This window comes from Pseudomonas moorei, assembly GCF_008801475.1.
GTDB classification, from domain to species: domain Bacteria; phylum Pseudomonadota; class Gammaproteobacteria; order Pseudomonadales; family Pseudomonadaceae; genus Aquipseudomonas; species Aquipseudomonas moorei.
Window position 1 is genome coordinate 111,021 of the sequence record NZ_VZPP01000014.1, and the last position, 57,671, is coordinate 168,691.

Below are 57,671 nucleotides of genomic sequence, written 5' to 3' on the forward strand. Positions count from 1 at the left end.
GCGGTCAAGCCCGCTCCCACCAGGTTCTCAAAAATCTGAAATCCCTGTGGGAGCGGGCTTGCCCGCGATTGGCGGCGCCATTCACTTACAGTTTTTCAAGGGCCAGATTCAACTCCAGCACATTCACCACCGGCGGTCCTACCAACGGTTGCTCGACGTGCGCGTCCAGCAGGTTCTGCAGGGTCGCCACCGGCAGATTGCGCGCCGCCGCGACACGTGCCAGTTGATAGGCAATCGCCGCCGGTGGCAAGTGTGGATCAAGGCCGCTGCCGGAGGTGGTAATCAGCGCCAACGGCACCGGGCCCTGACCGGGCACCAGCAGTTTATTGGCATCGTCGATCACCCGGGTCGCCAACGCCGGATTGCTCGGCGACAGGTTACTGGCACTGCTCGACACGGTGGCAAATGCACCGGCCGATGGTCGTGGATGGAACCAGGCGTCACCCACGAAATCCTGGGCGATCAGAGAGGAGCCGCGAACCTTGCCCTCGGCATCGCGCACCAGGCTGCCATTGGCTTGATCCGGGAACGCGACCTGGGCCACGCCAGTCACCACCAGGGGATAAGCGACGCCGGTGATCAAGGTCATCAAGACCAACAGGCTCAAGGCCGGACGTATCAATGTGGACATTTCAAAATCCTCGAATTCACTGAAAACAAACTCATTACCTGTGGCGAGGGAGCTTGCTCCCGCTCGACTGCGCAGCAGTCGTAAACCTGGTAAATGTGATGTGCCTGAACAAATGCGGTGTCTGGGTTGGGGCTGCTTCGCAGCCCAGCGGGAGCAAGCTCCCTCGCCACAAAAAGCCCCTCTCCAGCCACCAGCTACCAACTAAACCAGATGCAACGCCGTCAACAGCATGTCGATCGCCTTGATGCCCACGAACGGCACCAGGATCCCGCCCAGCCCGTAGACCAGCAGATTGCGTCGCAGCAAGGCCGCGGCACTGGCCGCCTGGACTCGTACACCGCGCAACGCCAGCGGAATCAGCACCACGATGATCAAGGCGTTGAACACGATCGCCGAGAGAATCGCGCTCTGCGGACTGCTCAAGTGCATCACGTTCAACACGCCCAGTTGCGGGTAGATCGCGGCAAACAGCGCCGGCAGAATCGCGAAGTACTTGGCCACGTCGTTGGCGATGGAGAACGTCGTCAGCGCGCCACGGGTCACCAGCAGCTCTTTACCGATCTGCACCACGTCCAGAAGCTTGGTCGGGTCGCTGTCGAGGTCGACCATGTTCGCCGCCTCACGCGCGGCTTGCGTACCGTCGTTCATCGCCATGCCGACGTCTGCCTGGGCCAGGGCCGGGGCGTCGTTGGCGCCGTCGCCGCACATGGCAACCAGGCGACCGTCGTTCTGCTCGTGACGGATGCGCGCCAGTTTTTTCTCCGGCGTGGCTTCGGCAAGGACGTCATCCACGCCCGCTTCGGCAGCGATCGCCGCAGCGGTCAGCGGGTTGTCGCCGGTCACCATGACCGTGCGAATCCCCAGTTTGCGCAGCTCGGCGAAACGCTCGCGGATGCCGGGCTTGACCACGTCCTTGAGGTGGATCGCACCGAGCAGTTTGCCGTCGGCACAGACCAGCAACGGAGTGCCGCCACTCTGGGCGATCTTGTCGATTTCCCGCGACAGGGCCGGGGCCAGATCAGCGCGCTTGAGACCGACGAAGGTCAGCAGCGAATCCACCGCACCCTTGCGGTACACGCGACCTTGATAATCGACACCCGACAGCCGCGTTTCGGCGCTGAACGGCACGCCGGTCAGCAACTCAGGCTCCGGTTCCGGTTGCGGATGCAGGGCACGCAGGTACTCGACGATGGACTTGCCTTCAGCGGTGTCATCGGCCAGCGAGGCGAACAATGCGCCTTCGGCCAGCTCTTTGGAGGTGACGCCCGGGGCCGCGTAAACCGCACTGCAACGACGGTTACCGAAAGTGATGGTGCCGGTCTTGTCCAGCAACAGGACGTGCACGTCCCCCGCCGCTTCCACGGCGCGACCGGACTTGGCAATCACGTTCAGGCGCACCAGGCGATCCATCCCGGCAATACCGATGGCCGACAACAAGCCGCCGATGGTGGTCGGAATCAGCGTGACCAACAACGCCACCAGGAACACCAGCGGCAAGCTGCCATTGGCGAAGTGGGCGAACGGCTGCAGGGTGACGACCACCAACAGGAAGATCAGGGTCAGGCCGATCAGCAAGATGTCGAGGGCCACTTCGTTCGGGGTTTTCTGGCGTTTGGCGCCTTCGACCAGAGCGATCATGCGGTCCAGGGTCGACTCACCGGGGTTGGCGGTGATCTTCACCAGCAGCCAGTCGGACACCAGCCGTGTGTTGCCGGTGACGGCCGAGCGGTCGCCGCCGGACTCGCGGATCACTGGTGCGGACTCACCGGTAATCGCCGCTTCGTTAACCGCAGCGATACCCTCAATCACCTCGCCGTCACCGGGGATCATCTCCCCCGCTTCGACGCGCACCACATCGCCCTTGCGCAGGCTGGCGGCCGGCACCACTTGAAAGGTGCCATTGCTGGTTTTGCGGCGGGCGCTGAGGCCTTCACTGCCGGCCTTGAGGCTGTCGGCGCGCGCCTTGCCACGACCTTCGGCCAGGGCTTCGGCAAAGTTGGCGAACAGTACGGTGAACCACAGCCACACGGCGATTTGCGCGGCGACGAAGGTTGGCACCGCCGTGTCAGGAATGAAGCACAGCACGGTGGTCAGGATCGCGGTCAGTTCGACCACCAGCATCACTGGCGCACGCTGTAACTGGCGTGGGTCGAGCTTGACGAAGGCTTGCACCAGCGCCGGCCGCCAAAGGGCCGAGATCGCGGTTTTCGGTTGCTCCGGCGCTTTCGCGGCGACGGTCTTGGTTACGGGCATATTCATCAAATAGTCCTCAGAAACCCATGCTCAAGTGTTCAGCGATTGGACCCAGCGCCAGGGTCGGCAGGAAGGTCAAGCCACCCACCAGCAAAATGGTCACGGTCAGCAGGGTCACGAACAGCGGGCCGTGGGTCGGGAAGCTGTTCTGGCCGATCGGTGCGGTTTTCTTCATCGCCAGGCTGCCGGCCAGGGCCAGTACCGGGAGGATGTAGCCGAAGCGACCGATCAACATGCCCAGGCCCAGCATCAGGTTGTGAAATGGCGTGTTGGCGCTAAAGCCACCGAACGCCGAACCGTTGTTGGCGCTGGCCGAGGTGTAGGCATAAAGCAACTGACTGAAACCGTGGGCACCCGGGTTGCTCACCGCCGCCACCGGACCTGGCAGGCTGGCGGCAATTGCGCCGAGCACCAGCACGCCGATCGGCATGACCATCAAAGTCACCACCAACAGCTGGACTTCCCTGGCCTGCAGTTTCTTGCCGAGGTATTCCGGGGTGCGGCCGATCATCAGGCCCGCCAGGAATACGGCGATCAACACGTTGAGCAACATGCCATAGAGCCCGGCGCCGACGCCGCCGAAGATCACTTCGCCGACCATCATGTTGACCAGCGCGACCATGCCACTCAGCGGATTAAGACTGTCGTGCATACCGTTGACCGAGCCGTTGGAGGCGGCAGTGGTGGTCACCGACCACAGCACAGTGGCGGTGGTGCCGAAGCGCGCTTCCTTGCCTTCCAGCGGTGCGGTCTGTTCGACAGCAACGTTGTTCAGGGTCGGGTTCGGTTGGTATTCAGCCCACAGCGAGGTGGCACCGCCGATCAGGAACAGCGCCAACATGCAGGCGATGATCGCGCGGCTCTGGCGCAGGTCTTTCACGTAGTGGCCGAAGGTGAACACCAGGGCTACCGGGATCAGAATGATCGAGCTGACTTCGAACAGGTTGCTCCACGCCGTCGGGTTCTCGAACGGATGCGCCGAGTTGACGCCGAAGAAGCCACCACCGTTGGTACCCAATTGCTTGATCGCAATCTGGCTGGCAGCAGGACCGAGCGGGATCACCTGATCGACGCCTTGCATCGTCACGGCGTTCACATACTGCGCGAAGGTTTGCGGCACACCCTGCCAGACCAGGTACAGCGCCAGCAGCAGGCACATCGGCAACAAACCGTAGAGGGTGGCGCGGGTCATGTCGACCCAGAAGTTACCGAGGCTTTTGGTCGATTTGCGGCCAATGCCACGGCACAGCGCCACCAGCACGGCCAGGCCGGTAGCAGCGCTGACGAAGTTCTGCACGGTGAGACCGACCATCTGGCTCAGGTAGCTCAACGACGCTTCGCCGCTGTAGGACTGCCAGTTGGTGTTGGTGATGAAGCTGACGGCGGTGTTGAACGCCAGCGTCCACTCCTGCCCCGGCAGGTTCTGCGGGTTGAGCGGCAGATGGTCCTGGAACAGCAGGATCGAGAACAGCAGCAAGAAGCCCGCGAGGTTGAAGGCGAGCAAGGCCAGCGCGTACTTCTGCCAGCTCTGTTCGGCGTGCGGATCGACCCCGGACAGTCGATAACAGCCACGCTCGACCGGACCGAGGATCGGTGTCAACCAGGTGCGCTGACCTTCCATGACCTTGTAGTAGAAACGCCCGAGAAACGGTGCCGGGACCAATACCAACGCGAAAAACGCCAGGATCAGCCAATAGTCATAACTGTGCATAGCCGCTCCTAGTTCCGGTCCGCGCGCAACAGCGCAACCAACAGATAAATGAACAGCCCCACTGCCAGCAGCAGTGACACCCCGTCCAGAACGCTCATGGAAATTCTCCGTGTTACGGCGCATTGCCGCGTGTGGAGTCATTGTCGGCAGGGAGGCTGTAAAGGAACGAGATCGAGGGGTGCGGCGGGGCATAAAGAAAGTGTAAAGAGTGGGGTTATGCGGGCGTTACAGCGGGATCTGGTCAGCGCTGATCATCACTGTCTCGTCGATTGCCGCCCCATCTGGCTCGAGAAATCCAAATTGGACCAACAATGCTATTGCACCACTGTGCTCATGCCGACAAGCTATGCTCATTCGCGTGATCACAACTGAAGGGACCAACATGCGTATTCTCATCACCGGTGGTGCCGGTTTCATTGGCTCTGCCCTGATTCGCGAGCTGATTCAAAACACCCGTCATGAAGTGCTCAACCTGGACAAACTGACCTACGCCGGCAACCTCGAATCGCTGACCAGCATTGCCAACGACACTCGATACGAATTTGTTCAAGCCGACATCGTCGATCAGGCGGGAGTCCAGGCGATTCTGACGCGCTTCCAGCCCCAAGCAATCATGCACCTGGCGGCGGAGTCCCACGTTGACCGTTCAATTGACGGACCTTCGGATTTTATCCAGACCAACATCGTCGGCACATACAGCCTGCTGGAGGCCACACGCGCCTATTGGCAATCCCTTGCCGAACCGGAAAAAAGCGCATTCCGCTTTCATCACATCTCCACGGATGAGGTCTATGGCGACCTGCATGGCGTTGATGACCTGTTCTGCGAAACCACGCCCTATGCTCCGAGTTCGCCATACTCCGCCAGCAAGGCGGCGTCCGATCATCTGGTCCGCGCCTGGCACCGCACTTATGGCCTGCCGGTGCTGGTCACGAACTGCTCGAACAATTACGGTCCGTTCCATTTCCCGGAGAAATTGATTCCGCTGATCATCCTCAATGCCCTCGCCGGCAAGCCGTTGCCTGTGTATGGCAATGGTCAGCAAGTTCGTGATTGGCTATTCGTGGAAGACCACGCGCGGGCGCTGCTTAAAGTCGCTACCGAAGGCAAGGTCGGCGAGACCTACAACATCGGTGGGCATAATGAACAAAAGAATATCGACGTGGTGCGAAGCATCTGCGCCTTGCTCGAAGAGCTGGCCCCGCAAAAGCCTGAGGGTGTCGCTCACTATGCCGACTTGATCACGTTCGTCCAGGACCGTCCGGGCCATGACCTGCGCTACGCAATCGATGCACGCAAGATCGAACACGAATTGGGTTGGGTGCCCGAGGAAACGTTCGAGACCGGTCTGCGCAAAACCGTTCAGTGGTACTTGAACAACCTTGAGTGGTGCCGTCGCGTTCAGGATGGCAGCTATCAGGGTGAACGCCTTGGCACCCACAACTTGCAGGAGCTGCTCGCATGATGAAAGGTATCGTTTTGGCGGGTGGCTCGGGCACACGCCTGCATCCGATCACGCTTGGCGTGTCCAAACAGCTGTTACCGGTCTACGACAAACCGATGATCTACTATCCGATTTCCGTCCTGATGCTGGCCGGTATCAAGGATATTCTGGTGATTTCCACGCCACAGGATCTGCCGCAATACCGCAATCTGCTGGGTGACGGCAGTCAGTTCGGGGTGAATTTCAGTTACGCAGAGCAACCTTCACCGGATGGCCTGGCGCAGGCGTTTCTGATTGGCGAAACGTTCATTGGTGATGATCCCGTGTGCCTGATTCTGGGCGACAACATCTTTCATGGCCCACATTTTGGCGCGCAATTGCAGAATGCGGCAAAACGCACTTCCGGTGCCACGGTGTTCGGCTATTGGGTCAAAGATCCGGAGCGCTTCGGCGTGATTGATTTCGACAGTGAAGGTCGCGCCATGTCGATCGAAGAAAAGCCGAAAGAGCCGAAGTCCAGCTATGCCGTCACCGGCCTGTATTTCTACGACAATGATGTCATCAAGATCGCCAAGGCGGTAAAACCTTCGCCTCGCGGCGAGCTGGAAATTACTGACGTCAACAATGCTTATCTCGACCGAGGCGATCTGCAGGTCGAGCGCTTCGGACGTGGTTTTGCCTGGCTCGACACCGGTACCCACGACAGCTTGCTCGAAGCTTCTCAGTACGTGCAGACCATCGAACACCGTCAAGGCCTGAAAGTCGCTTGCCTCGAAGAGATCGCTTATGACAATGACTGGATCAATCGCGAGCAACTGCTGGAACGGGCCCGTTACTTTGGCAAGACTGGATATGGTCAGTACCTCGCCAAACTGGCCGGGGAAGGAAAATGAAATCGATTGATTGCGTTTTGCCAAGAGGCTGAGCTGTGCCCATGAAAATCCTCATTGTCGGTCAGCACGGACAAGTCTCACGTGAACTGCAGCGTCGACTGGGCGTTGTCGGCGAGTTGATCGTGCCGGGTCGCGATCAACTCGACCTGACCTTGCCCGATCAGATTCGTCAACAGGTTCAACATGTTCGTCCCGATCTGATCATAAACGCGGCAGCCCATACAGCGGTCGATCTGGCCGAGAGCGAACCGCAAACGGCCTTCGCCATCAATGCCATCGCACCGGGCATCCTTGCGCAAGAAGCGCTGTCACTCGGCATCCCGTTGATTCATTACTCCACCGATTATGTATTCGACGGCACAAAAGTCGGCCCTTACAACGAAGAAGACAGGCCAAATCCGCTCGGCGTCTACGGCAAAAGCAAGCTGGCGGGTGAACGGGCTATTACGGATGTACAAGGCAAACATCTGATCCTGCGCACCAGTTGGGTCTATTCAGCCCACGGGCGCAACTTTTTGCTGACGATGCAACGTTTAATGCAGGAGAAACCAGAACTACGCATTGTGGCCGACCAGATAGGGGCACCTACCTGGGCCGGTACTATCGCCCAGAGTACTCTGGCGCTGATCGAACGCTGGCAGAGGGACGAGGCCGCTCCCTGGGGTACGTATCACTTGAGCGCCCAGGGTGAAACCTCCTGGTTTGGTTTTGCCCAGGCCATTGGTGAAGCGCTACGTAAGCAGGGAAAAACCTGCGCCGAACTGCTGCCCATCCCCTCCAGCGAGTACCCGACACCCGCCACCCGCCCGCTTAACTCGCGTCTGGATTGCAGTCGTCTTCAACATGAATGGGGTGTCAGGCAACCTGACTGGCGAACCGCGCTGCATGAGTGCCTTGCCGAGCAAGCGTAAGCGTCGTGCCCTTGCTTCACGGGATTGTGGAAATGCGGGCTGCCGGATAGGTTCGCCCGTCTTGCCCGCTAAAACGGCATGACAACTTTCAATGCCCGCAACTGGCGCACTAAAGGACCATCGCCTGGAGGTGAGCACTCTCGATACGACACCATTTGGCGCTTTACGACCGCTATCACAACAGTGGCACGCCCACTGCAAACGCCCTCCCCGAGCTGTCCAAACCGTTCAGGGAGCAAACGCATGAACACACAACTCAAACCCACGCTGGGCACCCTGCACCTGTGGGGCATTGCGGTCGGGCTGGTGATTTCCGGTGAGTATTTCGGCTGGAGTTATGGCTGGGGCGTGGCCGGGACGTTGGGTTTTCTGGTGACCTCATTCATGGTCGCCACCATGTACACCTGCTTCATTTTCAGTTTCACCGAGTTGACCACGGCGATTCCCCATGCCGGAGGCCCGTTTGCCTACAGTCGCCGAGCCTTTGGCGAGAAAGGCGGATTGATCGCCGGGCTGGCGACGCTGATCGAGTTCGTCTTCGCCCCGCCGGCCATCGCACTGGCCATTGGCGCCTACCTCAACGTGCAATTTCCCGCCCTCGACCCGAAACACGCGGCAGTCGGCGCGTACATCGTGTTCATGGGCCTGAACATCCTCGGGGTGAAACTCGCGGCGACCTTCGAACTGGTGGTCTGTGTATTGGCGGTCGTCGAATTACTGGTGTTCATGGGTGTGGTCGCGCCGGCGTTCAGCTTCAGCAACTTCGCCCTCAATGGCTGGGCCGGTTCCGATGTGTTCGGCGCACCAGCGATTGCCGGGATGTTCGCAGCGATTCCTTTCGCAATCTGGTTCTTTCTGGCCATCGAAGGGGCGGCCATGGCTGCCGAAGAAGCCAAAGACCCGAAACGGACGATCCCCAAGGCTTATATCAGCGGCATCCTGACCCTGGTGCTGCTGGCAATGGGCGTGATGTTCTTTGCTGGTGGCGTCGGCGACTGGCGCACCCTGTCAAACATCAATGACCCGTTGCCACAGGCGATGAAAACCGTAGTGGGCGAAAGCTCGGGCTGGTTGCACATGCTGGTCTGGATTGGCCTGTTCGGGCTGGTGGCGAGTTTCCACGGGATTATCCTCGGCTACTCGCGGCAATTTTTCGCATTGGCCCGCGCCGGTTACCTGCCGGCCTCACTGGCCAAACTGTCGCGCTTTCAGACGCCACACCGGGCGATCATTGCCGGCAGCGTGATCGGCATTGCGGCGATCTACAGCGATGGCTTGATCAACCTTGGCGGCATGACCCTGACTGCGGCGATGATCACCATGGCCGTGTTCGGCGCCATCGTGATGTACATCATGAGCATGCTCAGCCTGTTCAAACTGCGCAAAACCGAGCCGAACCTGGAGCGCAGCTTCCGCGCGCCCTGCTATCCACTGGTGCCCTTCATTGCATTAGTGCTCGCCGTGGTTTGCCTGGTGGCGATGGCCTGGTTCAACACACTGATCGGCCTGATTTTCCTGGCCTTCATGGTGGCCGGTTTCGTGTACTTCATGCTCACCGCGCAATCGCGTGCCGATGCGCCGGCAGATGCCATGCTGACCGGGCTTTAAACAGTAGGCGTGCTGATGTGATATCAGGCATAGAATGGAACCAGTGCGAAAACAAATCGCTCAAAGTGGTATGCACGATCGATTGACGAAACCCGCCGATCGGCGTGCCCTTAAGGAGAGCCTTATGCCCTGGTATGCCTGGTTGATTCTGATCGTAGCCATCGGCTCCATCGTTGGCGGTTTGATGATGTTGCGTGACACCGCCACCAAGGTTGATCTGACCGAAGAGCAACGTCGACGCGTAGCCGAACGTAACGCGGAAGCGGACGCCAAGGATGCGCAGGACCGCTAAACAAAAACCCCGCTCTTATCAGCGGGGTTTGTTTTGCGTAAGCAAATCATTGTGGTCAGGGGGCTGCACTCTCGCCACAAAAGCTCTTGATGCAGCGTTTCTACTTTTCCCACTCCGCCTTGGCGATGTGCAAGCCGTGCATGCCTTTGTACGCGGCACGTTCCGGCTGGCTCCATCCCTCCAGCAACGAATCCTCCAGCCGATAAATCTCCACTCCCAACGGGCGGCACACGCTCAACGGGTCTTGTGCATCCGGCCCCCACATGGCCAGCGACAGATCGCCGCCCGGGCAGGTCGACAGCGCACACAGCAAGTCGATCTCGGCGAAAAATTCCAGGTAATCGCCCTTCCTGGCCGGACATGCTTTCATGAAGTACATGTCGTCGTGGTTCAGCCCCGTGCACTGGAAAATATTCAACACGTCGTGCACGTCGAATTCGGTCAGGCCATGGGGCAGCACGGCGCGAGTCAGGTTGGAGTGACAGTGATGGTGGAAATCTTCGCCGGTGAGCATTTTGTTCACATAAGGATCGCAACGGGTGCCGAGCAAATCGTGCAGGCGACCGCCATGCTCATCGATCCCGTAGCCCGCCAGGCTGTCGTCGGTGATGGTCACCAAGGGCCGCAAAAACGGCAGGTTCGACCAGAGCCGGTCATGGGTGCTGACGTGTGCGCCTTGTAGTTGCCGGGTGCGCGACGCCCACAACCGTTCGCGCGGATCGTTGGCATTCCAGACGTTGAAGTCACCCACTTGCGGCCCGACCGGCGTCGTCACACGAAACACATGGCCGGCCGGGACTTTCCAGGCGCGACCGGTGCGAATCGGCACTTCGAACGACTCGATGAGCGTGCGCCCGTCCTTCGCATCGCGAACCCGCTCATAAAAGGCTTTATCCACCTGCAAGGCCGAGCCTTTGCTGACTTGATAGGCCGCCGGATAGTCTTTGTACATAGCACGAATCCTCGATCAGTGATGGGAAGATGGGGTAAGCATTTGCAGCAACAGGTGTTCGGAGTCGTCGAGATACAGGCTCATGGCCTCCTCGGCCGCGCGCTTGTCGCCTTCGGCCAGAAGTTCATGGATCTGACGGTCACGGGCCAGCCACGGCGCCTGAAAGCGCGACTGATCAGGCGCCGTGCAAAACACCAGGCGCAATTGCGCGACGACATTGGTAAAGAATTCATCGAACAGTGGGCTGCGCAGCAACCCGACTACGTGCTGATGAAATTGCAGGCTGTGAGTGCCGACGGCGCGCCAGTCCTCGCGCTCCCGCGCCAGCTCCGTGGCTTCCAGGGCTTCGAGCATCCGGTCGGACTGATAGTCGCGCAGGGGGCGACTGGCGCTGATGGCCTGCAGTTCCAGCGTGCGCCGGACCTTGAACAGGTCCCGTACATCATCACAGCCCAACTTGCGCACCATCACGCCTTTGTTGCGCACGTATCGCGTCAAGCCTTCCTGGCCGAGGCGGTGCAAGGCTTCACGGATGGTGTTGCGCGAGGCGTTGTAGGCAGATACCAGATCGTTTTCCACCAGCGCCATGCCAGGCAGCAAGCGTCCACCGATGATGTCGGCGCGTAACTCCAGGGTGATGTGATCGGCCAGTGACAGTCCGCTGTTCATGCTCAACGCCTCGCAATTGTTCAACAATCCTCAGCCATTGAGTAATCACTATTCGTGCCAGTACTTGCTTGCCCTTCCAACAAGCGAAACGCAACTGCATGCTTTTTAGAAATAGAAGTACAGTCACCATCCAATTTTCATTGGTTAATATGGCGCATTGATGTGGAGATATCAGATGCGTTACTCGCAGGACCATAAAGCCCAGACCCACCAACGCATCATCAAGGAAGCTTCCGTGCGCTTTCGCCGTGACGGAATCGGCGCGACCGGCCTGCAACCTTTGATGAAAGCGCTGGGCTTGACTCACGGTGGCTTCTACTCGCACTTCAAGTCCAAGGATGAATTGGTGGAAAAGGCACTGCAGGCGGCAGGCGACGAGGTTGATGTCGTGTGCGCCGAATTGTTCGCCCAGGATCGACCGCTAGAGGCCTTCATCGATGCCTACCTCTCGCAATGGCACCAGACTTCGCCCCATGAAGGCTGCCCATTGCCAACGATGTCATCGGAACTCGGTATGCGCGGGCAGCCGAGTCCGACTTCAGATGCGGTGCTCAACGCACGACTTCGACAAATCCAGGACACCCTTGAAAGCGACGACGCTGCAGAACGCAGCATCGTCATCATGTCCACGCTGGTTGGAGCGTTGCTACTTGCGCGTAGCGTAGAGAACGCCGAGCTGGCCCGGCAGATACTCGACGTCACCCGCGAGTCGCTGAAGCAAGCGCAAGGCTAGCCATCCCAGCGCTTGAACAACACGCTGGCATTGACACCGCCGAAGCCGAAACCATTGGACAGCGCATACTCGATGGCCATTGGCCGAGCCTGGCCGTGGACGATGTCCACGCCTTCGGCGGCCGGGTCGGGATTTTCGAGGTTCAGGGTTGCCGGTACGATTTGGTCCCTGATCGCCAGCAGCGTAAATATCGCTTCGACCCCGCCAGCGGCGCCGAGCAAATGCCCGATCGCCGATTTGGTCGATGTCACGGCGATCTTGTTATCCGTGCCAAACAACGCCTTGATCGCCGCCAGTTCCCCCAAATCGCCAACCGGCGTCGAGGTCGCGTGGGCATTCAAGTGTTGAACCTGTTCTGGCGCTACCCCGGCTTGCGCCAATGCCAGCGCCATGGCCCGGCGTGCACCACTGCCATCCTCAGGCCCAGCGGTGAGGTGATAGGCGTCTGCACTGGTGCCATAACCAACCAACTCCGCCAATGGTTGAGCACCCCGTGCCAAGGCATGTTCGAGAGACTCGATCACCAGCAGACCGGCACCTTCGCCCATGACAAAGCCGTCGCGTCCGCTGTCGAACGGACGTGAAGCACGCTGCGGGGTGTCGTTGTAACCGCTGGACAAGGCGCGAGCCGCGGCAAACCCGGCAAGACTGACGCGATCGATCGCCGCCTCCGCACCACCACATACCGCGATGTCCGCCTCGCCGGTTCGAATCAGCCGCGCCGCATCCCCAATTGCCTGAACCCCAGCCGCACAGGCTGTCACCGGCGCACCTAAAGGCCCCTTGAAACAATGCTGGATAGATACATGTCCGGCCGCCAGATTGACCAGAAACGACGGGATAGTGAACGGAGACAAACGTCGCGGACCACGGCTGTCCGTGGTACGCACCGCATCGGCAATCGCACCGAAACCACCGATGCCGGACCCGATGATGGTTGCCGTGCGCTCCTGGGCAGTATCGGTTAGCGCCTGCCAACCGGCCTGCTCAATCGCCTGCCGAGCCGCCTCCATGGCGAAAAGAATGAAACGATCCATCTTTTTCTGCTCTTTGGGGGAGGTCGCCCGGTCTGGGTCAAACCCAGCCTCAGGATCGTCCGCCAGCGTCGGCACCACGCCGCCTACTTTGGCTGGCAGATCAGCAACGACCTCATCCGGCAAATTTCGCAAGCCGGACTGCCCCGCCAACAAACGCGCCCAGACAGCTTCGACTCCACTACCCAGCGGAGACACCAAGCCCATGCCCGTTACAACCACTCGACGATTACTCATTCTGCGAACACCTCATGCCGATGCCTGACACGTCATTTATAACGCGTGGCGGCCTGGCTTCTGGACAAATTCGGCGCCATCGCATGACGCGCCGCTACATAGGACTCCCACTCGGAGAGGTTCGGCAAGGAAGGAATGGTGATCAATTCCCCCTGATCCAGACCCGACAACGCCGCATCGACCATTTCTCCAGCTTCCATGACCATGTCAGCAGGAATCTGGGTTGCATCGATACCGGAGCGCTCCCAGATTTCGGTACGCGTTACGCCCGGCAACACGGCCTGGACCTTAACACCGGTGCCGTCGAGTTCGGCATTCAGTGACTGGGTCAAGCTCAAAACGTAAGCCTTGCTGGCGCTGTAAGTCGCATTGAAACGCTCGGGAAACAACGCCACTACCGAAGCGATGTTGATGATCGTTCCTCGGCCCGCCTTGGTAAAACTGGCGGCCGCTGCCGATGCCAAACGTGTGACGGTCGTAACGTTCAACTGGATCAATCGCTCTAGCTCATCGGTATCGGCATTGGCCAGCAAACCGTCTGTCGCTACACCGGCGTTATTGAGCAGCAGACTGATACTCGAATCGCTGCGCAGACGCTGTTCGAGTTTCAGCACATCGTCCCGTTGCGTCAGATCTGCCTTGAGCACCTCGACTTGCACGCCATACTCGGCGCGCAGCTTGCTCGCCGCTTCGTCCAGCCGCTGCTGGTCGCGAGCCACCAGCAATAAATCGAAACCGCGGGATGCGAGGCGTTGTGCGTAAACAGCACCGATACCGGAGGAGGCACCGGTGACAAGGGCCGTACCTTGGGACTGGACAGAATTCATGACAGAGCTCCTGGGAATGCGGAGGAAGGGTGAGCGCTTGAATTGTCAAAGCGTCTCGACTGGGACAGATTTTATTATACTCATAATTCTCAGAATATATGATAGGTGTAATTTTAAATACATCGACGAAAGGCACCACCTCCCAGTACGCGCCAGAATGAAAAAAGGCCGGTCAATGACCGGCCCCTTGGCGTTGAATATTCAGCTTAGTTCACTTCCAGCTTATCGCGGTTGCGATCCAGAATCGCCTTACCGATCCCCTTCACTTCAAGCAACTCGTCCACGGAAGCGAACGGGCCATTGATATCACGATAAGCAACAATCGCCTGGGCTTTCGCCTCACCAACCCCCGACAGTTCCTTTTGCAATGTTGAAGCATCGGCAGCATTGAGATTGATCTTGCCGGACTGTGCGGCGGTAGACATCGTCGCAACTGCAGCGGGATTACTGGCTTCCGGTTTCACAGCCGGTGCCGCAACTGCAGTGATAGAGGCGCTGGTGAGCAAGGCAAAAATGAGGGAGGAGAAATAGCCATTACGCATAAATGAAGCTCCATGACATCAATTGAGGAAACAGCTTTTCCGAAGCTGTCTCCAAAATTTAGGTGATGTCAGGAGCCTGTCAAAAATGTGTCCGTTGCAGGATGTGAAATAATCAGGGCTCGAGGCGACGTTGCTGATAGATCCAGTCGACGATCTCGCCGTCGGGGGTGTAGCCGCTGACGGTTTCGCGCAGGAGTTGGCGTACGCGCTCGTAGTCATCCTGGTTAACAGCTACAAGCAACTCCGTTAGTTTGACCTTAAGGGCTTCCCAGCTCAGGAAATCTTCGCTGGCGGTCATGATCATCGGATGTGATGTTGCTGATACGTTGTCACCAATTAGCAACTCTTCGTATAGCTTTTCCCCAGGCCTCAGCCCCGTGAACTCGATGGATATATCCCCATGGATGTTCTTTTCCGAACGAACACTCAAACCTGACAGGTGGATCATTTTCTCTGCCAGTTCAACGATTTTCACCGGCTCCCCCATGTCGAGCACGAACACGTCTCCCCCTTGCCCCATAGACCCCGCCTGAATGACGAGCTGTGCAGCCTCAGGAATAGTCATGAAGTAACGGGTGATTTTCGGATGAGTGACCGTCAACGGTCCGCCGGACTTGATCTGCTTGTGAAAAAGAGGAATCACGGAACCGGAAGAGCCCAACACATTGCCAAATCTAACCATGGTAAATCGTGTTTTGTTTACCTGAGACACACTGGCCTTGTCGCCAAACAATACTGGAGCCTTTTCACGACTGAGTGCTTGGAGAGTCAACTCGGCAAGACGCTTGGTGCTGCCCATGACGTTAGTGGGACGCACGGCCTTGTCTGTGGAAATCAGGACAAAATTTGCGACACCTGCCTGCAGGGCAGACTGGGCTGTATTCAATGTACCGATGACGTTATTCAACACACCTTCTGCAATATTATGCTCGACCATCGGAACATGCTTGTATGCGGCCGCGTGATAAACCGTGTCGACATGCCAGGTTTTCATCACATCCAACAGCTTGCTCTCATCTCGGACCGAACCAAGAATAGGTAGTAATCTTACAGAAAGCGATTCATGAGAAATTCTCTGCTCAAGCTCTGAAAGAATACTGTAGAGGTTGAATTCACTATGTTCGAACAGCAAGAGCGTTGTCGGCCGCAATTCAAGAATTTGCCGGCATAACTCAGAGCCGATTGAACCACCCGCCCCTGTCACCATAACGGATTGATGGGTTATACAATGTTCCAACAAATCCCCTTGAGCGGGCACGGCATCCCGACCAAGCAAATCTGCGATATCCACCTCTTGGATGTCATCAACCTTAACGCGACCACTTGCCAGATCCATAAATCCCGGAACACTACGCACATGCAGAGGAAACCCTTCAAGAAAGCCAAGAATTTCGCGACGACGGCCTCGATTGGCCGAAGGGATCGCCAGTAGAATTTCCTGGGCACCGGTAGTGTCGATCATTTGCTGAATATGTTTCGGTTTGAATACCTGCAAACCTGCAATGACACGGCTGGCAATACTGCTATCGTCGTCGATGAAAGCAACTGGACGCATTACCCGGCCCATGCGCAGTGCAGCAACCAATTGGTTGCCAGCCGCCCCGGCACCATAGATAGCCACGCGAGGCAAGCCATCATCTGTATTGGCAAACGGTACGTGCTGAGCGGCAATAAACCAATCGCCAGAAAAATACTGTCGCATGGCAATTCGTAGCCCGCCAATCATCACAAGGCTGAGCCACCAATAATTAAAAATAATTGATCTTGGTACGATCGTTTGATGATTGCTGTACCAATAAACCACCACGCCCAAAATAAGCGATGAAAGAGTTACTGCTTTGACGATTGCGATCAGTGCATCATTACCGACATAACGCATGACCGCGCGGTACATGCCAAATCGAACAAAGAGGGGTATAGCCACGACAGGAGCACTAAAGAAAAGCCAGAGGTGCTGTTGAATGGGACTATTAAGTTCGTCTATCCCTAGGCGTACTACAAAAGCCATCCACAGCGATAGCCAGACCAGAAAAACATCGGCAATTACCTGCAAGACACGCTTGCGTCGACGAGGAAGGCTCAACAAAACCGCTCTGATCTTATCCATAAACCTATCGAACACCCCTTCAAGCTCCTGAAATCGAGAATAACTATTGCCTTTAGACTCAAAAATTAAACGCTGAGAGACACGACTTCCCAAGTCCGAAACTTTAATCCTTCGCCCCCTGTATGGGCCCTTGTGCAGGTCTTATGATACCTAGGTTCTGCCGAAATTCCCTTAAAACCCGCTACCTAGATAAAAAATGCCTCCTGCCGAAGACTGAAAGTCACAGAGGAAAACGTCTGCCCCTCACGGTACCACCTCGTGACACTGACTGCTGCGAAGCGGGTATCGTCACCTGCTTTGGTTCAACAGACGGCAGCCGGCGCTCTACGAGGGTAACCGTTACAGAGAAAAATGGTGACCGTTCATCGATCGGTGTGACGGCGGGCCAGTAACCCAGGTCAGTGATCCCTAATTTCTGGGCAATGAATCACCGCCTGAACCTGACATCATCGCTGCATGAGCACTCAACACCCGTGCTTTCAGCCCTTTGGCCATTCCGTCACCAGCGATGAGGATCTTCGCAACGCCACAACCTTGGAAAGCGCCACACAAAGAAGGCTATAATCCGCGACGCATTCACACATGCCAAGCGAATCCGGGCTGACCGCGACTTACGGAGGCGCTGGTGCCCTCTACGTCCAAAGAGATACACGGCTTACACAAACCGAGCGATGATTGCCCTTGATGACAAAAATGTCTTTCGACAATGTCGGAGTCGGAAAAGGAATGACACAGGCTCGCTGCGAGCGACGGCGCATTAAGCGTCCTCGGCCACTCATGACGGCAAACGGCGCCACCGTTCGGGGTTTCCCTTGGGCAAGCTTAGCGATAGTCAATCGAACACGCTGTTCAAAATATGAATCTGCCAACGAAAAAACCGGACAGCAAGCGCAAAAACGGCTTTTCAATTCATGATCAAGATACGCCTGAAAGTGGAAAAGCCGGATACGGACTATTAAAAAATCACTCGCCCCTTGAGAGCAAGATGTACACAACATCAGTAAATCCAATGAACATCTATATAAAACTCGCAGGGGCCAGCATGCCGGTTGAGTTGACCATCATTGAGCTCCAACAAGGAAGAACGACTCAATGAACTATCGAGTCAACCGGCTTCGGACAAGTGGTACGGCATGTATAGGCAGTAAAATTCATTAATTTTAAATAGCGGTGTTGTGATGACTTTGAAAACGTTATGTGTATTCGGCACGCGCCCTGAAGCAATCAAAATGGCTCCACTGGCATTAAGCCTTGCCGCCGACGAACGCTTCGAAGCCAAAGTTTGCGTGACCGGCCAGCATCGCCAAATGCTCGATCAAGTACTGGACCTGTTCGAGATCAAGCCTGACTTCGATCTGAATATCATGAAGCCGGGCCAGGACCTGACTGACGTCACCACGGCGATCCTGCAAGGAATGAAACAGGTCTTTGCCGAATACAAACCGGATATCGTTCTGGTTCATGGCGACACGGCAACCACGCTGGCAACAACACTAGCGGCCTACTACCAACAGATCCCGGTGGCCCATGTCGAAGCCGGGCTGCGCACCGGCAATCTTTACTCGCCCTGGCCCGAAGAAGCCAACCGCAAATTGACGGGGGCGCTGGCCGCGATACATTTCGCGCCTACCGAAACATCTCGACAGAACCTGCTCAAAGAAGGCGTGTCGGAGGCCGCGATCCACGTGACGGGCAACACCGTCATCGACGCTTTACTTGACGTTGTAGCAAGAGTCAGCGGCACCCCGGCCTTGCAACAGGATTTCCACGAGCAATTTTCGTTTATCGGTGATGGTAAGAGAGTCATTCTGGTCACCGGGCACCGCCGAGAAAGCTTTGGCGATGGCTTCGAGAACATTTGCAAAGCACTGGCCAACACTGCGAAAACGTTCCCGGACGTCGAGATTGTCTATCCTGTGCATTTAAACCCGAATGTACGAGAACCTGTAAACCGTCTTTTGGCTGGCATCGAAAACATCCACCTGATCGAGCCGCTGGACTATTTGCCGTTCGTCTATCTGATGAATCGTGCCTATCTTATCCTGAGCGATTCGGGCGGCATTCAAGAAGAAGCGCCATCGCTCGGCAAGCCTGTACTGGTAATGCGTGAGACCACGGAACGCCCGGAGGCCGTCGAGGCCGGCACGGTAAAACTGGTTGGTACTGCAGTCGACGTCATTACAAGCAACTTGAGCCGACTGATGACGGACTCTAATGCCTATGAGCAGATGAGCTACGCTCACAATCCCTACGGTGATGGGAAAGCTTGTGCTCGCATTCTCGAAATTCTTTCCAATATCTAATAAGGCCCACGTATGAGCTTTCAAACTGTTTCTGTGGTTGGTCTCGGCTACATCGGGCTGCCAACGGCTGCCGTTTTCGCTGCCCGCAAAAAAAAGGTAATTGGCGTAGATGTAAATCCCCACGCTGTCGAGACAATCAATCTCGGTAAAATCCACATCGTCGAACCAGATCTGGATATGGTCGTCCATGCTGCCGTGACCGAGGGTTACCTGCGAGCAACCACTATTGCAGAGCCGGCAGATGCGTTTCTGATCGCTGTCCCCACCCCTTTCAAGGGCGACCATGAGCCCGATCTTTCCTATATCGAATCCGCCAGCAAATCCGTCGCTCCGGTCCTGAAAAAAGGAGATCTGGTAATTCTCGAGTCCACTTCTCCGGTGGGTGCAACCGAACAGATGTCTGCCTGGCTGGCAGAAGCCCGTCCCGACCTGAGCTTCCCGCAAACCCACGGTGAAGAATCGGACATCCGCATCGCTCACTGCCCCGAACGTGTCCTGCCCGGTCATGTGCTGCGCGAGTTGATCGAGAACGACCGCATCATTGGCGGCATGACATCAAAATGCTCGGCAGCCGCGGTCCAGTTGTACAAGACTTTCGTGGAAGGCGAATGCATCATCACTGATGCCCGTACCGCCGAGATGTGCAAACTGACCGAGAACAGCTTCCGCGATGTAAACATTGCGTTTGCCAACGAACTCTCGATCATTTGCGACAAACTGGACATCAGCGTGTGGGAACTGATCCGCCTGGCGAATCACCACCCGCGAGTGAACATTCTGCAACCAGGCCCTGGTGTCGGCGGCCACTGCATCGCGGTGGATCCATGGTTCATTGTCAGCAAGACGCCGGAACAGGCGCGCCTGATCCGCACCGCTCGCGAGGTCAACGACAGCAAACCACAATGGGTGATCGACCAGGTCCAGCAGGCCATCGGCAAGCACCTTCAGGCGAACTCGGAAAAAACCGCGAAGGACGTTACGGTGGCTTGCTTCGGATTGGCGTTCAAACCGGATATCGACGATCTGCGCGAAAGTCCGTCCAAGGCAATCACCCTGAAAATCGCAAATGCTCATCCAGGAACAGTACTGGCGGTCGAACCCAATATCGACAAGCTACCTGCCAACATGGAAGGCAAAGTCACTCTTTGTGATATCGAGAACGCTCTGCGCCGCTCGGATGTTATTGTCCTGCTTGTTGACCATAAGCAATTCAAATGCATATCCCAAAACAGCCTTGAGCGCGCCGAACGCGTCGATACACGCGGCATCTGGAACTGAGCCTTATCGAAATGATTGAGCGCGGCGACCATGTGACTCAATGAATCACATGGTCGCCGCGCCATACGTTGATCCCATTAATTCAGATGATCATGTGCTCGAATTAGTCATGATGAGATTGAAGAAGGTTGTGGCATGGTCAATCTGGTGATTCAGGCACTGACACTGATTAGTGGCCTGGTAGTAAATTTTGTTATTCCTGGCCTGTATGGACTTGATGCCTACGGGGAATTCATTAAAGCCAACGTACTGGTTTTTTTATTTCAGAAATTGCTAGACATCATCAACGAACAACTTTTGGCTAGCGTTGCAGCAGAACATATCCTTGTCACTTCATTGTTCATGGCTGGCCTGATCTTCCTGCTTTTCAGTGGACTAAGCCTATTAACCGACCTTGGCGACCCCCTGCTTCTCAGCGTCATGCTGCTCAGCTCTGCCTGTCTGCTGTCATTGTTCGGTCTGCGGCTTTATCGCTGGATCATTGGCTACCTGATCTTATTCCTTAGCGTGTTTTTTGCGGCCCTGTTTATCAGTTATCAAAAAATCTGGCCACTCAGCATCGTACACATTCTTTGCCTCACGAACCTGATTCCGTGCCTGTTTGCGTTGGCGACTCTTTTCACGCATGGTGCGAAACTTCCATTTGGCAGGCAACTGGGATCAACGCTCTGGCAGGTCATCACCCTGCTGCCGCGTATGATTTCAATAACGCTGTTCTTCAATCTATTCACCAATATCCTCCCTTACATACTGTCGAAGATCCTCCCCGTTCGCGAACTGGGATTATTTCGCGTAATTGTATCGATCATCCAGTCAGCAACCAGCCTCTTCCCCATTAACGTCAGGGCTGTATTTGTTTCGTTCATATCCGGAGGCCAGCGCCAGGAACAGTATCGGATCATCATGTCGATAGCCTTGTTCTACTTCGCACTGGTCGGTTTATTCGGGTACTTCGTTTCGTGGATATTTCCAAAGTACGCAGGCTATCTGGCTCTGCTCCCTTGCCTGCCGGTTCTCTACTGGGCAGTGGTGACTGAAAGATACCTGATCGCTTCGGGAAATCACCGCAGAGTTATTGCAACCAACATTATCCTGGGAAGTGTCGCGGTCGTTTGCATGATTTTCTTCGTACAGGGACTCGAGGCTGCCAAAGTTTTCTATGCTCTGGGCTTCTCCGCCTACCTTCTGACATTGCACCTGCTTTGCCGTCCCGGCATTCGGCTTCCTGTGATCTTCTGGGTGGCTATGCTGTCACCACTTTCGATCACCTTCGCAAACATCAGTTTGCTCTGGGGCATCCTTTACATGTGCTCTCTGTTGATTATCGCAATCTGGACCCTCCGGCTTCGCCCGGCGGATTTCCGCAAATTGAGGTTTTGAAATGAACGCAGTCACACTCTACCGAATTGGCCACTGGTTCTATCAGCGAAAGATCCCGGTTATTCCGATGCTTATTCGAAATTTCATTTTTTTGATTTTCAACTCGTATATTCCGGTTTCTGCAAGCATAGGAAAAGGCTCGATCTTTGCTTATGGCGCCATAGGTGTCGTGCTTCACGCGAATTCCAAAATCGGTAGTGGTTGCGTCCTGGGTCAGGGCATTACGATCGGTGCCGCGGAAGGCTTTGCCTCGAGCGAAATAAACAAATGCCCTGTTATAGGAGACAACTGCTATATCAGCGCCGGCGCAAGAATAATCGGCGATATCAAGATCGGTAATAACTGCCAGATCGGGGCGTCCGCAGTCGTCTTAAAAGACGTGCCAGATAACTCTGTCGTTGTTGGTATACCTGCTCGTATCGTTGGCCAGACACCTAATGACTTCAAAGCAATACGCACTTGACAAGATGACTGGAGAATAATGATGAATGAATCATATTTTAATAAGAACAGTTGCGCGATTATTGCAGGATCCGGCATTGCTATTCTTCTCTCACAAGATCCCGGTGCCGCTTTTTACATCGGCGCTGCCGGTGCACTCCTTCTTGTCTTTATGGCGCTAAAATCACCCTGGCACGGTTTGCTGGCGCTTTTTCCATTGGCCTTCGCCATGCGCCCTGCCCCGGCGTCGTTAGGTCTGCAGGAATTATCATTTGCAGCGTTGCTGGGCTCGATCTTTGTGATCAGCCTAATAAAGCTGCTGCGTACATACAAAATAAAAGACGCCTTAAAGGTATTCGCCCCCCCCCTGCTGGTCGGCTTCATCATATTGGGCATCAATCTCTCGATTGCCATATTTAATCATGTCCCCCTATCTGACTGGCTGCGGGGCGTAATTCCTTTCCTGTTCATCTATGCACTAATCCCTGTATGCATATTGGTCGGGACTAATGAAAACCGCATTCGTTGGGTAGGTGCCTCGGTCGCAACACTAATTTTTCTGACCGCTGGCTACATAGTTTTTTACTACTTCTACCAAGGCATCTGGAGGCCCTACTGGATCGATCCAACAGACGCCCAAGCCATCAAACTTACTAAAGAAGCCGCACTGCTCAATGCCAATGCAGTTGGCCCCATGCGCGACCGTATAACTATGGTCCTGGCACAAGCGACAGACAGTCTGTTGCCCGTGGGAATGGCAGCCGGGTTTGTCACTTGCATCTTATCTCGCTGCAAGCGAATTACCGCTATCGGCGCCTTGATGTCACTGCTCTGTATGAGTGCTGTCTTGATCACTTTCACCCGAAGCATGCTATTGAGTGCGCTGTTGGTGATAATGCTGTTTTCCGCGTTCATCTTCGTTTTCCACACAAAGCTGCGGAAAAAATTGTCGGTCAGTGCCATCGCCCTGGGACTTTGCGGACTGTTGTTCATTTTCTCGACCGGCATGCAACAGATCTGGCTTGGCCGAATGAGCCTTCTGATCGAGTCAGGCATAGAAGCCGTCGTCAATTGGAAGCCGAGTGAGGAAACCAAGAGCGCCGTCGGCGATGGAATGCTCCAGCCAATTGTTCCAACTAAAGAAAATGCCGACTTTAACGTTTCTTCACGCGTTGTGGAGTACGGTATCGCATGGGACATGTTCAAGTCGCACCCGGTGCTGGGTAATGGACTGGGTGTCAAACATGAAATGCGCTGGGAAACATCCAATGGGGAATCGTTCACCCAGTGGGTTGCATACATTCACAATTGGCCTCTCTATATCCTGATGGTGGGCGGCCTGCTTGGAATCATTACTTATGCGTTGATTCTGTTGGGCCCGATTCTGTTTAGAGTGACCTCGGTCAGAGTCGAGTCGACTCACTGGACGATTCTTCGTTCCGTGGTTATGACCATGGCTATCTATGGCCTGTTTTTTGCCGTTTTCCGCCTGATCACGTTCAACCTGCTGCTCGCAACCGCTTGGGGAATCATCCTGACCCAAGCCCTCTCGCGAGCACCAAAAATTCAAAACAACGATAGAAAGCGTGCAGATGTAGGCGCACCCTCGGTCAGCCAGGCGTCGCCCATGCAAAACACTGCCGATCATAATCACACGGAGCTACAGGCATAATGTGCGGTTTAAGTTTCTTTTGTGTTAAGCGCTCCGTTTCCGACGCCAATCGTCAATTGGAAACGAGTCTTGCCGTCACAAAACATCGCGGACCGGATGCCTCTGGAACATATTTCACCACCGTGGCGGATTATCAGTTGGGCCTGGGTCATAACCGACTGAGCATTCTGGATCTCACCGCTGCAGGCAGTCAGCCCATGCACGCTGGAAATGGTGTCAGCATCATTTTCAATGGAGAGGTCTTCAACCATCACGAGTTGCGCGACGACCTTGTGAAAAAAGGCTACTCCTTCAACGGAACTTCCGACACTGAAGTCATATTAAAGCTGTATGTCGAATATAAGGAGCACTCGTTCAAGAAGTTGCAGGGAATGTTTTCGTTGGTCATTCTCGACGAGAACGCCAGGAAATTCTTCCTTGTCAGAGATGTAGTGGGCATCAAACCCGTTTACTACTATTCGAACACCAATGGCTTTTACGCTTGCTCGGAAATACGCGGCCTTAAAAGCTATTCCGAGGTTGTCAACGAAATCGATGACAACGACGTATTTGAATTCTTCAACAATGGCTTCCTGTACGAACCAAACACCGGCTACAAAAAAATAAAAAAGGTACAACCGGGAACCTATATCGAATTTGATATGGCAACGGGAAGCAGTACGACCGTTCGCTACCAGAACATCATTAACTTCAATACCCACCAGTCTGTCGCTGAAACCATAGAATCCGCTGTCACCCGCCAATTGGAGGCGGATGTGCCGGTTGGCGTGTTCTTCAGTGGAGGGGCTGACTCCAGCATCCTTGCAAACTACACCGGTGACGCGGATCTGTTTTTCGCAAAATACGAAGAAACAGAAGACTCTGCGATAGACGTTCAGTTTTCCGCCGACATAGCGAAGCACTTGGGCAAAAAACTCAAAATCACCGAAATTCTTGAATCGAACGACAACCTTCTGGAGTCGATTGACTTCGTAGCCGAAAACACCGAAGAACTGGTGTCCGATTATACTTTCTGGGCCACATATCGGCTGTCCGCAGAAGCCAGGAAGAGCGGATACACGGTGATGCTCAGCGGAATGGGCGGCGACGAGGCGTTCGCGGGTTATCCACGATACAAGGTACTCAAGCATCATCAACTGATCCGTTCGGTTTACCCGTTGCTCAAGTCGCTGCTGAAACTCAAGCTTTTCCCGAAAAAACTGGATAAGAAGTTTGAGCGCCTCGTCTCCTATGCCCAGGAAAGTTATTGGCCTTTGGCATATTCACGGATGCTCGGTTACTTCTCAAAACAGGAGCTCAACCAGTTTTTTTCCAATTACCGGGAACTGGAGAAAACTTACAGGCAGCGCCTGGACAATGTGCTGGCTCAATACGATGGCGATGTGAATGACAAGGTAAAGTGCGCACAGCACTTTGACATGACCGGTTTTTTGAGTCACAACCTCGGAGTTTCGGACAAGGCAAGTATGCTGGCGAGCATCGAGCTCAGAGTACCCTTGCTCGATGAACGGGTTGTTGCCAACGGCTTCGCCACCACAAGTGCCGACCTGCTGAAAGACGGCGCCCCCAAGGCGCCGCTCAAAGCCCTGCTGAAAAGCCTGCTGCCAGCTGCGCTGGTCAACCGTCCGAAGACCGGGTTCAACCCGCCTCTGGATGGAATCATTCTGCGCCTGGGCGCGGATCGCCTGATGTCTGAATTTCAGCGAATCTACAAGTTCCTGAATCGCGAAGAGGTAGAAAGACTGGTTAAGAGCCATTTTTCCGGTGCAGCCAATAACACCTATAAACTCTGGCAGCTCCTGTATTTTGAGCGCTGGCTGAAATTCAATTTCGCCTGAGCGGTTCGAAAAAATACATTACAACGATTTATCCATTTCAATTAGTGACTCTTATGCGCAACGCACGGACAGCTCGGCTTTCGAAGCTCTACTACACTGCGAAGATGCTACGGCCGAAACAGGTTCTCTACCGAATCTACTACCGTTTGGCCAAGATCAAGCCGTGTACGGCAACGGACATCAGCAAAAATCCATCATTTGATCTGGCCATCCCCCCCCATTGGAGTTCATCGCGCATAACCGGGGATGGACAATTCGAATTTATGGGCAGCAAGGCGGCCATTGAATGGAAAAACGACACGCTGCCAAAAATCTGGTTATACAACCTGCACTATCTGGATCACCTGGTCTCCCGCCAAGAGAATCCCTCAACCGTATCGGAAGCCGACTTGGTCAACAGCTGGATACTCAACAACCCGCCTTTCGACGGCTGCGGCTGGGAGCCTTATACGCTGTCACTGCGGATTGTGAACTTGATCAAGTGGTTTAACCTGCAGCCTGTTCTGGACAAGCGCTGGCTGGAAAGCCTGGCACTGCAGACGCATGCGCTGTCCCAACAGATCGAATACCACATCCTTGCGAATCACTTGTTCGTGAACGGCAAGGCTTTAGTGTTTGCAGGTTGCTTCATGCAGGGCGATCAGGCCGGGAACTGGCTGAAAACCGGATTGAAAATACTGGACAACGAGGTCAAGGAGCAATTCCTGGCAGACGGCGCGCACTTTGAGCTGTCGCCGATGTATCACGCCGCTCTCCTATGGGACATGTGCGACCTGTTGAATCTTGCACTCAACACCCATGTCAATGCATTGGAGAGCCGTGTGACCGAGTGGCGTAATGTCATCGAGCGAGGAATTGTCTGGCTGCGCAGCATGCAGCATCCCGATGGCGAAATTCCATTCTTCAACGACTCTACCTTCGGTATCGCACCGACACTGCGCGATATCGAGAACTATGCGGGCTTGCTGGGCTGTCGGCCTTCTACAAAAGTTCCGAGTGCCTCTTCGGTTTCGGCAACATGTCACGCCGAAAGTGGTTATGCCCAAATCGACTTCGGCAAGGGCAGCAAAGCCCTCCTGAACTTTGCGCAAATCGCTCCCGCTTATCAACCCGGGCACGCACATGCAGATACACTGAGCTTCGAGTTGAGCGTTTTTGGCCAGCGGGTATTCGTTAACTCGGGGACATCGCAGTACGGTGAAGACAGTGAACGTCATCGTCAACGCAGTACCTCGGCTCATAACACAGTTGAAATCGATGGAGAAAACTCGTCGGAAGTGTGGGCCGGATTCCGGGTTGCCCGTCGTGCACATGTCACCTTAGAGACGTTTGAAAACTCCGGTGATTTTGTTCGCATCGTTTGCTCACACGACGGTTACAAGAGATTAAAGGGTAAAAACCTGCACACACGTGAGTGGACTGCTTCGATGAACACGCTGCAGATCAGCGATTGCGTGACAGGTGCTTTTGACAAGTCGATCGCAAGGTTCCATCTGCACCCGGACGTTGCGGTTACTCAGAACGACAAGAATCTAACCATCACCCTTTCTTCGGGAGATGTTGTCTATGTCTCACTGTCGGGCGCGGCACGCATCACGATTGCGAATACGGCGTGGCACCCGGAGTTCGGCAAGTCCGTTGAGAATAAATGCATCATTGCCGAACTTTCGTCAGACACACTTATTACCCGTGTAACGTGGTGAGGTTTATTTGAAACTTTTAATCCTGAGTTTTTATTACCAGCCGGACTTATCCGCAGGTTCATTCCGCACCACAGCGCTGGTGAAGGCTTTGCTGGAAAAAATGCCAGCCGATGCTCATATAGAACTGATTACAACCCTGCCTAATCGATATAGTACGTTCAGCAGCGAAGCGCCTGAATTTGAAGAGCACCCTCGTCTGACCATACATCGTATCGCTCTACCTGCTCACAAAAGTGGGATGGTTGATCAGGCAAAAGCGTTCTTGGTTTACGCAAAGCACGTGCGTAGCATCTCGCGTGGCAAGCACTACGATCTGGTTTATGCAACGTCGTCACGCCTGATGACGGCGACACTGGGCGCATTCATCGCTCGCAGCAAGAAAACCGCTCTCTACCTCGACATCCGCGATATTTTTGTGGATACCATCACGGACGTTCTACCAGGGAAAATGGTCCGGTTTATCAAACCATTCCTATCCTTGCTCGAACACTTCACAATTAAGTCGGCTCGCAAAGTCAACCTGGTTTCTGCTGGGTTTCTCCCTTATTTCAAATCCAGATATCCGGATCAGACATACTCATTGTTCACCAACGGAATCGATGACGAATTCCTCAGCCTGCCGATCATTCAAACAGCATGTGAACAGGATCGCATTCTGGACGTGGTGTACGCAGGCAACATTGGGGAAGGACAGGGACTTCATAACATCATCCCGCAACTTGCGAAACATTTTGAAGGAACGTTGCGCTTCAAAGTGATCGGTGACGGGGGCAGACATGCTGCCCTGAAAGAGGCCATCAATGCCGCCAACTGCAACAATGTCGATCTGCTGAGCCCAGTCAAACGCGACAAACTCATCAACGTCTACCAGTCAGCGGATATATTGTTTCTGCACCTGAACGACTACGATGCATTTCGCAAAGTACTACCGTCAAAGCTGTTCGAATACGCTGCAATGGGGAAACCGATCTGGGCAGGTATCGGCGGGTATGCCGCAGACTTTGTCTCCGAGCACGTTGAAAATGCTTCGGTGTTTGCCCCCTGCGATGCAGACGCCGCGGTCGAGTCATTCAAAAGACTGGAAATGTCAGCCACTCCACGCGCAGCGTTTGTGGATCGCTTCGCCAGAGCAAACATCATGCGTGAAATGGCGGCTGATGTAATTTCTGTAACGGAGATGTCCTGATCATGCGCATTATACTGACAGGTGCAACGGGCTTCGTGGGACGCGGCCTTACCCCGCTGCTGCTCCAACAAGGACATGAGGTTACTGCTGCCGTTCGAAAAATCACGACCGACCTAGACTCTCGCGCAACTCAAGTGCTGACAAACGATCTGTCTGCCCAGCAGAACTGGCAACCCATAGTGAGCGGGCATGAGGCTGTGATTCACTTGGCCGCCCGAGTGCATGTCATGAGTGATGATTCGTCCGATCCACTTGCCGAATATCGTAAAACCAACGTCGAAGGCACGCTAAATTTTGCCCGGCAAGCGGCTGAAGCGGGCGTCAAACGGTTCCTGTTCATCAGCTCCGTAAAAGTTAACGGTGAGGGCACAACGCCAGGAAACCCATACCACGCTGAAAGTCAGCCCAAGCCTCTTGATCCCTATGGGATCTCTAAACTCGAGGCCGAACAAGGGTTGCTCGCGCTGTCTGCGCAAACCGGTATGGAAGTGGTTATCATCCGTCCCGTATTGGTTTATGGGCCGGGTGTGCAGGCCAACTTTCTCAATATGATGCGCTGGCTTTATAAAGGTGTTCCATTGCCGTTCGGCGCTATTAACAACCGCCGCAGTCTTGTCGCACTGGACAACCTTACACACCTGATCGCGATTTGCATCGTTCATCCTGCTGCCGCAAACCAGACGTTTATGGTGAGTGACGGCGAAGATCTATCGACTACCATGCTACTTCGACGCATGGGCATCGCCTTGGGCAAGCCTGCCCGAATGCTGCCTGTGCCCGCCTGGATTCTTGAAACCAGCGCATCAATCCTTGGCAAGCAAGCACTCGCCCAGCGGTTGTGTGGCTCGCTACAGGTTGATATTGAAAAAACACGCGCACTTCTGGACTGGACACCGCCCGTCTCCGTCGATGAGGCGTTGCGAAAAACAGCTAAACACTTTCTGGACCGACAAACTCAATGAATATGTGGTGGTTATTACCGGCTTGCGCCATCGTTGCACTTTTTTTGACCGGGGCCTTGCGTCAATACGCACTCGCACGCAGCCTTATAGACGTGCCCAATGCCCGCAGCTCTCATGTCGTCCCGACGCCAAGGGGTGGCGGCGTTTCGATCGTCGTGAGCTTCTTGGTTGCGTTGATGCTGTCGGCAAGCATGGACGCTGTGACTTGGCCGATGACCTGGGCTTTGATGGGAGCAGGCGTCGGTATCGCCATACTCGGATTCCTGGATGATCATGGTCACATTGTCGCCCGCTGGCGCTTGCTCGGACATTTCATCGCGGCTATATGGGCACTCTACTGGCTGGGTGGCTTGCCGCCACTTACGTTTTTCGGATTGGTCTTCGACCTAGGCTGGATCGGCCATGTGCTGGCAGCGTTTTATTTGGTCTGGCTACTGAATCTCTACAATTTTATGGACGGCATTGACGGCATTGCCAGCGTCGAAGCCATCTGTGTCTGCCTTGGTGCTACATTGCTCTACTGGCTGACGGGCTACGGGGCATTTGCACTTTTGCCACTTCTGCTCGCCTTCGCAGTGTCCGGCTTTCTGTACTGGAACTTCCCGGTAGCTCGCATCTTCATGGGCGATGCTGGCAGCGGCTTTCTGGGAATCACTTTAGGCTTGCTATCTCTGCAGGCGGCATTCATTGCACCGCAATTGCTTTGGAGCTGGCTGATTCTGCTGGGTGTATTCATCGTAGATGCCACTTGGACCTTGTTCCGCCGCTTGCTGCGAGGAGAAAAAGTGTATGAGGCTCATCGCAGCCATGCCTATCAATTTGCTTCTCGCCAGTACAAAAAGCACCTTCCTGTCACACTGACAGTGGGCGTGGTCAATCTTGTCTGGTTACTACCGATTGCACTTTTGGTAGGTAGCGGATATCTAGACGGCCTGCTGGGCGTTCTTATCGCCTATCTTCCGCTCGCCCTACTGGCAGTGAAGTTCAAAGCAGGCGCGAAGGAATAGGCGTTTTCCTGTTTGCGCAGCAGATATAATTGAGGGGAAGCCAATGCTTCCCCTCTTCATTCTGCAAGCGACGACTCAAGACTAAATCAGGGATTTTCGGCGCAATTGTGAGGAGCGAAGAAATAGCAAACGGATGAGAGGGCCGATAACCATGCCTGCTAGCAGCGCGACAAGTGCAATGACAGACACAGGCAGATGCGGTGCGCCCCAGCCGAGAAACAGCAATGAAACTGATTGCTGATTTTCGAGTACAAACACCAGAGTCGCTAGGACCAACAACAGGACAAAGCTTCCTATGAGGATGCGTTTGATATTAGTCATAAGACACTGCCCCCTGATTTCCGGTTTCCTTGGATCTATTGTTCATCCTCTTCCTCATTCACTCGGTCCCTGAGCTCTTTACCCGGCTTGAAATGCGGAACGAACTTGCCGTCAAGGCTGACGGACTGACCGGTTTTTGGATTGCGACCTACGCGCGGTGCGCGGTAATGCAGGGAGAAGCTGCCAAACCCACGGATCTCGATACGATCACCTGTGGCCAGACATTGGGACATTTGCTCAAGCATGGTCTTGATGGCCAGCTCCACATCCTTTGATGAGAGTAGCCCTTGATGGGTGACAATTCGTTCGATCAACTCCGACTTCGTCATATTTTTCCCTTCTTTTTCAAGCAGCTAGGAAAATCGCTCAAAAGGTTTTAGCACGCCCGGAAGAATTTGAACAGCCCGAGTTTGACATCCCCTCACCCCGCATGATCATCTGCAAATAACCAGCATCGTTCGCGTCCAATAGCCGGCCGGATTGAAGCCAAAGGGAAACTCATCCTCTTCCTTTACATCATCGGACCTGGCCACAACCTTGTAACCTGCACCCTTGCACTCCCTGGCTGCGCGCCGCTGACACTTCTCCCATCCAGAGCCCAATCCCGAACAATCAATCTCAATACCACTGACTCCGCGCACCGCGTGAGTCTTGGCATTGGTGGTACAGCCCGCCAATGTCAGAACTGCTATTGCGACAATGAGCTTGTTCATTCACTTCCTTACGCCAGGCATTCGCCTGACCATCGTTCGACTCAGGCTAAGACTAGCTGCAAATAAACGATTGATCCTGCTAAAGAAAGAGACAGCTGTTAGAGACATTGGTTTCCCCACATCAATGCCGCCATGCCCCCTGGTAAATTCCGGACACAAAAAAGGGCGACCGAAGTCGCCCTTTTTTACAGAAAGTCAGAACTTAGTTCTGTTTTTCCGCTTGTGCAGCACGCAGCAGGTCACCCAGAGTGGTGGCTACTGGAGCATCCGTAGCTACTGGCTTGTCGCGCAGGCTCTGGATAGCTTCTTTCTCGTCTTCAACGTCTTTCGACTTGATCGAGAGCTGGATTACGCGGCTCTTACGATCAACGCTGATGATCTTGGCTTCTACTTCTTCGCCTTCTTTCAGAACGTTGCGCGCGTCTTCAACGCGGTCACGGCTGATTTCGGAGGCTTTCAGAGTCGCTTCGATATCGTCGGCCAGAGTGATGATGGCGCCTTTAGCGTCAACTTCTTTCACGATGCCCTTAACGATTGCGCCTTTGTCGTTCTCTTGAACGTACTCGGAGAACGGATCGCTTTCCAGCTGCTTGATACCCAGGGAGATACGCTCGCGCTCTGGGTCAACCGACAGGATAACGGTGTCCAGCTCGTCGCCCTTCTTGAAGCGGCGTACGGCTTCTTCGCCCACTTCGTTCCAGGAGATGTCGGACAGGTGAACCAGACCGTCGATACCGCCGTCCAGACCAATGAAGATACCGAAATCGGTGATCGACTTGATGGTGCCGGAGATTTTATCGCCCTTGTTGAACTGGCCAGAGAAATCTTCCCATGGGTTAGATTTGCACTGCTTGATGCCCAGGGAGATACGACGACGCTCTTCGTCGATGTCCAGAACCATAACTTCCACTTCGTCGCCAACTTGTACGACTTTCGAAGGGTGGATGTTCTTGTTGGTCCAGTCCATTTCCGAAACGTGTACCAGACCTTCAACGCCTTCTTCCAGCTCAGCGAAGCAGCCGTAGTCGGTCAGGTTGGTTACACGAGCGGTAACGCGAGTGCTTTCTGGGTAACGGGCTTTGATAGCAACCCATGGATCTTCACCCAGTTGCTTGAGGCCCAGGGAAACACGATTGCGCTCGCGATCGTACTTCAGAACCTTGACATCGATCTCGTCGCCAACGTTGACGATTTCGGAAGGATGCTTGATACGCTTCCAAGCCATGTCGGTGATGTGCAGCAGGCCATCGACGCCACCCAGATCGACGAATGCGCCGTAATCGGTGAGGTTTTTGACGATACCTTTGACTTGCTGGCCTTCCTGCAGGGATTCCAGCAGAGCTTCACGCTCGGCGGAGTTCTCGGCTTCCAGGACGCTGCGACGGGAAACGACAACGTTGTTGCGCTTCTGGTCCAGCTTGATGACCTTGAATTCCAGCTCTTTGCCTTCCAGGTGCGTGGTGTCGCGCACTGGACGGACGTCAACCAGAGAACCTGGCAGGAACGCACGGATGCCGTTAACGTCGACAGTGAAGCCGCCTTTAACCTTACCGTTGATAACGCCCTTGACCACTTCTTCGGCTGCGAAGGCTGCTTCCAGAACAATCCAGCATTCAGCGCGCTTGGCTTTTTCACGGGACAGCTTGGTTTCACCAAAGCCGTCTTCAACCGAGTCCAGAGCAACGTGAACTTCGTCACCGACGTTGATGTTCAGCTCGCCAGCGTCGTTGTAGAACTGCTCAAGCGGGATGAGTGCTTCAGACTTCAGGCCAGCGTGAACGGTTACCCAGCGAGCTTGGTAATCGATATCAACGATAACACCGGTGATGATGGAGCCTGCCTGAAGGTTCAGGGTTTTTAGGCTTTCTTCAAAGAGTTCCGCAAAGCTTTCGCTCATTTTAATTCCTGTTGATGAGGGCGAAGAATACGCCCATCTCCACACCCCAGACGATGTGGGTTAGTTTCATTTAAAAGAAGCGCCGCAGGACTATGACTGGTCCCCCGCAGCCTTCTTGGTCACCCGGCGATATCGCGAATGGCGATCTCGCTCATGATGCGTTCCAGCACCTGGTCGATGGATAATTCCGTGGAATCCAGCTGTATGGCGTCAGCCGCCGGCTTGAGCGGGGCTACCGCTCGCTGGGTGTCACGCTCATCGCGTGCACGTATCTCATCTAGCAGACTCGACAGACTAACACCATCGACTTTGCCCTTCAACTGCAAGTATCGACGGCGCGCACGCTCCTCGGCACTGGCAGTGAGAAAAATCTTCAGCGGCGCATCGGGAAAAACCACCGTGCCCATGTCGCGACCATCGGCCACCAGACCCGGCGCCTCCTGGAATGCACGCTGGCGCTGCAGCAGCGCCTCGCGTACCGCAGGCAATGCAGCCACTTGGGAAGCACCTGAGCCGACGCTTTCCGTACGGATCACATCGCTGACTTCATCACCTTCCAGGATGATGCGCTGCAGCTGACCGTCGGTCGCAGCAATGAATTGCACATCCAGATGAGCGGCAAGTTTTTTCAGCAGCTCTTCATTGGTCAGGTCGACGCCGTGGTTGTGCGCAGCAAAAGCGAGCAGACGGTACAGCGCACCGGAATCCAGCAGATTCCAGCCCAGGCGCTTGGCCAGAATCCCGGCGACGGTGCCTTTGCCGGAACCGCTTGGCCCATCAATGGTGATGACCGGTGCAATGCTCTTCACGACTGAGCCTCTTGGGCAACGCGGATGCCGACCTGCGCACACAGCGCGAGGAAGTTGGGGAACGACGTCGCGACGTTGGCGCAATCATGGATGCGGATTGGCGCACTGGCACGCAGCGAGGCAACGCTGAACGCCATGGCAATCCGGTGATCGCCGTGACCGTGCACTTCGCCGCCGCCAATCTGGCCGCCATCGATGATGATGCCGTCCGGGGTCGGTTCGCACTTGACGCCCAGCGCCAGCAAGCCATCGGCCATCACCTGGATGCGATCCGATTCCTTGACCCGCAACTCTTCGGCGCCACGCAGCACAGTGCGCCCTTCGGCACAGGCCGCGGCCACGAACAACACCGGGAATTCGTCGATCGCCAATGGAACCAGCGCTTCCGGAATCTCGATACCTTTGAGTTTAGCTGCACGTACGCGCAGGTCAGCTACCGGCTCGCCGCCCACTTCACGCTGGTTTTCCAGGGTGATGTCCGCACCCATCAGACGCAGGATGTCGATCACGCCGGTACGGGTCGGGTTGATGCCGACATGCTCGAGCACCAGCTCGGAGCCTTCGGCGATCGACGCCGCCACCAGGAAAAACGCCGACGACGAGATATCGCCCGGTACTTCGATATGGGTGGCGGTCAGCTTGTTGCCGGACTCTACCGAAGCAGTCGCGCCGTTGACGGTAACCGGATAGCCGAAACCACGCAGCATGCGCTCGGTATGGTCACGGGTCGGCGCGGGCTCGGTCACGGTGGTCTTGCCTTCGGCGTACAGACCCGCCAGCAACAGGCAGGACTTAACCTGGGCACTGGCCATTGGCATGGTGTAAGTCAGGCCCTTGAGCTTGTGGCCACCGCGAATGGTCATCGGAGGACGACCGTCAGCCGCCGTCTCGATCACGGCGCCCATTTCACGCAGCGGGTTGGCCACGCGATTCATCGGACGCTTGGACAGCGACGCGTCGCCGGTCAGGGTACTGTCGAAGTCCTGCGCGGCCAGCAGGCCGGACAGCAGGCGCATCGAAGTACCGGAGTTGCCCAGGTAAATCGGGCCCGGCGCCGGCTTCAGACCATGCAGGCCGACGCCGTGAATGGTCACGCGACCGTGGTGCGGGCCTTCAATCACGACACCCATGTCACGGAATGCCTGAAGGGTCGCCAGGGCGTCTTCGCCTTCGAGGAAACCTTCCACTTCGGTCACACCTTCGGCCAAGGAGCCCAGCATGATCGAACGGTGGGAAATCGATTTGTCGCCTGGTACGCGAATCCGACCGGACAGGCGGCCACCAGGTTGAGCCAGGAAAATCAGATCGTTGGAATTCATAGCGTCCACATAGGCCCGACGGGCCAGGATTTTACTGAAATGCTCGCGGGCAACCCGGGCGCGAGTGAAAACGCCCAACAATTGGTGCCCATCCCCTGCATCGACCGCGTCGCGCAAGGCGTCGAGATCGCTGCGAAATGTATCGAGTGTGCGCAGGACAGCTTCGCGGTTGGCGAGGAAGATGTCGTGCCACATGACCGGGTCGCTTCCGGCGATTCTTGTGAAATCGCGGAAACCGCCCGCAGCGTAACGGAAGATCTCAAGGTTTTCATTGCGCTTGGCCAACGAGTCGACCAAACCGAACGCCAGCAAGTGCGGCAGATGACTGGTCGCCGCCAACACTTCGTCGTGACGCTCGACCTGCATGTGCTCGACATCGGCACCCAATTCCCGCCACAAACGGTCGACCACCGCCAATGCGGCCGGATCGGTCTGATCCAGCGGCGTCAGAATGACCTTATGGCGTCGAAACAGCTCGGCATTGGAGGCTTCCACCCCGCTCTGCTCGGAACCGGCAATCGGATGCCCCGGGACGAAGCGAGGCGGCATGCCACCAAAGGCCTCAGTTGCAGCACGCACCACATTACCCTTGGCACTGCCGACGTCGGTCAGGATCGCCGCGCCCAGATCCATGCCCGCCATTCGAGCGAGCAGTTTTTCCATGGCGAGGATCGGCACCGCCAACTGGATAACGTCCGCCCCCTGGCAAGCCAGCGCGAGGTCGTCTTCGCAACGATCCACCACACCCAGTTCAACCGCGAGTTTGCGTGACTGCGGATCGAGATCAACCCCGACCACTTCGCGGCACAGACCACTCTCACGCAAGCCCTTGGCAAACGAACCGCCGATCAGGCCCAGACCGACCACCACCAGGCGCCCGATCATAGGTTCAGCAGATTGCAGTGCAGTGACATCACCCACGGGCCAGAACCTTGGCCAGCGCCTCGAGGAAGCGGCTGTTTTCCGCCGGCAAACCGATGGTGATACGGAGGTGATTCGGCATGCCGTAGTTGGCCACCGGGCGCACGATCACACCCTCACGCAGCAACCCTTGGAAAACCGGAGCCGCCACCTGACCGAGGTCGACACAAATGAAGTTGCCCTTGGAGGGAATCCAGCTCAGCCCCAGGTCGCGGAAACCCGCTTCCAATTGCTGCATGCCGGTTTCATTCAGGCGACGACTTTCGGCCAGGTACTCGGCGTCCTGCAGGGCGGCGCAAGCGGCAGCCAGGGCCAGGCTATTGACGTTGAACGGCTGGCGCACGCGGTTCAGCACGTCGGCGACCACGGCAGTGGACAAGCCATAGCCAACCCGTAGCGCCGCCAGGCCATAGGCCTTGGAGAACGTACGAGAAACCAGCAGGTTCGGGTAAGCCGCGAGGAAATCCAGGCCGTCCGGCAGATCGCTGCCTTCGGCGTACTCGATGTAGGCCTCGTCCAGCACCACCAGCACATGTTCCGGCACGTCCTGCAGGAATTCGTCCAGTGCCTCGGTATCGAACCAGGTCCCGGTCGGGTTGTTCGGGTTGGCGATGAACACCACGCGGGTGTTGGCGTCGATCGCGGCCAACATGGCCGGCAGGTCATGCCCCCAGTCTTTGGCCGGAATCACTTTTGCCTGCGCACCCACCGCCTGGGTCACGATCGGATAGACCGCAAACGCGTGCTCGCTGAATACGGCGTTCAAACCCGGCGCCAGGTAAGCGCGCGCCACCAGCTCCAGAATGTCGTTGGAACCGTTGCCCAGCGTCACTTGACTCAGCTCGACGCGGCACTGCTCGGCCAGCAGGGTCTTGAGCGCAAAACCGTTGCCGTCCGGGTAGCGGGTCAGTTCCGCCAGCGCATCGCGGATGGCCGCCAGCGCCTTGGGGCTCGCGCCCAGGGGATTCTCATTGCTTGCCAGCTTGACGATGCTGGCCGGATCGAGATCCAGCTCGCGAGCCAGTTCGTCCACAGGCTTGCCCGGAACATAAGGCGAAAGTTGTTGCACGCCCGGCTGCGCCAGAGCTAGGAAATTGCCACTCATTTGCTACCGCCCTTAGAGAACTGCTTTCGGGTAGGAACCCAGCACTTTGAGTGCCACTGCTTCCTGACTGATCTTTTCCAGCACACCCTTGACCAGCGGGTCGCGATGGTGGCCGACGAAGTCGATGAAGAACACGTAGGTCCATTTACCGCTGCGCGACGGACGCGTCTCGATTCGCGTCAGGTCGATGCCGTTTTCATGGAAAGGCACCAGCAACTCGTGAAGCGCGCCCGGCTTGTTGCTCATGGAGACGATGATTGAGGTCTTGTCGTCGCCGGTCGGTGGCACTTCCTGGCTGCCGATCATCAGGAAACGCGTGGAGTTGTCCGGGCGATCCTCGATTTTCTCCGCCAGTCGGGTCAGCCCGTACAGGCCGGCCGCCATGTCGCCGGCAATCGCCGCCGAATTCCACTCACCCTTGACCCGCTTGGCCGCTTCGGCGTTGCTGGACACCGCCACGCGCTCGACATTCGGGTAATGGGCGTCCAGCCACTTGCGGCACTGGGCCAGGGACTGGGCGTGGGAATAGATGCGACTGATGCTGTCGGTCTTGGTGTTCTCACCGACCAACAGGTGATGGTGGATGCGCAGCTCGACTTCGCCACAGATCACCATGTCGTGTTCCAGGAAGCTGTCCAGCGTGTGGTTGACCGCGCCTTCGGTGGAATTCTCCACCGGGACCACACCAAAGTTCACCGCACCGGCCGCCACTTCACGGAACACTTCGTCGATCGCCGCCATCGGCTTGCTGATCACGGCATGGCCGAAGTGCTTCATGGCAGCGGCCTGGGTGAAGGTACCTTCAGGACCGAGGTAAGCGACTTTCAGCGGCTGCTCGAGCGCCAGGCACGAAGACATGATTTCGCGGAACAAACGCGCCATCTCTTCGTTGCCCAGCGGCCCCTGGTTGCGCTCCATGACACGCTTGAGCACCTGAGCTTCGCGCTCAGGACGATAGAACACCGGCACTTCGCCTTCGGCCAGCGAGGCCATCTTTACTCGCGCGACTTCCTGGGCGCAGCGCGCACGCTCACTGATCAACTCCAGGACTTTTTCGTCCAGGGCATCAATGCGCAGGCGCAGTGCCTTGAGTTCTTGCTCAGACATTAGCCGTGTTCCTTCTCGAACTCTGCCATGTACGAAACCAGCGCATGGATGGCGTTGATATCGACGGCGTTATAGATGGAGGCGCGCATGCCGCCGACGGAACGGTGCCCCTTGAGGTTCAGCAGACCACGTTCGTCGGCACCGGCCAGGAACGGCTTGTCCAGACGGTCGTCCGCCAGACGGAAAGGCACGTTCATCCAGGAACGGTCCGACTTGTTGATCGGGTTGCTGTACAGGCCGCTGGCGTCGATGAAGTCGTACAGCGTGCGCTGCTTCACTTCGTTGAGCTTGCCGATGGCTTCGACACCACCCTGCTCTTTGAGCCACTCGAACACCAGGCCGGAGAGGTACCAGGCCAGGGTCGGCGGGGTGTTGTACATCGAGCCATTATCGGCCGCGACCTTGTAGTTGAGCATGGTCGGGCAGATGGAGCGGGCGTGACCCAGCAGGTCTTCGCGAACGATGTTGACCACGATGCCGCTCGGGCCGATGTTTTTCTGGGCACCGGCGTAGATCATGCCGAAGCGCGAGACATCCACCGGACGCGAAAGAATGTCCGAGGACATGTCGGCCACCAGCGGAACATCACCGGTTTCCGGAATCCACTGGAATTCCAGGCCACCGATGGTTTCGTTCGGCGCGTAGTGAACGTAGGCCGCGTCCTTGGACAGCTTCCACTCGTTCTGACCGGGAATAGCGAAATAGTCGTAAGGCTTGGCGGTAGCGGCAACATTGACATGGCCGTAGCGCGAAGCTTCTTCGATGGCTTTCTGCGACCAGATACCGGTATCGATATAGTCGGCAGTACCGCTTTCCGGCAACAGGTTCAGAGGAATCTGAGCAAATTGCTGGCTGGCGCCACCTTGCAGAAACAGCACTTTATAGTTCGAGGGGATATTCAGCAGATCACGCAGATCCTGCTCGGCCTTGGTGGCAATGGACACGAACTCATCACTGCGATGGCTCATCTCCATGACCGACAGACCCTTGCCGTGCCAGTCGAGCAACTCGGACTGGGCACGCAACAGGACAGCTTCAGGAAGCGCAGCAGGACCTGCGCAGAAGTTATAGGCTCGTTTGCTCACATCCACTCTCGCTATGCAATCACGGTAGCGGACAGAGCAAACACTCTGCCCTGCTACGATTTGGTTAGTCTTGCGACTCTTCTTCGTCTGCGGCGTCAGCCTGCAGGTTGTCGACCGTATCGTCCGGTTCGGCGCCGATCACGCCCGCTTCCAGCTCGACACCCTCTTCATCCTCGAACTCTTCACCTTCGACTTCCGACGGCTCCTGAACCCGCTCCAGGCCGACCAGGGTTTCATCCTTGGCCAGTTTGATCAGGGTCACGCCCTGGGTGTTACGACCCAGACTGGACACTTCGTCGACACGGGTACGTACCAGGGTGCCCTGGTCGGAAATCAGCATGATCTCCTCGCCATCGAGCACCTGAACCGCACCGACCAGACGGCCGTTACGCTCGTTGCTGACCATGGCAATAACGCCCTGACCGCCACGCTTGTACTCAGGGAACTCGGTGATTGCCGTACGCTTGCCGAAGCCACGCTCGGAAGCGGTGAGGATCTGGCTGCCTTCTTCAGGGATCAGCATGGAAATCAGCTTCTGGCCTTCCGGCAGGCGCATGCCGCGCACACCGCGGGCGGTACGGCCCATGGCACGAACGTCGGATTCCTTGAAGCGAGTCACCTTGCCGCCATCGGAGAACAGCATGACTTCGCGCTCGCCATCAGTAATGGCGGCGGAAATCAGTACGTCGCCTTCATCCAGCTCCAGCGCGATCAAACCAACGCTGCGTTGACGGCTGAAGGATTCCAGCGGGGTCTTCTTCACGGTGCCATTGGCGGTCGCCATGAAGATGTAGTGACCTTCGGTGTATTCCTCGACCGGCAGCATGGTGGTGATGTATTCACCGTCATCCAGCGGCAGCAGGTTGACCAGCGGACGACCGCGGGCCGCACGGGACGCCTCAGGGATTTCGTAGGTCTTGAGCCAGTACACCTTGCCCTTGCTGGAGAACAGCAACAGCGTGGTGTGACTGTTGGCAACCAGCAAGTGAGCGATGTAGTCCTCATCCTTGACGCCGGTCGCCGACTTGCCTTTACCGCCACGACGCTGAGCCTGATAGGCAGCCAGCGGCTGGGTCTTGGCATAGCCACCGTGGGAAATGGTCACGACACGCTCTTCTTCCGGGATCATGTCACCCAGGGTCAGGTCGAGACGGGCGTCCAAGATCTCGGTGCGGCGCACATCGCCGTATTCGGCGCGGATCACTTCCAGCTCTTCGCGGATCACTTCCATCAGGCGCGTGGCGCTGTTGAGAATGCGGATCAGCTCGCCGATCTGGTTGAGGATCTCTTGATACTCAGCCAGCAGTTTTTCGTGTTCCAGACCGGTCAGACGGTGCAGACGCAGTTCCAGAATGGCTTGCGCCTGCTCTGGCGACAGGAAGTACTTGCCGTCGCGCAGACCGTATTGCGGATCGAGGTTTTCCGGACGGCACGAATCGGCACCGGCACGTTCGACCATCGCGACCACGGCAGAGGATTCCCAAGGGGTGCTGACCAGCGCTTCCTTGGCTTCCGACGGGGTTGGCGAGGCCTTGATCAGGGCGATGACCGGGTCGATGTTCGACAGGGCAACCGCCTGGCCTTCAAGGATATGACCACGCTCGCGCGCCTTGCGCAGCTCGAACACGGTACGGCGGGTAACCACTTCGCGACGGTGACGCACGAAGGCTTCCAGCAGGTCCTTGAGGTTCAGGATCCGTGGGCGGCCGTCGATCAGTGCGACGATGTTGATGCCGAACACCGCTTGCAGCTGGGTCTGGGCGTAGAGGTTATTGAGAATGACCTCAGGCACTTCACCGCGACGCAGTTCGATCACGACGCGCATACCGTCCTTGTCGGACTCGTCGCGCAGTTCGGTGATGCCTTCGAGCTTCTTCTCTTTTACCAGCTCGGCGATCTTCTCGATCAGACGGGCCTTGTTCAGCTGGTAAGGGAGTTCGGTGATGACGATCTGCTGACGGCCACCGACCTTGTCGATGTCTTCGATAATCGAGCGCGCACGCATGTAAATGCGGCCGCGACCGGTGCGGTAGGCTTCGATGATGCCGGCGCGACCGTTGATGATCGCGGCGGTCGGGAAGTCCGGACCGGGAATGTATTGCATCAACTCATCGACGGTCAGCTCAGGGTTGTCGATGAGGGCCAGGCAACCGTCGATGACTTCACCGAGGTTGTGCGGCGGAATGTTGGTCGCCATGCCCACGGCGATACCGCTGGAGCCGTTGACCAGCAGGTTGGGAATACGGGTCGGCATGACCGCCGGGATCATTTCGGTGCCGTCGTAGTTCGGCACCCAGTCCACGGTTTCCTTATGCAGGTCGGCCAGCAGCTCGTGCGCCAGCTTGGTCATGCGCACTTCGGTGTATCGCATGGCCGCGGCGTTGTCGCCGTCCACCGAACCGAAGTTGCCCTGGCCGTCTACCAGCAGGTAGCGCAAGGAGAATGGCTGCGCCATCCGGACGATGGTGTCGTACACCGCGGTATCACCGTGCGGGTGATACTTACCGATCACGTCACCGACGACACGGGCAGATTTCTTGTACGGCTTGTTGAAGTCGTTGCCCAGCTCGCTCATCGCGAACAGCACGCGCCGGTGCACGGGCTTCAAGCCATCGCGCGCATCCGGCAGTGCCCGCCCGACAATCACGCTCATCGCGTAATCGAGGTAGGACTGCTTCAGCTCGTCTTCGATATTGACCGGGAGGATTTCTTTGGCCAGTTCGCCCATGAGAAGCCTGATTCCTTTTTCTGGTGAAACTTCGTCACATCCATATGGGACGAACGAAGCTCGCCGATGCAGGCTGAGTGCCATGCACCGACTTACGACAAATCAACGAGTTATGCCATGGATCTGCGCAGTAAAGGCCACCCCTTAGGGCAACCTTGGAAACCGCCGGATGTTATCACAAGAGCCGCCACGCACCTATCCCCCTGATGCGCATGGAGCATAGTTAGTTGACCGGTGACAGGCTTGAAGGGGATCAGAGAGGCTTAGAGCCTTATTGATTGTAGTTTTTCAGGCTGAATCAGGCTAATCCATCGCCTTTTAGGGCGTCATCGCGGGCAAGCCCGCTCCCACAGGGTTCTGTGGCGCTCACAAGACCTGTGGGAGAGAGCTTGCCCGCGATGATGATTTAACAGGCACCGAAAAAATCAGTGCAGACGCTTACGGCACATCAACTGGGTCATTTTCGCGGTATCCGGCCGTTCGACGATGCCCTTTTCGGTGACGATGGCGTCGATCAGATCCGCCGGCGTCACATCGAACACCGGGTTGAACGCCTCGACATCCGCCCCGACCCGTTTGCCACCGACGTCCAGCAACTCGCGACCATCACGTTCTTCAATCGGGATGTCGTCACCGCTGGCCAGGCTCATGTCGATGGTCGAACTCGGCGCCACCACCATGAAACGCACGCCGTGGTGCATGGCATTGACCGCCAGTTGATAGGTGCCGATCTTGTTCGCCACGTCGCCATTGGCAGTGATCCGGTCCGCGCCGACGATCACCCAGGTAATGCCCTTGGTCTTCATGATGTGCGCCGCAGCAGAGTCGGCATTGAGGGTGACGGGAATACCTTCATTGGCCAATTCCCACGCCGTCAATCGCGAGCCCTGCAACCATGGACGGGTTTCGCCGGCATAGACACGCTCAACCATGCCCTCAATGAAGGCCCCGCGAATCACTCCCAGCGCAGTACCGAAGCCACCAGTGGCCAGCGCGCCGGTGTTGCAGTGGGTGAGGATGGCCTGGGCGTTGCCCTGATGCTTGCGGATAAGGTCGACACCCAGTTGCGCCATAGTGAGATTGGCTTCGCGATCACTTTCATGAATGGCGACAGCTTCTGCTTCCAGGACAGCCAGCGGATCGGCATGATTTTTCAGGCGATCGAGCCGCTCTTGCATACGGCCCAGCGCCCAGAAGAGGTTGACCGCGGTCGGACGGGCATCGGCAAGCAGGGCAAAGTCCTCGGCCAGCGCCGCCTGCCAGTCACCACCCTCGGCAAACCGCGCACGCGCCGCCAGCACGACGCCATAGGCAGCGCTGATCCCGATCGCCGGCGCACCGCGCACCACCATCGAGCGAATGGCCTCGGCCACGCCAGCTGCGGTGGTGTAGGCGATCCAGGTCTCCTCGAACGGCAAAATACGCTGATCCAGCAGATAAAGGGCGCCATCACGCCAATCGATGGCCTTCACTTTCTCCGCAGCCAACAGTCGATCGCGCATCCCTCACCCCGCACTCATGAACAAAAGCCGCCGATTATAGCGATCCCCCCGCGAAGACGCTCGGGTATACTTCGCCATCCTTTACAAAAGCACTGGAACCGACCCTCGATGCCGAACACTGCCGTTGCGCTCGACCTGTTATTACTGCCGACCTGGCTGGTACCCGTCGAACCCGCTGGTGTTGTCCTGAAGGACCATGGCCTGGGTATTCGCGACGGGCGCATCGTCTTCATCGGCCCACGTTCCGCCGCCCTGAAGCTTAACGCAAGCGAAGTGCGCGAACTCCCGGACATCTTGCTCAGCCCCGGCCTGATCAATGCTCACGGGCATGCGGCAATGACCCTGTTCCGCGGACTGGCCGATGACCTGCCACTCATGACCTGGCTGGAAAACCACATCTGGCCAGCCGAAGCCAAATGGGTCGACGAGGATTTTGTCCGCGATGGCACGGATCTGGCCATCGCCGAGCAGATCAAAAGTGGCATCACCTGCTTCTCTGACATGTATTTCTTCCCGAAGGTTGCCAGCGAACGCGTGCATAACAGCGGAATTCGCGCACAGATCGCGATCCCGATCCTTGATTTCCCCATCCCCGGCGCCATTACAACGGACGAAGCCATTCGTCAGGGCGTCGAGTTGTTTAACGACCTCAAGCACCACGACCGTATAAAAGTCACCTTTGGGCCCCATGCACCCTACACCGTGGGCGATGAAACCCTGGAAAAAATCCGGGTAATCACCGAAGAACTCGACGCCTCGATTCACATGCACGTGCATGAAACCGCATTCGAAGTACAGCAGTCGGTCGAACAGCGCGGCGAGCGTCCACTGGCTCGCCTCGCGCGACTGGGCCTGCTCGGGCCTCGCTTCCAGGCCGTTCACATGACCCAGATCAGCGAGGAAGACATGGCGCTGCTGGTAGAAAGCAACACCAACGTCATTCATTGCCCGGAGTCAAACCTGAAACTGGCCAGCGGTTTCTGCCCGGTGGAACGCTTGTGGCAGGCTGGAGTGAATGTCGCCGTCGGCACCGATGGCTCGGCCAGCAACAACGACCTGGACTTGCTCGGCGAAACCCGTACCGCCGCCCTGCTGGCCAAGGCTGTCGCCGGCTCGGCCACCGCGCTGGATGCCCATCGCGCCCTGCGCATGGCCACGCTCAATGGCGCCCGGGCGCTGGGAATCGAAGCCGAGACCGGTTCGCTAGAAGTCGGCAAGGCCGCTGACATGGTGGCGTTCGATCTTTCCGGCCTGGCCCAACAACCGGTCTACGACCCTGTTTCGCAACTTATCTACGCGACGGGCCGGGACTGCGTGAAACACCTTTGGGTCGCCGGCAAGCCACTGCTGGAGGACCGGCGCCTGACGCGCCTGGATGAACAACAGCTGATCGCCACCGCCAAGGCCTGGGGCCAGCGCATCAGTGGCCGCAACGAATCGTAAGCCCCCCGGACCACACTTCGGGGCAACAGGATTTTTCAAGTTTCAGAGGATTTAAACCATGAGCAACGTCGACTACGCCGAAATCGCCAAATTCGAAGCCCTGGCCCATCGCTGGTGGGACCGCGAAAGCGAATTCAAGCCGCTGCACGATATCAACCCGCTACGGGTCAACTGGATTGACGAACGCGTCAACCTGGCCGGCAAGAAAGTCCTGGACGTCGGCTGCGGCGGCGGCATCCTCAGCGAGGCCATGGCCCAGCGTGGCGCGACGGTGATGGGCATCGACATGGGCGAAGCGCCACTGGCGGTCGCGCAGTTGCACCAACTGGAGTCCGGCGTGAACGTCGAATACCGGCAGATCACCGCCGAAGCCCTGGCCGAAGAAATGCCGGAACAGTTCGACGTAGTCACCTGCCTCGAAATGCTCGAACACGTACCGGATCCATCCTCGGTGATTCGCGCCTGCTTCCGCATGGTCAAGCCTGGCGGTCAGGTTTTCTTCTCCACCATCAACCGCAACCCCAAGGCGTACCTGTTCGCCATCGTTGGTGCCGAATACATCATGAAGCTGCTGCCGCGGGGTACCCATGACTTCAAGAAATTCATCCGCCCTTCCGAACTTGGCGCCTGGAGCCGCATGGCCGGCCTGACTGTCAAAGACATCATCGGCCTGACCTACAACCCGCTGACCAAGCACTACAAACTGGCGTCCGACGTAGACGTCAACTACATGATCCAGACCCTGCGCGAGGAGTAAGCCGATGCGAATCAGAGCAGTTCTTTTCGACATGGACGGCACCCTGCTCGACACCGCGCCAGACTTCATTGCGATCTGTCAGGCGATGCGAGCGGACCGCGGCATGGCGCCGATGAACGACAAACACATCCGCGACGAGATCTCGGGTGGCGCCAAGGCGATGGTGGCCGTGACCTTCGCCATGGACCCCGAGTCGCCAGGATTTGAGGAACTGCGTCTGGAGTTCCTCGAGCGCTACCTGGTGGGTTGCGCCGTTCATAGCAAATTGTTCGACGGCATGCACGAACTGCTGGCCGACATCGAAAAGGCCAACCTGATCTGGGGCGTCGTCACCAACAAGCCATTGCGTTTTGCCGAGCCGATCATGCAGCAGCTCGGGCTGGCCGAGCGTTCAGCCCTGCTGATCTGCCCCGACCACGTGAAAAACAGTAAACCGGATCCAGAGCCATTGATCCTCGCTTGCAAGATGCTCGACCTCGACCCGGCCAGCGTGTTGTTCGTCGGCGATGATCTGCGCGATATCGAATCGGGCCGCGATGCGGGCACCCGGACGGCGGCGGTGACTTTCGGCTACATCCACCCGGACGATAACCCGCGGCACTGGGGCGCGGACGTGGTGGTCGATCATCCGCTGGAGTTGCGCAAGGTGCTCGATAGCGCCCTTTGTAGCTGCTGAGCTGCCCTGTTTTTTTGTAGGCGCGAGCTTGCTCGCGAAAAACCTGAGGACGCCGTGAGGGGTATCAGGCTTGTCGCGTAATCGTTGACGACCATCGTCGGAACGCCGCCCGGAGCAAGCTCGCTCTCACAATGACCGCGCAACGGTCGCTCCTAATCTGATTTGTTGAGGTTTTTATGTTCGATTATTCCGCTCGCCCTGACTTGCTCAAGGATCGGGTTATCCTGGTCACCGGCGCCGGTCGTGGCATTGGCGCCGCCGCCGCGAAAACCTATGCCGCCCATGGCGCAACCGTGCTGCTGCTGGGCAAGACCGAGGCCAATCTGACTCAGGTCTACGACGAAATCGAAGCAGCCGGCCATCCGCAACCCGCAGTCATCCCGTTCAATCTGGAAACCGCCCTGCCCCATCAATACGATGAATTGGCAGCAATGATCGAAAGTGAATTCGGCCACCTCGACGGCTTGTTGCACAACGCGTCGATCATCGGCCCGCGCACACCGATCGAACAGCTCTCCGGCGAAAACTTCATGCGGGTCATGCAAGTCAACGTCAACGCCATGTTCATGCTGACCAGCACATTGCTGCCACTGCTCAAGCAGTCCCAGGATGCTTCGGTGGTCTTCACTTCCAGCAGCGTCGGCCGCAAAGGCCGTGCCTATTGGGGGGCGTACGGCGTCTCGAAGTTCGCCACCGAAGGCCTGATGCAAACCCTGGCCGATGAAGTCGACACCGTAGCCCCTGTGCGCTCCAACAGCATCAACCCGGGTGCTACTCGGACCAGCATGCGTGCCCAGGCGTATCCAGGGGAAAACCCACTGAACAATCCGACGCCCGAAGAGATCATGCCGGTCTATCTGTACCTGATGGGGCCGGACAGCACAGGTATTAACGGCCAGGCGTTCAACGCTCAATAATACCGTGCGTCGCTTTTGTGCCGCGCCGACTTCCCGTCGCGGCACACAAGGCTCGGCGGGTTTTCAGTCAAACAAATGCCGCACAAGTCTCCCCCTTCATTTTCACTATCTCTAACCTGTTGATTTCGAAATATTTTTAATAAATCGAACTCTCTGGCATGACTTTCGCTCTACCTTTGCTCAAACAGGCAATGTGAAAGCAGGCAAACGGCGGTTGAGTCGACAGGTTACTAAACCGCGATAAAGCAGATTAGACTTGCACGAAATGTCCTACGGGACTGACGGACCAGTATGACGTGCAGCCCAAAGCCGCTCTCACCCAGCTTGTAAGACAGCCTTACTGCTCAAGGGCGAACGCCATATGAAATCACCTTCCCAGACCAACGCAATTGACTTTGATAGCGCCAAATTGCAACGCCTGGGCTTTGGTCAGCAGCAACCGTCCCTGGAAAGGCCGCTCAGTCTTGCGCAACTGCGCCAGCAACTGAGCCTGCAGCTGCAAACCAGTCTTGAGCCACAACGCATTCTCGGGCTGTTCTTCCGCGAAATTCAGCGACTCGTTCCACTCGATGCCTTGAGCTACCAGCACAAGAGCAGCGACTTGCGCCTGGAGTTTGGTCAGCGTGGCCACCACTCCATCAGTTACAACCTCAGCCATGAAGGCGAGCACCTGGGTGAACTGGTGTTTCGCCGCAATCAGCGCTTCACCGAGCAAGAACAAGGCAACCTCGAATCACTGCTGGCCTCGCTGCTTTATCCGATGCGCAACAGCCTGCTCTACCGTGCCGCCACCCAGAGTGCACTGCGTGATCCGCTGACCGACACCGGCAACCGTATCGCCATGGACCAGACGCTGCAGCGGGAAATCGAGCTGTCTCGGCGCCACCTGCAACCGTTATCCCTGCTGATGCTGGACATCGATCACTTCAAGCAGATCAATGACACCCACGGTCACAGTGCCGGTGACGAGGTGCTCAAGGCCGTTGCCGCGTCGATCAAAAGCCAGTTGCGCAACGTGGACATGGTGTTTCGTTACGGGGGCGAAGAGTTCCTGATTCTGCTATCCAACACCTCCCGGGAGGCGGCGGCCATGATCGGTGAACGATTGCGGGTGGCGGCGCAGGCTGAGGACTATGAGGCCGATGGCCGGGTGATCGGGCTGACAGTCAGCCTCGGCTGCTCGACACTGCTGCCTGGCGAGTCAGTGGAGAGCCTGCTGCGAAGGGCTGACAATGCGCTGTACGTGGCCAAGCGCGAGGGACGTAACCGGTTGGCAATGGCGGGTTGAGTCTTCAGCAAGGCTGCATAACCAATGTGGGAGCGAGCCTGCTCGCGAAAGTGGAATGCCAGTCAACATCAAAGTTGATTGATAAACCGCTTTCGCGAGCAGGCTCGCTCCCACAGTTTTATCGCATGCTACTCGGATCAGTTTTCGGCCAGCGCCAGTCGCTCACGTGCTGCCGGCGTTTTTTCCGCAAGTTCCAGCTGCATGCAACGCTCCAGGAACAGGAACATGTAGTCGTAGCTCTTGCACACGGCCTGACGCAATTCCATCTGCAGGGATTTGCTCGGGTTCATGCCCGCCAGGGAACAGATGATTTCCAGTGCTTCCCACGGATGGGCATCGTCATACTGGGCGTGCATCTTCAGCCACTTCATCGCGCGCTTGCGCTCTTCCTCGGGGAAAGAAGCTGCGTATACGCCACTGGAACACACCAGCGCCGACCACTCCCCGGTCGCACCTTCAATGGCATAGTTGGTCGCGGCGATGGCCACGATCAGCGAGTCCGCGGAACTGGTGTGCCAGCACCAATGGCTCAAGGCGTGAAGTTCGGGGGCTACCTGTTGCGCCTGCAGATCTTCCAGAGTGACGCCGTGAGCACGGCTCCAGTTCACCCAGTAATCGGCGTGGTTCAATTCGACGCGAATGTTGCGCATCAGCCAGCGACGCGCCATGTCTTCGCCCGGGTGGCGGGCAAAGCGGGTCTTGGTCAGGTTTTGTGCCATGTATAACGCGAACTGTTCGACCACCGGCCAGCCACCAATCAGGTACTGACGCATGGTCTTTGCACTGAGCTTGTTGTCACGCATGCGCTGATACAGTTCGTGTTCGACAACCCGGCGCTTGCTCTCGCTGCAATCCTGGATCAGGCGCTGGGCCCAGGCCGGATAACTTGCAGCTTCCATGAGTGGTCCGGTTCGGTTGAATGTGTCGATCACTGTCGGGCTCCTTTTGATTGTGATTGTTAGGATCAGCAAGAGATTTCAACGGAACGTGCCAGGCGCCCTGAACAACAAGGGTTGAGGCCTGGCAGGACGACTTTGCAAACTATCGCAGGTAAACAGTTGCGGGCGTTCAATGACATACCCTTGAGCGTAATCCACCCCGATCTCCAGCAATGCCTGCTCGATCAGTGGCGTCTCGACAAACTCGGCAATCGTACGCTTACCCATGACATGACCGATGTGATTGATCACCTCGACCATAGCGCGGTTAATCGGGTCGTCCAGCATATCCTTTACGAAACTCCCGTCGATCTTCAGGAAGTCTACAGGCAAATGTTTCAGGTAGGCGAATGAAGACATTCCGGCGCAAAAATCGTCCAGCGAAAAAAGGCAACCTAAACCCTTGAGTTCATTGATGAATCTGATCGCACTGCCAAGATTTGAAATAGCACTGGTTTCAGTAATTTCAAAACAAATCATTTCAGCCGGTATCGAATATGTAACGAACTGTTCACGCAGGAAGTCGAGAAACGCCTCGTCTCCGATGGTTGTGCCTGACAGATTGATCGCACACATGGCCAGTGGCCCGTGGCGCTTTTCCGCGCGACATTGGGCAATGATCTTGAACACGTTTTGTACGACCCAACGATCAAGCGAGCTCATCAGGCCATAACGCTCGGCCGCCGGAATAAAGCTGTCGGGCAAAATCATGCGCCCGGCCTCGTCGTGCAAGCGCAACAGGATTTCGATATGCCCGCTGCCTGCATCGGTATGGCCAAGCGGCGCAATCTCCTGGGCATACAGGCAGAAGCGATCCTCTTCCAGCGCCATGTGCAGGCGCTGTACCCAGGCCATTTCGCCAAAGCGCAGGGACAACTCCGAATCATCGGGATGGTAGACCTGAACCCGGTTACGACCTTTTTCCTTGGCCATGTAGCAGGCCATGTCGGCAGCGCGCAGCGACGCTTCAAGGGTGGTCGGATTCTGCGCGACATGCACCAGGCCGATGCTCACGGTTGTCACGAATGGCCGGCCCTTCCAGACAAAGTGCAGATTCTGCACGGTCTGACGCAGGCTCTCGGCGACTTTCTCCGCCGCGTCCGGCCCACAGTTCTCCAGCAGGATGCCGAACTCGTCCCCCCCCAACCGGGCGAGGGTATCGCCCTCACGCAATCCCGATTGCAGAAGCGCGCAGATATGCCGCAGCAATTCGTCACCGGCGGCATGGCCACAGGTATCGTTGACCAGCTTGAATTGATCCAGATCGAGAAACATCAGGGCATGACGCCCCGCCTGCCGGGTCAGCGTGTGCAGGGCCTGCTCCAGGCGATACTCGAACTCGCGACGGTTGGCCAGCCCGGTCAATGCATCGTGGGTGGCCTGCCAGGACAGATTGGCGATGTATTGCCGTTCCTGCGTCATGTCGTGCAGCACCAGTACGGCGCCGCTGACCTTGCCGGCATTGCGGATAGGCGCGCCGACCAGCGTGACCGACACCGTGCTGCCATCGAGGCGTTGAATCAACTTGGAATGTTCACTGCCACCGCTGAGATGACCACTGAGAATGCGCTCGATCAACGTAAAACCGTCGGTCTGGGCATTCTCGTCCAGCAGGTTGAACAAGGCCGCCAGCGGCAATCCGGTCGCCTGCTCGGCCTTCCAGTGAGTCAAGGCTTCGGCGGCCGGGTTCATGTAGGCAATGGCGCCTTCGACGTCGGTGGTAATCACCCCGTCGCCGATCGATTGCAGGGTGATCTGCGCCCGGTCCTTCTCCAGTTGCAGAGCGTCAGCGAAGGCGTGGCGTTGCTTGAGCAGTTTGTGGGTGCGCATCAAGGCCAACGCGATCAAGCCCAGGGCGGTGGCGAGGTTGGTCACCAGCAACAGGCGCAGAATGACTCGCGACCCCTCTCCCAATGCGTCACTGAAGGCTTTTGCTGCGGGTGTCACCTCATCGTTGATCGCAAAAATCTGCGCCTTCCAGCGCTTGATATCGTCATCGGAGGCCGGGCTGGTGGAGATGTGCTGATGCATATCCTGCGCAACGTCATCCAGCTTGACCAGGTACGCATCACCCACCGTCCAGAGATCGATGGCCTTTTCGAGGTAACTGAAGTGGCGGAAATTGAGGTACAGCCAGATCAGACTGGAAACGTCATCCGGGTGGTTGCCACCTTTGAGAATCGCCAGGCGCGCCGCTTCGATATTCGGCGGTTGATGATCCAGCGCTACCCGCAACTCGTGACCGCCCTGGGGCACGGAAATCGCATTCTGGTATTTGCGGAAAATCGACGCGTCACGACTGTCGGCGTACAGATTGAGGTAATAGATGGCATCTTTTTGGCCTTTGGACCACAGGCTTTCACCGGCGACATAGCCGCGAACCGCCGACAGCACATAAAGGCTAACGCCACCCAACAAGGCTTGAAACACCACAACGGCGATAAATGGCCAGACAATGCCCAACAACCGTGGCGTTCCGAGTGTCCGCGTTTGATTCATGAGGTCCCTTGCATAAGCACTACTTGATCGTCTTCCGGACGTAATCGCTACAGCTAGACTAGGGGCTGATCTCATTCCCGGCAAGCCGGGATATTTCGGGAGGCCAAGATATATATACCGCCTCGAAGCGGCTTGAAGTGTTGAAGCTGGCGCTCTTTCCATTCGAGAGCGGAACCCGTCATGCAATTAACGACTTCAACTTCAGCGCAGCATCACGCCGGGCAACTGGCGGAATACGATTCCTTACTGTCGCAACTACGCAAAATACCCACCTCAGGCATCCGTACAGACAACACTTATCTGACCCCAAAGCCCTTTTCGCCGCTGGCTCGAGAGTTCGATAAAGGAAGTGCGCATATCGCCGAAGTGGTTCAGAGCATCGGCGCAGAAGTTCGTCCAGATCGCCTTCTGTGCCTCACGCATATCTTGAAGTACTACGGGCTTACAGTGCCTGAGCATCAAGATGCCACAACCCTTGCCCCATTGATTCGCGAGCTGGAAGAAAGAAGCGCGAACCACCGGCTGGGTCTGGAACAGGGCCTTGATATCAGCTGCCTTTTGTCTGCCGACGATCGTTCGAAAATCGATAACGAAATCAGCCTGGTTCTGGGTGATGAAGAAACGCCCATCATTGACCGCCTGGCAAGAGAGGCTGATCCGGACGTTACCCCCGAACAGATGCGATTGACGCCCGAAGTCTGCCTGCTGCGCTTGCTCGACAACCATAAGGCTCGTTATCTGACCCAACGCTTGATCGACGCATTGGGCTGGTACGGCGCTCGTCCCGGTGAAAATCCTGCTCCGGGTATCGGCCCCCGGCTTCTGGCCCAAGCACTGCTTGTCTGGTACAGCCCGTCCCCCACCGAATCATCCGACACCATTGCCGGCTATCGTCTGCAACAACGCGCCAACCAAGGCAAAAGCTATCAACGTCTTCGCAGTGAATTCGAGAATCATCTGCTCGATTCGGGGCAAGTCACCACGCCCCTGGAAAAAATCGTGCTCGGGCGTCTGCTGCTGCGACAGTTTCCGATTGAGTTTCAGGTGCGCAACATTCCGCAAGATCTTCCTTATGCGACCTCCGTCGTCTGGGTCAACTTTGTCCATGGCGCCAGGCTCGCACACGCACTCGATCCGGGACTGCTGCAGCGTCTGACGTTTCAGCAACTGGTGGATTTACCCTTGCGCAAAAGTGAAAAGGCCCCAAAAGCGTTGCTTGATCTGATTGCATTGACGCGACTCGCCGCTGCCCGCGAGTGGTCCAGGGCCACGGGTGCCATTGCTCCGACCCACGAGACTGCGACAGAAGCCTTGTCCGACCCGATCAACGCTCTGGAGAAATACACGAAGCAATTGAATGCGGCGATTATCCAGATGACGGTAGAACCGCCACAGCGGTTGGAGCTCGCCAGTAAATGCCTGAAAGAGGCGTTTAGCGGCCGATTGGTTGGCCCGCTCGACATAAGACTGATGCGCGACGACGGCTACGCTGGAAAACGCGTAGAACGAAACGTGATCGAGACGCCGACGGTACCAGGAAGAACCTACCCCCTGGTTGAGGTGTACGCTTCGGGCGGCTTGTCGCCCAACACAAAGTGGTATGTCAGCAACGACGGCAAGATCGGGACTTTCTGGATAAGTCTGTCAAGCAAGGGCACTCTCGAGCATGGCCTTACGAAGCAGCACACTGACCCCAAACCTTTTCTTTTAATCCCCCCCGAAGTATCCCTGCCTGACGTTCCGGCCCTGTTCGACAAACGCTTCAGCAGCTATCTCGATAAAGCCAAAGATGCCTATGAAACCTTGATCAAAAACCAGCTCGTGACGTTGCCCTGGGTTGATCGCCAGGCTCTGGAACATGGAGAAGTCAGGGTCTACACCCTGAGGGAAGAAACCTCGAAAATCAAAGCGGATGACGAGACCAGTGAACTGATAATGCCCCTGCGAGCGCGCATGGGGTTCGTTCTGCGAGCCGATTATCGCGGCAAGGCGTCGTTTTACGAGTGCCTTCCCCGCGCTGGATTGATACGGATACGAACAGATGTTTCAGTCAAAATGGTCGGTGGCTACCGCAAAAACTTCCTTGTTCCCGATTTTTTCGATGACGACTACAACGTTATCCCCATTACGGGTGGCAACAAACTGCCGTTCGATTGGGAAGCCCACAAGAAAGGCATAAAACCGAAGCAGGGAGCGACCTGCTACGCCATTCTCGAACAACTGGGTGACCCCCTTAGCTGTTCATTGATCCCGCTGGCACATCACGACATCACCGCGAACCTGACGCTGTCCTCGTCCCGCTCCCGGGAAATTGCCTCTTTCATTTCGAAAAACCTGTTCTATCTCGACGAAAAGGAACTGCGGGCCCAAGCCTGGGGAGAAACGAAATTCGAGCGTGATCGTGATGAAAAACACTGGCTGTACGAGCTAAAACCCTTCATCCCGTTCTGGGGCAGCCTCGACGATTTGCAATCCGACAAATTCGGCAATCGAGTCCTCGGGGTGATAGGGCTGATTGTCGATGTCGTTTCCTTTGCCCTGCCTTTGGGGAAGTTCGCCGCTGGCAGCATGAGGCTGGCCATCCAGGCCGGCCGAATGGGAATTCGGGCAACGCTTCCCTCTCTGGGCAAGCTTTCGACGAACCTTCTGACCGCCAATCTGAGAAATTTCAATCCTCTGGACGCCCTGCCTACCCTTCTGAAGTCGTCTGTTCGGGGCGTTCGAGCGGGCAGCCGCGCATTGAGTCATCTCGAAAACAAAGCAATGTTCAAACTCAAGAAGCTGGCCGGACGGGCTGATGAGTACGATTTCCCCCAAGGCCTGACCCAGGTGACCGATCCAGGGCATTGGCGCCCGCTGACAGATGCCGATCAACTTGCCATCGTCAAAGGCATTGAAGACGTCCCCGTGCGTAACGTTGTGCCATTGGGATTCCGGCACTACCTGATCGATCCACAGTCGTCTCGCCCATTCGGGCCGTTGCTGACGACTCACGCCCACGATCTCTCGCTGGGTCGTTCCAGCTACCCCCCACTGAAGAACAGTGATGCGCATGTCTTCGTTGAATTACCCGATAAAACCAGTGTCCGGGAAGTGCTGGAAATCGATGGCCGCACCACGGTACTCATCGACGAGTTGCCATACCGACTCGATGGCAATGATTTACGCCGCGTCGACCTGATCGATGACAGCAACGCATTGACCCTGGTGCCCTGCCGGCCACGTCGCGCGCCAAACGGCAAGAGTGATTGCCTCAGCAGTTTTGTGACGAGCGAGCCGGCTCCCACGCCGGAAATCGGTTCGTTCGACGAAACCAAAGATTACGCGCCATGGTTTGGCGACCGGGTATCCGTGCCGGTTGAGCGACCGCCTCATGCAGGTCAGTTTCTGACCCATGAAGGTAATCTTTATTACATCACCGATGGCGTCCCGAGCCTCTACAAAGGTGACATCAGCCAACTCGGCTTTGCCAAGAAATGGCTGGTACCGAGCAAAGAAATACCGGCCAGTCTGATGTTCCGTAAAGGTATTTACGGCCGCATAGAGGTTAAAGGCGTCTATGAGGGCGCTGAGGACTCACATCAGATCGGGGCCATTCTGGTGCCGTCCCTCGATGACTCCAGCACTTATGTGTTTACCCGGATCAACACCGATAAGTATTACGTCGCGACAGTACCCAAGGGACAAAACTTGAGCGAGCCGCTGACCTTGAAACGCCTGCTCAAACCCGACATGGCCGAAGGCACGCTGGGAGAGGAATTGTTATTGGTCTACACCGGATCGCTGAGTGCCAACAACATCGCGCGCATCCACGGGGTCGAAGCCATTTCGCGAGCAATGAAAACCATGGAGGAGATCGCCATTCCCATCGGAACGAACCCGATCCCGGCGACCAGCATGAAACACTTGAAGGTAGACACCAGCCCTGGAGAGGCGTTGATGTTCGATCATTCGACCCGAATGATCGTCACGCAATTGCCGCAAGGCGCCACGTCCTGGAGCCGAAGCAAGGACGCCCCGGAAGCTCTGCGGCAAAGAACGGCGCATATTTTCGATACCCTGTTCGAGTCGCCGACCATCGACGCCAGCAACACGAACAGCGCGCTGCGGATCAACCAGACCATGGAAAAGCTCCACCAACTGATCCCTCGGCGCCAACGCTCCTACAACCCGAGGAACATCGCCTACGCCGAGGTCATGACCACTGCCGGGCAACGGGAAGTTTATGTCAGCGTTTCAGGGGGCCAGCAAGCGACCAGTCATTTGCCGCTGTTCAAGCAGAACCTGGGCGCGGATCAAGTCAGGGTCGGCGATACCATCTACTTCAACATCGACCTGAATCAACACTTTCCTGTTACATCCCTTGATGTGACCGATCAAGGCAAGCTGCTGGCCGTGCCGACGACCATCAAGGACATAGGGACCTACAAGCCAGTGCAAACGGCCAAGCCCACGTCTCTGGACAGCGAAAGCAAGTTGATCCGCGTGATTCGGGAAAAATACCCCGATCCTGCAACGATCAAATCCGTCGACGTCGCTACGACAATGCGCCCTTGCGAGTCATGCTCGATCGTGGTGAAGGAGTTCGGTTACGACGGCGGGGAAAATGCGCTCCAAGTGTTGTGGAATTGACCTACAACTGCTGCAAATGCCCATAAAGCTTGGCATACAGGCCACCCTCAGCGATCAACTGCTGGTGGTCGCCATCCTCGGCGATTTGCCCACCGTCGAACACCAGCACCCTGTCGGCCTGCTTCACCGCCGACAGTCGGTGGGCGATGATCAGCGTGGTGCGGTTACTCAGGAACCGCGCCATCGCTTGATGCAGGTTGTATTCGGTGGCGGCGTCCAGCGCCGAAGTAGCCTCATCGAGGATCACCACTTTCGGCTCAGCCAGCACCATCCGCGCAATGGCCAGGCGTTGCCGCTGACCACCGGACAGGCGCACGCCGGAGCGCCCGACGACGCTGTCCAGGCCATTGGGCAGTTCGCGTATCGTGGCGTGCAACTGCGCGATTTCCAGCGCATGCCA

At 56.7% G+C, this 57,671-nt stretch carries 47 protein-coding genes (1 of these 47 only partly in view); 23 read left to right on the forward strand and 24 right to left on the reverse strand.

The features are described 5' to 3' along the window. Positions 1 to 85: 85 nt before the first annotated feature. From kdpC to kdpF, 4 genes are all read right to left on the reverse strand, one after another. Positions 86 to 631 (reverse strand): potassium-transporting ATPase subunit KdpC, encoded by a 546-nt coding sequence (gene kdpC / locus F7R06_RS24830; RefSeq protein ID WP_090317987.1) that lies wholly within the window; start codon positions 629 to 631, stop codon positions 86 to 88. A gap of 201 nt (positions 632 to 832) precedes the next feature. Continuing rightward, on the reverse strand, positions 833 to 2,890 hold the full coding sequence (gene kdpB, locus F7R06_RS24840) for a potassium-transporting ATPase subunit KdpB (RefSeq protein WP_090317984.1): 2,058 nt from the start codon (positions 2,888 to 2,890) through the stop codon (positions 833 to 835). 10 nt (positions 2,891 to 2,900) lie between these two features. After that, on the reverse strand, positions 2,901 to 4,595 hold the full coding sequence (kdpA, locus tag F7R06_RS24845; protein ID WP_090317981.1) for a potassium-transporting ATPase subunit KdpA: 1,695 nt from the start codon (positions 4,593 to 4,595) through the stop codon (positions 2,901 to 2,903). An 8-nt stretch (positions 4,596 to 4,603) separates the two neighbouring features. Next, a complete protein-coding gene (gene kdpF, locus F7R06_RS24850; protein WP_007899818.1) occupies positions 4,604 to 4,693 on the reverse strand; it encodes a K(+)-transporting ATPase subunit F in 90 nt (29 codons plus the stop codon). A 284-nt stretch (positions 4,694 to 4,977) separates the two neighbouring features. On the opposite strand from kdpF, the gene rfbB reads away from it, so the two are divergent. From rfbB to F7R06_RS24875, 5 genes are all read left to right on the forward strand, one after another. Further along, complete coding sequence (gene rfbB / locus F7R06_RS24855; protein ID WP_090317978.1) at positions 4,978 to 6,060, forward strand: dTDP-glucose 4,6-dehydratase; 1,083 nt, start codon at positions 4,978 to 4,980, stop codon at positions 6,058 to 6,060. Further along, a complete protein-coding gene (gene rfbA, locus F7R06_RS24860) occupies positions 6,057 to 6,932 on the forward strand; it encodes a glucose-1-phosphate thymidylyltransferase RfbA (RefSeq protein ID WP_090317975.1) in 876 nt (291 codons plus the stop codon). The genes rfbB and rfbA overlap by 4 nt, the downstream gene beginning before the upstream one ends. Positions 6,933 to 6,973: 41 nt before the next feature. Next, a complete protein-coding gene (gene rfbD / locus F7R06_RS24865; RefSeq protein WP_090317972.1) occupies positions 6,974 to 7,843 on the forward strand; it encodes a dTDP-4-dehydrorhamnose reductase in 870 nt (289 codons plus the stop codon). 243 nt (positions 7,844 to 8,086) lie between these two features. After that, on the forward strand, positions 8,087 to 9,451 hold the full coding sequence (gene eat, locus F7R06_RS24870) for an ethanolamine permease (RefSeq protein WP_090317968.1): 1,365 nt from the start codon (positions 8,087 to 8,089) through the stop codon (positions 9,449 to 9,451). A 124-nt stretch (positions 9,452 to 9,575) separates the two neighbouring features. Then, positions 9,576 to 9,743: a DUF2897 family protein gene (locus tag F7R06_RS24875; protein WP_080758146.1), complete on the forward strand. Its 168-nt coding sequence runs from the start codon at positions 9,576 to 9,578 to the stop codon at positions 9,741 to 9,743. Between the two features lie 100 nt (positions 9,744 to 9,843). On the opposite strand, the gene F7R06_RS24880 is transcribed toward F7R06_RS24875, so the two are convergent. Both F7R06_RS24880 and F7R06_RS24885 read right to left on the reverse strand, forming a co-directional pair. Further along, positions 9,844 to 10,695: an urea carboxylase-associated family protein gene (locus F7R06_RS24880; protein ID WP_090317966.1), complete on the reverse strand. Its 852-nt coding sequence runs from the start codon at positions 10,693 to 10,695 to the stop codon at positions 9,844 to 9,846. 15 nt (positions 10,696 to 10,710) lie between these two features. Next, complete coding sequence (locus F7R06_RS24885) at positions 10,711 to 11,364, reverse strand: GntR family transcriptional regulator (RefSeq protein ID WP_090317964.1); 654 nt, start codon at positions 11,362 to 11,364, stop codon at positions 10,711 to 10,713. Positions 11,365 to 11,539: 175 nt separating this feature from the next. On the opposite strand from F7R06_RS24885, the gene F7R06_RS24890 reads away from it, so the two are divergent. Then, complete coding sequence (locus F7R06_RS24890; RefSeq protein WP_090317961.1) at positions 11,540 to 12,097, forward strand: TetR/AcrR family transcriptional regulator; 558 nt, start codon at positions 11,540 to 11,542, stop codon at positions 12,095 to 12,097. Here the strand turns inward: F7R06_RS24890 and fabF are convergent. The 4 genes from fabF to F7R06_RS24910 all read right to left on the reverse strand — a co-directional run bounded on the left by fabF (position 12,094) and on the right by F7R06_RS24910 (position 16,844). Next, positions 12,094 to 13,368: a beta-ketoacyl-ACP synthase II gene (gene fabF / locus F7R06_RS24895; RefSeq protein ID WP_090317957.1), complete on the reverse strand. Its 1,275-nt coding sequence runs from the start codon at positions 13,366 to 13,368 to the stop codon at positions 12,094 to 12,096. The two genes, F7R06_RS24890 and fabF, sit on opposite strands and share 4 nt — an antisense overlap. A gap of 32 nt (positions 13,369 to 13,400) precedes the next feature. Then, entirely contained in the window at positions 13,401 to 14,195 is a 795-nt protein-coding gene (locus F7R06_RS24900) for an SDR family NAD(P)-dependent oxidoreductase (protein WP_090317954.1), read from the reverse strand. A gap of 206 nt (positions 14,196 to 14,401) precedes the next feature. Next, positions 14,402 to 14,737, reverse strand: coding sequence for a ComEA family DNA-binding protein (locus tag F7R06_RS24905; protein WP_090317951.1), 336 nt, complete (start codon positions 14,735 to 14,737; stop codon positions 14,402 to 14,404). Positions 14,738 to 14,849: 112 nt separating this feature from the next. After that, entirely contained in the window at positions 14,850 to 16,844 is a 1,995-nt protein-coding gene (locus F7R06_RS24910; protein ID WP_090318380.1) for a polysaccharide biosynthesis protein, read from the reverse strand. Between the two features lie 856 nt (positions 16,845 to 17,700). On the opposite strand from F7R06_RS24910, the gene F7R06_RS24915 reads away from it, so the two are divergent. The 11 genes from F7R06_RS24915 (at position 17,701) to F7R06_RS24965 (ending at position 30,614) form a co-directional block, all read left to right on the forward strand. After that, positions 17,701 to 17,940, forward strand: coding sequence for a hypothetical protein (locus tag F7R06_RS24915; RefSeq protein ID WP_139204758.1), 240 nt, complete (start codon positions 17,701 to 17,703; stop codon positions 17,938 to 17,940). An 82-nt stretch (positions 17,941 to 18,022) separates the two neighbouring features. Beyond that, positions 18,023 to 19,147, forward strand: coding sequence for a non-hydrolyzing UDP-N-acetylglucosamine 2-epimerase (gene wecB, locus F7R06_RS24920; RefSeq protein WP_090317948.1), 1,125 nt, complete (start codon positions 18,023 to 18,025; stop codon positions 19,145 to 19,147). Between the two features lie 12 nt (positions 19,148 to 19,159). After that, complete coding sequence (wecC, locus tag F7R06_RS24925; protein ID WP_090317945.1) at positions 19,160 to 20,425, forward strand: UDP-N-acetyl-D-mannosamine dehydrogenase; 1,266 nt, start codon at positions 19,160 to 19,162, stop codon at positions 20,423 to 20,425. Positions 20,426 to 20,560: 135 nt separating this feature from the next. Beyond that, positions 20,561 to 21,805 carry a hypothetical protein gene (locus F7R06_RS24930; protein ID WP_090317943.1) on the forward strand — a complete coding sequence of 415 codons (1,245 nt, stop codon included), beginning with the start codon at positions 20,561 to 20,563 and terminating at the stop codon, positions 21,803 to 21,805. Position 21,806: 1 nt separating this feature from the next. Continuing rightward, a complete protein-coding gene (locus F7R06_RS24935; RefSeq protein WP_090317940.1) occupies positions 21,807 to 22,268 on the forward strand; it encodes a serine O-acetyltransferase in 462 nt (153 codons plus the stop codon). Between the two features lie 21 nt (positions 22,269 to 22,289). Continuing rightward, positions 22,290 to 23,918 carry an O-antigen ligase family protein gene (locus F7R06_RS24940; protein WP_090317937.1) on the forward strand — a complete coding sequence of 543 codons (1,629 nt, stop codon included), beginning with the start codon at positions 22,290 to 22,292 and terminating at the stop codon, positions 23,916 to 23,918. Continuing rightward, the gene (asnB, locus tag F7R06_RS24945) at positions 23,918 to 25,756 is read left to right on the forward strand and encodes an asparagine synthase (glutamine-hydrolyzing) (RefSeq protein WP_090317934.1); all 1,839 of its coding nucleotides are present in this window, start codon (positions 23,918 to 23,920) and stop codon (positions 25,754 to 25,756) included. The genes F7R06_RS24940 and asnB overlap by 1 nt, the downstream gene beginning before the upstream one ends. Before the next feature lie 53 nt (positions 25,757 to 25,809). Next, a complete protein-coding gene (locus tag F7R06_RS24950; protein WP_090317931.1) occupies positions 25,810 to 27,459 on the forward strand; it encodes a heparinase II/III family protein in 1,650 nt (549 codons plus the stop codon). Positions 27,460 to 27,466: 7 nt separating this feature from the next. Continuing rightward, the gene (locus F7R06_RS24955) at positions 27,467 to 28,645 is read left to right on the forward strand and encodes a glycosyltransferase family 4 protein (RefSeq protein WP_090317928.1); all 1,179 of its coding nucleotides are present in this window, start codon (positions 27,467 to 27,469) and stop codon (positions 28,643 to 28,645) included. Positions 28,646 to 28,647: 2 nt separating this feature from the next. Continuing rightward, on the forward strand, positions 28,648 to 29,607 hold the full coding sequence (locus tag F7R06_RS24960; protein WP_090317925.1) for a UDP-glucose 4-epimerase family protein: 960 nt from the start codon (positions 28,648 to 28,650) through the stop codon (positions 29,605 to 29,607). Next, on the forward strand, positions 29,604 to 30,614 hold the full coding sequence (locus tag F7R06_RS24965; RefSeq protein WP_090317922.1) for an MraY family glycosyltransferase: 1,011 nt from the start codon (positions 29,604 to 29,606) through the stop codon (positions 30,612 to 30,614). Before F7R06_RS24960 ends, F7R06_RS24965 begins: the two co-directional genes overlap by 4 nt. Positions 30,615 to 30,695: 81 nt before the next feature. On the opposite strand, the gene F7R06_RS24970 is transcribed toward F7R06_RS24965, so the two are convergent. The 11 genes from F7R06_RS24970 to mtnA all read right to left on the reverse strand — a co-directional run bounded on the left by F7R06_RS24970 (position 30,696) and on the right by mtnA (position 44,121). Beyond that, positions 30,696 to 30,935: a lipopolysaccharide assembly protein LapA domain-containing protein gene (locus F7R06_RS24970; protein WP_090317919.1), complete on the reverse strand. Its 240-nt coding sequence runs from the start codon at positions 30,933 to 30,935 to the stop codon at positions 30,696 to 30,698. A gap of 35 nt (positions 30,936 to 30,970) precedes the next feature. Then, complete coding sequence (gene ihfB, locus F7R06_RS24975; RefSeq protein WP_090317918.1) at positions 30,971 to 31,264, reverse strand: integration host factor subunit beta; 294 nt, start codon at positions 31,262 to 31,264, stop codon at positions 30,971 to 30,973. A 105-nt stretch (positions 31,265 to 31,369) separates the two neighbouring features. After that, a complete protein-coding gene (locus F7R06_RS24980) occupies positions 31,370 to 31,648 on the reverse strand; it encodes a hypothetical protein (protein WP_090317915.1) in 279 nt (92 codons plus the stop codon). Between the two features lie 202 nt (positions 31,649 to 31,850). Next, positions 31,851 to 33,545, reverse strand: coding sequence for a 30S ribosomal protein S1 (rpsA, locus tag F7R06_RS24985; protein WP_047527094.1), 1,695 nt, complete (start codon positions 33,543 to 33,545; stop codon positions 31,851 to 31,853). A gap of 119 nt (positions 33,546 to 33,664) precedes the next feature. Then, the gene (gene cmk, locus F7R06_RS24990) at positions 33,665 to 34,354 is read right to left on the reverse strand and encodes a (d)CMP kinase (protein WP_090317912.1); all 690 of its coding nucleotides are present in this window, start codon (positions 34,352 to 34,354) and stop codon (positions 33,665 to 33,667) included. Continuing rightward, entirely contained in the window at positions 34,351 to 36,558 is a 2,208-nt protein-coding gene (locus tag F7R06_RS24995; RefSeq protein WP_245706673.1) for a bifunctional prephenate dehydrogenase/3-phosphoshikimate 1-carboxyvinyltransferase, read from the reverse strand. The genes cmk and F7R06_RS24995 overlap by 4 nt, the downstream gene beginning before the upstream one ends. Positions 36,559 to 36,586: 28 nt before the next feature. Next, complete coding sequence (hisC, locus tag F7R06_RS25000; protein ID WP_090317906.1) at positions 36,587 to 37,699, reverse strand: histidinol-phosphate transaminase; 1,113 nt, start codon at positions 37,697 to 37,699, stop codon at positions 36,587 to 36,589. Positions 37,700 to 37,711: 12 nt separating this feature from the next. Continuing rightward, positions 37,712 to 38,806 (reverse strand): prephenate dehydratase, encoded by a 1,095-nt coding sequence (gene pheA / locus F7R06_RS25005; protein ID WP_090317904.1) that lies wholly within the window; start codon positions 38,804 to 38,806, stop codon positions 37,712 to 37,714. Next, entirely contained in the window at positions 38,806 to 39,891 is a 1,086-nt protein-coding gene (serC, locus tag F7R06_RS25010) for a 3-phosphoserine/phosphohydroxythreonine transaminase (RefSeq protein WP_090317902.1), read from the reverse strand. The genes pheA and serC overlap by 1 nt, the downstream gene beginning before the upstream one ends. 64 nt (positions 39,892 to 39,955) lie before the next feature. Then, positions 39,956 to 42,619, reverse strand: a complete 2,664-nt coding sequence (gyrA, locus tag F7R06_RS25015) for a DNA gyrase subunit A (RefSeq protein ID WP_090317899.1) — start codon at positions 42,617 to 42,619, stop codon at positions 39,956 to 39,958. 425 nt (positions 42,620 to 43,044) lie between these two features. Beyond that, positions 43,045 to 44,121 carry an S-methyl-5-thioribose-1-phosphate isomerase gene (gene mtnA, locus F7R06_RS25020; RefSeq protein ID WP_090317897.1) on the reverse strand — a complete coding sequence of 359 codons (1,077 nt, stop codon included), beginning with the start codon at positions 44,119 to 44,121 and terminating at the stop codon, positions 43,045 to 43,047. A 108-nt stretch (positions 44,122 to 44,229) separates the two neighbouring features. Between mtnA and F7R06_RS25025 the strand changes: the two genes are divergently transcribed. The 5 genes from F7R06_RS25025 (at position 44,230) to F7R06_RS25045 (ending at position 49,202) form a co-directional block, all read left to right on the forward strand. Next, entirely contained in the window at positions 44,230 to 45,564 is a 1,335-nt protein-coding gene (locus F7R06_RS25025; protein ID WP_090317894.1) for a TRZ/ATZ family hydrolase, read from the forward strand. A 58-nt stretch (positions 45,565 to 45,622) separates the two neighbouring features. Beyond that, positions 45,623 to 46,321 carry a bifunctional 2-polyprenyl-6-hydroxyphenol methylase/3-demethylubiquinol 3-O-methyltransferase UbiG gene (ubiG, locus tag F7R06_RS25030; RefSeq protein WP_008017781.1) on the forward strand — a complete coding sequence of 233 codons (699 nt, stop codon included), beginning with the start codon at positions 45,623 to 45,625 and terminating at the stop codon, positions 46,319 to 46,321. A gap of 4 nt (positions 46,322 to 46,325) precedes the next feature. Continuing rightward, a complete protein-coding gene (gene mupP, locus F7R06_RS25035; RefSeq protein WP_090317892.1) occupies positions 46,326 to 46,997 on the forward strand; it encodes an N-acetylmuramic acid 6-phosphate phosphatase MupP in 672 nt (223 codons plus the stop codon). A 176-nt stretch (positions 46,998 to 47,173) separates the two neighbouring features. Further along, the gene (locus tag F7R06_RS25040) at positions 47,174 to 47,914 is read left to right on the forward strand and encodes a YciK family oxidoreductase (protein WP_090317889.1); all 741 of its coding nucleotides are present in this window, start codon (positions 47,174 to 47,176) and stop codon (positions 47,912 to 47,914) included. Positions 47,915 to 48,275: 361 nt separating this feature from the next. After that, positions 48,276 to 49,202 (forward strand): GGDEF domain-containing protein, encoded by a 927-nt coding sequence (locus F7R06_RS25045; RefSeq protein ID WP_090317886.1) that lies wholly within the window; start codon positions 48,276 to 48,278, stop codon positions 49,200 to 49,202. Positions 49,203 to 49,339: 137 nt separating this feature from the next. Here the strand turns inward: F7R06_RS25045 and F7R06_RS25050 are convergent, their stop codons facing one another. Beyond that, a complete protein-coding gene (locus F7R06_RS25050) occupies positions 49,340 to 50,101 on the reverse strand; it encodes an iron-containing redox enzyme family protein (protein WP_281439187.1) in 762 nt (253 codons plus the stop codon). A 78-nt stretch (positions 50,102 to 50,179) separates the two neighbouring features. After that, positions 50,180 to 52,639, reverse strand: coding sequence for an EAL domain-containing protein (locus F7R06_RS25055; RefSeq protein WP_090317881.1), 2,460 nt, complete (start codon positions 52,637 to 52,639; stop codon positions 50,180 to 50,182). A 180-nt stretch (positions 52,640 to 52,819) separates the two neighbouring features. Here F7R06_RS25055 and F7R06_RS25060 point away from each other — a divergent pair, with 180 nt between their 5' ends. Beyond that, positions 52,820 to 57,271 carry a hypothetical protein gene (locus F7R06_RS25060; protein WP_151149706.1) on the forward strand — a complete coding sequence of 1,484 codons (4,452 nt, stop codon included), beginning with the start codon at positions 52,820 to 52,822 and terminating at the stop codon, positions 57,269 to 57,271. A gap of 1 nt (position 57,272) precedes the next feature. Here the strand turns inward: F7R06_RS25060 and F7R06_RS25065 are convergent, their stop codons facing one another. Further along, positions 57,273 to 57,671, reverse strand: partial view of an ABC transporter ATP-binding protein gene (locus tag F7R06_RS25065; protein ID WP_090317868.1) — the final stretch only. It continues 1,419 nt past the right edge of the window; the window shows 399 of its 1,818 coding nt (coding positions 1,420-1,818); the start codon falls outside the window, past its right edge; the stop codon is at positions 57,273 to 57,275.

Coding starts and splice junctions, on each gene's coding strand:
- F7R06_RS25055 (WP_090317881.1), bottom strand. CDS start 52,639: ATGAATCAAACGCGGACACTCGGAACGCCACGGTTGTTGGGCATTGTC.
- F7R06_RS24885 (WP_090317964.1), bottom strand. CDS start 11,364: ATGAACAGCGGACTGTCACTGGCCGATCACATCACCCTGGAGTTACGC.
- mtnA (WP_090317897.1), bottom strand. CDS start 44,121: ATGCGCGATCGACTGTTGGCTGCGGAGAAAGTGAAGGCCATCGATTGG.
- F7R06_RS24960 (WP_090317925.1), top strand. CDS start 28,648: ATGCGCATTATACTGACAGGTGCAACGGGCTTCGTGGGACGCGGCCTT.
- ubiG (WP_008017781.1), top strand. CDS start 45,623: ATGAGCAACGTCGACTACGCCGAAATCGCCAAATTCGAAGCCCTGGCC.
- F7R06_RS24875 (WP_080758146.1), top strand. CDS start 9,576: ATGCCCTGGTATGCCTGGTTGATTCTGATCGTAGCCATCGGCTCCATC.
- kdpC (WP_090317987.1), bottom strand. CDS start 631: ATGTCCACATTGATACGTCCGGCCTTGAGCCTGTTGGTCTTGATGACC.
- F7R06_RS24970 (WP_090317919.1), bottom strand. CDS start 30,935: ATGACTAATATCAAACGCATCCTCATAGGAAGCTTTGTCCTGTTGTTG.
- kdpB (WP_090317984.1), bottom strand. CDS start 2,890: ATGAATATGCCCGTAACCAAGACCGTCGCCGCGAAAGCGCCGGAGCAA.
- F7R06_RS24905 (WP_090317951.1), bottom strand. CDS start 14,737: ATGCGTAATGGCTATTTCTCCTCCCTCATTTTTGCCTTGCTCACCAGC.
- pheA (WP_090317904.1), bottom strand. CDS start 38,806: ATGTCTGAGCAAGAACTCAAGGCACTGCGCCTGCGCATTGATGCCCTG.
- F7R06_RS24965 (WP_090317922.1), top strand. CDS start 29,604: ATGAATATGTGGTGGTTATTACCGGCTTGCGCCATCGTTGCACTTTTT.
- fabF (WP_090317957.1), bottom strand. CDS start 13,368: ATGAGTAATCGTCGAGTGGTTGTAACGGGCATGGGCTTGGTGTCTCCG.
- eat (WP_090317968.1), top strand. CDS start 8,087: ATGAACACACAACTCAAACCCACGCTGGGCACCCTGCACCTGTGGGGC.
- F7R06_RS24950 (WP_090317931.1), top strand. CDS start 25,810: ATGCGCAACGCACGGACAGCTCGGCTTTCGAAGCTCTACTACACTGCG.
- asnB (WP_090317934.1), top strand. CDS start 23,918: ATGTGCGGTTTAAGTTTCTTTTGTGTTAAGCGCTCCGTTTCCGACGCC.
- rfbD (WP_090317972.1), top strand. CDS start 6,974: ATGAAAATCCTCATTGTCGGTCAGCACGGACAAGTCTCACGTGAACTG.
- F7R06_RS24930 (WP_090317943.1), top strand. CDS start 20,561: ATGGTCAATCTGGTGATTCAGGCACTGACACTGATTAGTGGCCTGGTA.
- F7R06_RS24940 (WP_090317937.1), top strand. CDS start 22,290: ATGAATGAATCATATTTTAATAAGAACAGTTGCGCGATTATTGCAGGA.
- F7R06_RS24915 (WP_139204758.1), top strand. CDS start 17,701: ATGAATCTGCCAACGAAAAAACCGGACAGCAAGCGCAAAAACGGCTTT.
- F7R06_RS25040 (WP_090317889.1), top strand. CDS start 47,174: ATGTTCGATTATTCCGCTCGCCCTGACTTGCTCAAGGATCGGGTTATC.
- mupP (WP_090317892.1), top strand. CDS start 46,326: ATGCGAATCAGAGCAGTTCTTTTCGACATGGACGGCACCCTGCTCGAC.
- wecB (WP_090317948.1), top strand. CDS start 18,023: ATGACTTTGAAAACGTTATGTGTATTCGGCACGCGCCCTGAAGCAATC.
- ihfB (WP_090317918.1), bottom strand. CDS start 31,264: ATGACGAAGTCGGAGTTGATCGAACGAATTGTCACCCATCAAGGGCTA.
- rfbB (WP_090317978.1), top strand. CDS start 4,978: ATGCGTATTCTCATCACCGGTGGTGCCGGTTTCATTGGCTCTGCCCTG.
- F7R06_RS24935 (WP_090317940.1), top strand. CDS start 21,807: ATGAACGCAGTCACACTCTACCGAATTGGCCACTGGTTCTATCAGCGA.
- rfbA (WP_090317975.1), top strand. CDS start 6,057: ATGATGAAAGGTATCGTTTTGGCGGGTGGCTCGGGCACACGCCTGCAT.
- rpsA (WP_047527094.1), bottom strand. CDS start 33,545: ATGAGCGAAAGCTTTGCGGAACTCTTTGAAGAAAGCCTAAAAACCCTG.
- F7R06_RS24900 (WP_090317954.1), bottom strand. CDS start 14,195: ATGAATTCTGTCCAGTCCCAAGGTACGGCCCTTGTCACCGGTGCCTCC.
- kdpF (WP_007899818.1), bottom strand. CDS start 4,693: ATGAGCGTTCTGGACGGGGTGTCACTGCTGCTGGCAGTGGGGCTGTTC.
- wecC (WP_090317945.1), top strand. CDS start 19,160: ATGAGCTTTCAAACTGTTTCTGTGGTTGGTCTCGGCTACATCGGGCTG.
- F7R06_RS24880 (WP_090317966.1), bottom strand. CDS start 10,695: ATGTACAAAGACTATCCGGCGGCCTATCAAGTCAGCAAAGGCTCGGCC.
- F7R06_RS24995 (WP_245706673.1), bottom strand. CDS start 36,558: ATGATCGGGCGCCTGGTGGTGGTCGGTCTGGGCCTGATCGGCGGTTCG.
- F7R06_RS24980 (WP_090317915.1), bottom strand. CDS start 31,648: ATGAACAAGCTCATTGTCGCAATAGCAGTTCTGACATTGGCGGGCTGT.
- kdpA (WP_090317981.1), bottom strand. CDS start 4,595: ATGCACAGTTATGACTATTGGCTGATCCTGGCGTTTTTCGCGTTGGTA.
- gyrA (WP_090317899.1), bottom strand. CDS start 42,619: ATGGGCGAACTGGCCAAAGAAATCCTCCCGGTCAATATCGAAGACGAG.
- F7R06_RS25060 (WP_151149706.1), top strand. CDS start 52,820: ATGCAATTAACGACTTCAACTTCAGCGCAGCATCACGCCGGGCAACTG.
- F7R06_RS24910 (WP_090318380.1), bottom strand. CDS start 16,844: ATGGATAAGATCAGAGCGGTTTTGTTGAGCCTTCCTCGTCGACGCAAG.
- F7R06_RS25025 (WP_090317894.1), top strand. CDS start 44,230: ATGCCGAACACTGCCGTTGCGCTCGACCTGTTATTACTGCCGACCTGG.
- F7R06_RS24890 (WP_090317961.1), top strand. CDS start 11,540: ATGCGTTACTCGCAGGACCATAAAGCCCAGACCCACCAACGCATCATC.
- F7R06_RS25045 (WP_090317886.1), top strand. CDS start 48,276: ATGAAATCACCTTCCCAGACCAACGCAATTGACTTTGATAGCGCCAAA.
- F7R06_RS25050 (WP_281439187.1), bottom strand. CDS start 50,101: ATGGAAGCTGCAAGTTATCCGGCCTGGGCCCAGCGCCTGATCCAGGAT.
- hisC (WP_090317906.1), bottom strand. CDS start 37,699: ATGAGTGGCAATTTCCTAGCTCTGGCGCAGCCGGGCGTGCAACAACTT.